The 55,959-nt window shown below is 63.4% G+C and carries 54 protein-coding genes and 1 pseudogene (2 of these 55 running past the window's edge); 29 read left to right on the forward strand and 26 right to left on the reverse strand.

Translation table 11 applies throughout. From position 1 onward, the window contains the following. The 5 genes from K4A76_RS17715 to K4A76_RS17730 all read right to left on the reverse strand — a co-directional run. Positions 1 to 216, reverse strand: the 5' portion of a protein-coding gene (locus tag K4A76_RS17715) for an FUSC family protein (protein ID WP_115294626.1). The gene continues 1,773 nt to the left of window position 1, outside the view; only the first 216 of its 1,989 coding nucleotides appear in the window; the start codon lies at positions 214 to 216; the stop codon falls past the left edge of the window. 244 nt (positions 217 to 460) lie between these two features. Continuing rightward, complete coding sequence (gene ccoM, locus K4A76_RS23790; RefSeq protein ID WP_003254862.1) at positions 461 to 577, reverse strand: cytochrome c oxidase subunit CcoM; 117 nt, start codon at positions 575 to 577, stop codon at positions 461 to 463. A gap of 135 nt (positions 578 to 712) precedes the next feature. Further along, positions 713 to 874, reverse strand: coding sequence for a hypothetical protein (locus tag K4A76_RS17720; RefSeq protein WP_274410818.1), 162 nt, complete (start codon positions 872 to 874; stop codon positions 713 to 715). A 67-nt stretch (positions 875 to 941) separates the two neighbouring features. Continuing rightward, a complete protein-coding gene (locus K4A76_RS17725) occupies positions 942 to 1,271 on the reverse strand; it encodes an aspartate-semialdehyde dehydrogenase (protein ID WP_274410819.1) in 330 nt (109 codons plus the stop codon). A gap of 63 nt (positions 1,272 to 1,334) precedes the next feature. Next, positions 1,335 to 2,030 carry a M949_RS01915 family surface polysaccharide biosynthesis protein gene (locus K4A76_RS17730; protein ID WP_009684624.1) on the reverse strand — a complete coding sequence of 232 codons (696 nt, stop codon included), beginning with the start codon at positions 2,028 to 2,030 and terminating at the stop codon, positions 1,335 to 1,337. Positions 2,031 to 2,181: 151 nt separating this feature from the next. Between K4A76_RS17730 and rapA the strand changes: the two genes are divergently transcribed. Continuing rightward, on the forward strand, positions 2,182 to 5,028 hold the full coding sequence (rapA, locus tag K4A76_RS17735; protein ID WP_054904086.1) for an RNA polymerase-associated protein RapA: 2,847 nt from the start codon (positions 2,182 to 2,184) through the stop codon (positions 5,026 to 5,028). A 266-nt stretch (positions 5,029 to 5,294) separates the two neighbouring features. Beyond that, a complete protein-coding gene (locus K4A76_RS17740) occupies positions 5,295 to 7,559 on the forward strand; it encodes a putative bifunctional diguanylate cyclase/phosphodiesterase (RefSeq protein ID WP_274410820.1) in 2,265 nt (754 codons plus the stop codon). Here the strand turns inward: K4A76_RS17740 and K4A76_RS17745 are convergent. Then, positions 7,459 to 8,346, reverse strand: coding sequence for an NAD(P)-dependent oxidoreductase (locus tag K4A76_RS17745; RefSeq protein WP_274410821.1), 888 nt, complete (start codon positions 8,344 to 8,346; stop codon positions 7,459 to 7,461). The genes K4A76_RS17740 and K4A76_RS17745 overlap by 101 nt on opposite strands. A 165-nt stretch (positions 8,347 to 8,511) precedes the next feature. After that, positions 8,512 to 8,823: a DUF2288 domain-containing protein gene (locus K4A76_RS17750; RefSeq protein ID WP_274410822.1), complete on the reverse strand. Its 312-nt coding sequence runs from the start codon at positions 8,821 to 8,823 to the stop codon at positions 8,512 to 8,514. A gap of 358 nt (positions 8,824 to 9,181) precedes the next feature. On the opposite strand from K4A76_RS17750, the gene K4A76_RS17755 reads away from it, so the two are divergent. From K4A76_RS17755 to K4A76_RS17785, 7 genes are all read left to right on the forward strand, one after another. Then, the gene (locus K4A76_RS17755) at positions 9,182 to 10,297 is read left to right on the forward strand and encodes a branched-chain amino acid ABC transporter substrate-binding protein (RefSeq protein WP_009684619.1); all 1,116 of its coding nucleotides are present in this window, start codon (positions 9,182 to 9,184) and stop codon (positions 10,295 to 10,297) included. A 185-nt stretch (positions 10,298 to 10,482) separates the two neighbouring features. Further along, positions 10,483 to 11,406 carry a high-affinity branched-chain amino acid ABC transporter permease LivH gene (gene livH, locus K4A76_RS17760; RefSeq protein WP_008097482.1) on the forward strand — a complete coding sequence of 308 codons (924 nt, stop codon included), beginning with the start codon at positions 10,483 to 10,485 and terminating at the stop codon, positions 11,404 to 11,406. Next, positions 11,403 to 12,659 (forward strand): high-affinity branched-chain amino acid ABC transporter permease LivM, encoded by a 1,257-nt coding sequence (locus tag K4A76_RS17765; protein WP_009684618.1) that lies wholly within the window; start codon positions 11,403 to 11,405, stop codon positions 12,657 to 12,659. Before livH ends, K4A76_RS17765 begins: the two co-directional genes overlap by 4 nt. Then, positions 12,656 to 13,423 (forward strand): high-affinity branched-chain amino acid ABC transporter ATP-binding protein LivG, encoded by a 768-nt coding sequence (gene livG / locus K4A76_RS17770; protein ID WP_009684617.1) that lies wholly within the window; start codon positions 12,656 to 12,658, stop codon positions 13,421 to 13,423. Before K4A76_RS17765 ends, livG begins: the two co-directional genes overlap by 4 nt. Then, positions 13,424 to 14,125, forward strand: a complete 702-nt coding sequence (locus K4A76_RS17775) for an ABC transporter ATP-binding protein (RefSeq protein ID WP_029887511.1) — start codon at positions 13,424 to 13,426, stop codon at positions 14,123 to 14,125. A gap of 209 nt (positions 14,126 to 14,334) precedes the next feature. Next, positions 14,335 to 15,009, forward strand: a complete 675-nt coding sequence (locus tag K4A76_RS17780) for a COG3650 family protein (RefSeq protein WP_110679136.1) — start codon at positions 14,335 to 14,337, stop codon at positions 15,007 to 15,009. A gap of 103 nt (positions 15,010 to 15,112) precedes the next feature. Then, a complete protein-coding gene (locus K4A76_RS17785; RefSeq protein ID WP_009684614.1) occupies positions 15,113 to 16,720 on the forward strand; it encodes an NAD(P)/FAD-dependent oxidoreductase in 1,608 nt (535 codons plus the stop codon). Positions 16,721 to 16,831: 111 nt separating this feature from the next. Here the strand turns inward: K4A76_RS17785 and K4A76_RS17790 are convergent, their stop codons facing one another. Further along, positions 16,832 to 17,296 (reverse strand): glycine zipper 2TM domain-containing protein, encoded by a 465-nt coding sequence (locus tag K4A76_RS17790; RefSeq protein WP_009684613.1) that lies wholly within the window; start codon positions 17,294 to 17,296, stop codon positions 16,832 to 16,834. A 146-nt stretch (positions 17,297 to 17,442) separates the two neighbouring features. Here K4A76_RS17790 and K4A76_RS17795 point away from each other — a divergent pair, with 146 nt between their 5' ends. Further along, on the forward strand, positions 17,443 to 17,682 hold the full coding sequence (locus K4A76_RS17795; protein ID WP_274410823.1) for a hypothetical protein: 240 nt from the start codon (positions 17,443 to 17,445) through the stop codon (positions 17,680 to 17,682). A gap of 112 nt (positions 17,683 to 17,794) precedes the next feature. On the opposite strand, the gene pdxH is transcribed toward K4A76_RS17795, so the two are convergent. The 5 genes from pdxH to dinG form a co-directional block, all read right to left on the reverse strand. Beyond that, positions 17,795 to 18,442: a pyridoxamine 5'-phosphate oxidase gene (pdxH, locus tag K4A76_RS17800; protein ID WP_009684611.1), complete on the reverse strand. Its 648-nt coding sequence runs from the start codon at positions 18,440 to 18,442 to the stop codon at positions 17,795 to 17,797. 18 nt (positions 18,443 to 18,460) lie between these two features. Further along, the gene (locus K4A76_RS17805; RefSeq protein ID WP_054904080.1) at positions 18,461 to 19,438 is read right to left on the reverse strand and encodes an OmpA family protein; all 978 of its coding nucleotides are present in this window, start codon (positions 19,436 to 19,438) and stop codon (positions 18,461 to 18,463) included. Positions 19,439 to 19,537: 99 nt separating this feature from the next. Beyond that, a complete protein-coding gene (locus K4A76_RS17810; protein ID WP_125854515.1) occupies positions 19,538 to 20,683 on the reverse strand; it encodes a serine hydrolase domain-containing protein in 1,146 nt (381 codons plus the stop codon). 118 nt (positions 20,684 to 20,801) lie between these two features. Beyond that, positions 20,802 to 23,039, reverse strand: a complete 2,238-nt coding sequence (locus tag K4A76_RS17815) for a beta-galactosidase (protein ID WP_274410824.1) — start codon at positions 23,037 to 23,039, stop codon at positions 20,802 to 20,804. A 79-nt stretch (positions 23,040 to 23,118) separates the two neighbouring features. Further along, on the reverse strand, positions 23,119 to 25,263 hold the full coding sequence (gene dinG / locus K4A76_RS17820) for an ATP-dependent DNA helicase DinG (RefSeq protein WP_029887504.1): 2,145 nt from the start codon (positions 25,261 to 25,263) through the stop codon (positions 23,119 to 23,121). 98 nt (positions 25,264 to 25,361) lie between these two features. On the opposite strand from dinG, the gene K4A76_RS17825 reads away from it, so the two are divergent. Further along, positions 25,362 to 25,826, forward strand: a complete 465-nt coding sequence (locus K4A76_RS17825; protein ID WP_029887503.1) for a CopD family protein — start codon at positions 25,362 to 25,364, stop codon at positions 25,824 to 25,826. A gap of 91 nt (positions 25,827 to 25,917) precedes the next feature. Here K4A76_RS17825 and K4A76_RS17830 read toward each other — a convergent pair whose 3' ends face one another. The 3 genes from K4A76_RS17830 to K4A76_RS17840 form a co-directional block, all read right to left on the reverse strand. After that, a complete protein-coding gene (locus tag K4A76_RS17830; protein WP_009684603.1) occupies positions 25,918 to 26,676 on the reverse strand; it encodes a collagen-like triple helix repeat-containing protein in 759 nt (252 codons plus the stop codon). Further along, a complete protein-coding gene (locus K4A76_RS17835) occupies positions 26,669 to 26,944 on the reverse strand; it encodes a DUF1145 domain-containing protein (RefSeq protein WP_110679142.1) in 276 nt (91 codons plus the stop codon). Before K4A76_RS17835 ends, K4A76_RS17830 begins: the two co-directional genes overlap by 8 nt. Positions 26,945 to 27,156: 212 nt before the next feature. Beyond that, positions 27,157 to 27,852, reverse strand: a complete 696-nt coding sequence (locus tag K4A76_RS17840) for an OmpA family protein (protein ID WP_009684601.1) — start codon at positions 27,850 to 27,852, stop codon at positions 27,157 to 27,159. A 159-nt stretch (positions 27,853 to 28,011) separates the two neighbouring features. Here K4A76_RS17840 and K4A76_RS17845 point away from each other — a divergent pair, with 159 nt between their 5' ends. From K4A76_RS17845 to K4A76_RS17860, 4 genes are read left to right on the forward strand one after another with little or no spacing between them, the layout of a single operon-like run. Continuing rightward, on the forward strand, positions 28,012 to 28,506 hold the full coding sequence (locus K4A76_RS17845; RefSeq protein ID WP_054912586.1) for a DUF6231 family protein: 495 nt from the start codon (positions 28,012 to 28,014) through the stop codon (positions 28,504 to 28,506). A gap of 2 nt (positions 28,507 to 28,508) precedes the next feature. After that, positions 28,509 to 28,991, forward strand: coding sequence for a YchJ family protein (locus tag K4A76_RS17850; RefSeq protein WP_009684592.1), 483 nt, complete (start codon positions 28,509 to 28,511; stop codon positions 28,989 to 28,991). Further along, on the forward strand, positions 28,988 to 29,464 hold the full coding sequence (locus K4A76_RS17855; RefSeq protein WP_009684591.1) for an LEA type 2 family protein: 477 nt from the start codon (positions 28,988 to 28,990) through the stop codon (positions 29,462 to 29,464). The genes K4A76_RS17850 and K4A76_RS17855 overlap by 4 nt, the downstream gene beginning before the upstream one ends. 7 nt (positions 29,465 to 29,471) lie before the next feature. Further along, entirely contained in the window at positions 29,472 to 29,669 is a 198-nt protein-coding gene (locus K4A76_RS17860; RefSeq protein ID WP_009684590.1) for an SEC-C metal-binding domain-containing protein, read from the forward strand. A 91-nt stretch (positions 29,670 to 29,760) separates the two neighbouring features. On the opposite strand, the gene K4A76_RS17865 is transcribed toward K4A76_RS17860, so the two are convergent. Genes K4A76_RS17865 through K4A76_RS17880 form a run of 4 tightly spaced genes read right to left on the reverse strand, consistent with a single transcriptional unit; the run spans position 29,761 to position 33,357 of the window. Continuing rightward, positions 29,761 to 30,663, reverse strand: a complete 903-nt coding sequence (locus K4A76_RS17865; protein ID WP_274410826.1) for a pyridoxal-phosphate dependent enzyme — start codon at positions 30,661 to 30,663, stop codon at positions 29,761 to 29,763. After that, a complete protein-coding gene (locus K4A76_RS17870; protein WP_274410827.1) occupies positions 30,660 to 31,871 on the reverse strand; it encodes an MFS transporter in 1,212 nt (403 codons plus the stop codon). Before K4A76_RS17870 ends, K4A76_RS17865 begins: the two co-directional genes overlap by 4 nt. After that, the gene (locus tag K4A76_RS17875) at positions 31,868 to 32,656 is read right to left on the reverse strand and encodes an alanyl-tRNA editing protein (RefSeq protein WP_029886592.1); all 789 of its coding nucleotides are present in this window, start codon (positions 32,654 to 32,656) and stop codon (positions 31,868 to 31,870) included. The genes K4A76_RS17870 and K4A76_RS17875 overlap by 4 nt, the downstream gene beginning before the upstream one ends. Then, a complete protein-coding gene (locus K4A76_RS17880; protein WP_054912581.1) occupies positions 32,653 to 33,357 on the reverse strand; it encodes a serine O-acetyltransferase in 705 nt (234 codons plus the stop codon). Before K4A76_RS17880 ends, K4A76_RS17875 begins: the two co-directional genes overlap by 4 nt. Positions 33,358 to 33,537: 180 nt before the next feature. Here K4A76_RS17880 and K4A76_RS17885 point away from each other — a divergent pair, with 180 nt between their 5' ends. From K4A76_RS17885 to pdeM, 7 genes are all read left to right on the forward strand, one after another. Further along, complete coding sequence (locus K4A76_RS17885) at positions 33,538 to 34,878, forward strand: aminotransferase-like domain-containing protein (protein WP_054912580.1); 1,341 nt, start codon at positions 33,538 to 33,540, stop codon at positions 34,876 to 34,878. A gap of 103 nt (positions 34,879 to 34,981) precedes the next feature. Continuing rightward, the gene (locus K4A76_RS17890) at positions 34,982 to 37,423 is read left to right on the forward strand and encodes a penicillin acylase family protein (RefSeq protein ID WP_274410830.1); all 2,442 of its coding nucleotides are present in this window, start codon (positions 34,982 to 34,984) and stop codon (positions 37,421 to 37,423) included. 108 nt (positions 37,424 to 37,531) lie between these two features. After that, on the forward strand, positions 37,532 to 38,548 hold the full coding sequence (locus K4A76_RS17895) for a ligase-associated DNA damage response exonuclease (RefSeq protein ID WP_274410831.1): 1,017 nt from the start codon (positions 37,532 to 37,534) through the stop codon (positions 38,546 to 38,548). Beyond that, positions 38,545 to 40,203, forward strand: a complete 1,659-nt coding sequence (locus K4A76_RS17900; RefSeq protein ID WP_274410832.1) for an ATP-dependent DNA ligase — start codon at positions 38,545 to 38,547, stop codon at positions 40,201 to 40,203. Before K4A76_RS17895 ends, K4A76_RS17900 begins: the two co-directional genes overlap by 4 nt. 159 nt (positions 40,204 to 40,362) lie before the next feature. Beyond that, positions 40,363 to 41,478, forward strand: a complete 1,116-nt coding sequence (locus tag K4A76_RS17905) for a succinylglutamate desuccinylase/aspartoacylase family protein (protein ID WP_029886597.1) — start codon at positions 40,363 to 40,365, stop codon at positions 41,476 to 41,478. Between the two features lie 67 nt (positions 41,479 to 41,545). After that, positions 41,546 to 43,993: a ligase-associated DNA damage response DEXH box helicase gene (locus K4A76_RS17910; protein ID WP_274410833.1), complete on the forward strand. Its 2,448-nt coding sequence runs from the start codon at positions 41,546 to 41,548 to the stop codon at positions 43,991 to 43,993. After that, positions 43,990 to 44,646, forward strand: a complete 657-nt coding sequence (gene pdeM, locus K4A76_RS17915) for a ligase-associated DNA damage response endonuclease PdeM (protein ID WP_274410834.1) — start codon at positions 43,990 to 43,992, stop codon at positions 44,644 to 44,646. Before K4A76_RS17910 ends, pdeM begins: the two co-directional genes overlap by 4 nt. A gap of 7 nt (positions 44,647 to 44,653) precedes the next feature. Here the strand turns inward: pdeM and K4A76_RS17920 are convergent, their stop codons facing one another. Next, positions 44,654 to 44,881, reverse strand: coding sequence for a hypothetical protein (locus K4A76_RS17920; protein ID WP_054914202.1), 228 nt, complete (start codon positions 44,879 to 44,881; stop codon positions 44,654 to 44,656). A 92-nt stretch (positions 44,882 to 44,973) separates the two neighbouring features. Beyond that, entirely contained in the window at positions 44,974 to 45,540 is a 567-nt protein-coding gene (gene dcd, locus K4A76_RS17925; RefSeq protein WP_009684571.1) for a dCTP deaminase, read from the reverse strand. Between the two features lie 327 nt (positions 45,541 to 45,867). On the opposite strand from dcd, the gene K4A76_RS17930 reads away from it, so the two are divergent. Then, entirely contained in the window at positions 45,868 to 46,077 is a 210-nt protein-coding gene (locus tag K4A76_RS17930; protein ID WP_003254922.1) for a cold-shock protein, read from the forward strand. A 183-nt stretch (positions 46,078 to 46,260) separates the two neighbouring features. Here K4A76_RS17930 and apbC read toward each other — a convergent pair whose 3' ends face one another. Further along, the gene (gene apbC, locus K4A76_RS17935) at positions 46,261 to 47,355 is read right to left on the reverse strand and encodes an iron-sulfur cluster carrier protein ApbC (protein ID WP_274410835.1); all 1,095 of its coding nucleotides are present in this window, start codon (positions 47,353 to 47,355) and stop codon (positions 46,261 to 46,263) included. 157 nt (positions 47,356 to 47,512) lie between these two features. Here apbC and metG point away from each other — a divergent pair, with 157 nt between their 5' ends. From metG to K4A76_RS17950, 3 genes are all read left to right on the forward strand, one after another. Continuing rightward, positions 47,513 to 49,552 (forward strand): methionine--tRNA ligase, encoded by a 2,040-nt coding sequence (gene metG, locus K4A76_RS17940; RefSeq protein WP_274410836.1) that lies wholly within the window; start codon positions 47,513 to 47,515, stop codon positions 49,550 to 49,552. A gap of 93 nt (positions 49,553 to 49,645) precedes the next feature. Beyond that, a complete protein-coding gene (gene nth / locus K4A76_RS17945; protein ID WP_009684568.1) occupies positions 49,646 to 50,284 on the forward strand; it encodes an endonuclease III in 639 nt (212 codons plus the stop codon). Positions 50,285 to 50,388: 104 nt separating this feature from the next. After that, entirely contained in the window at positions 50,389 to 50,565 is a 177-nt protein-coding gene (locus K4A76_RS17950) for a PA3496 family putative envelope integrity protein (RefSeq protein WP_009684567.1), read from the forward strand. A 46-nt stretch (positions 50,566 to 50,611) separates the two neighbouring features. Here K4A76_RS17950 and K4A76_RS17955 read toward each other — a convergent pair whose 3' ends face one another. Further along, positions 50,612 to 51,235, reverse strand: coding sequence for a response regulator transcription factor (locus K4A76_RS17955; RefSeq protein ID WP_009684566.1), 624 nt, complete (start codon positions 51,233 to 51,235; stop codon positions 50,612 to 50,614). Positions 51,236 to 51,599: 364 nt separating this feature from the next. Here K4A76_RS17955 and K4A76_RS17960 point away from each other — a divergent pair, with 364 nt between their 5' ends. Together K4A76_RS17960 and K4A76_RS17965 are read left to right on the forward strand one after the other, a co-directional pair. Then, positions 51,600 to 52,073: a hypothetical protein gene (locus K4A76_RS17960; protein WP_274410837.1), complete on the forward strand. Its 474-nt coding sequence runs from the start codon at positions 51,600 to 51,602 to the stop codon at positions 52,071 to 52,073. Between the two features lie 172 nt (positions 52,074 to 52,245). After that, positions 52,246 to 52,467 (forward strand): annotated as a pseudogene (locus K4A76_RS17965) (hypothetical protein); the annotation flags it as partial. A gap of 243 nt (positions 52,468 to 52,710) precedes the next feature. On the opposite strand, the gene K4A76_RS17970 reads toward K4A76_RS17965, so the two are convergent. Next, positions 52,711 to 53,928 (reverse strand): argininosuccinate synthase, encoded by a 1,218-nt coding sequence (locus K4A76_RS17970; RefSeq protein ID WP_029886602.1) that lies wholly within the window; start codon positions 53,926 to 53,928, stop codon positions 52,711 to 52,713. Between the two features lie 171 nt (positions 53,929 to 54,099). Further along, positions 54,100 to 55,029 (reverse strand): flagellar protein MotY, encoded by a 930-nt coding sequence (locus tag K4A76_RS17975; protein WP_274410838.1) that lies wholly within the window; start codon positions 55,027 to 55,029, stop codon positions 54,100 to 54,102. Between the two features lie 129 nt (positions 55,030 to 55,158). On the opposite strand from K4A76_RS17975, the gene pyrC reads away from it, so the two are divergent. Then, a protein-coding gene (pyrC, locus tag K4A76_RS17980) for a dihydroorotase (protein ID WP_029887753.1) crosses the window boundary here: on the forward strand, positions 55,159 to 55,959 show its 5' portion. Its footprint extends 246 nt past the window's final position; only the first 801 of its 1,047 coding nucleotides appear in the window; its start codon is at positions 55,159 to 55,161; the stop codon falls past the right edge of the window.

Here is a 55,959-nt window from a genome sequence, read left to right on the forward strand (position 1 = left end):
GACAAAGGTCCCGGCCAACCGCGCCAGGCCTTTCTGCACCACCATGCCAGACAGCGGCTGGGCAACGATAAACGCCGTCATCAATGCCCAGGACGGCTGCTCCAGGCCCCATCGCATTGCCAGCCACAACGCCAGGCCACCACCGAGCAGGGTTTTGATGGCGAACTTGATGGCGAGGGGGGTGGGGGCGAACAGGGCCTGAAGCGTGATGGGCACTGGGCGAACCTTGCGGGGAGGGTAGTAGTGAAAAGATAGACAATGGCGCAGAGAATAAAGTGAAAATGAATAATTAGCTAGCTACTCATCTTCATTGCAATCCAACTGCTGCGTCAGCGCACGCCACGCTGCGCGATAGCTGGCTTGAGCCCTGCGGCCCAGCAGGCAACACGCAAATGCCAGGCAAAAAAAATGGGCGACCGAAGTCGCCCTAAATGCCTTGCGTGCTCGTGTACCCGGAAGGTCAGCGCGGCTTGCGCTTGTTCGAGTCCTTCCAGATGAAAATGCCCAGACCGGCAAAGAAAGCAACCATCAGCCCGACCGTTACCACACCGGCGATAACCACATTGTCGAAGAACATGCTGGCCTCCCCATTCGTTTGCCGTTGTCCGATGGGAGAACGTTAACCAATGTCGGGCGAGGGAAAATTGATCAGGGTCAATGGTGCCCGGGCCCGGGCACACGAGGCAGGTGCAGGGTTGACCTGCGTCAAGTTTCAGCGCTTCTTCGGCTTGCCCTTGGGCTTATTTTTCTTGCCAGTGTTCAATGGCAGAGCCTGCTCGAATGCATTGCGCATCTCGTTCAGGCGCTTTTCCTTGAGGTCATGCACGCGCTTGGCGCGTTCAGCATCGAAATCGATAAGGTTGTCTTGGCTCATGGGTGGGCTCGACGATCAACGGAGACTTGCATGATGAAGCCCGACGCAGGCGCTGACCAGCCCCGTGTCAGACTTCGATGTCCACCAGCAGCCCTTGTCGGTTGGGCTCGTCCATCATGGGCACGACCGGGACAGTATTGTCGGCGTTGACCTCGTCGCCAGGCTCAGGGTTATAGCGCCCCGCCCCACGCTGCTGGCGCCGTTGCTGCTGGCGGCGCTGCTCATCACGCAACAGCAGTGCCTGCTCCTGCGGATCGCGCTGCTGCTTGAGGTCGATGGCAGTTTCGCCGGACGCAGGCTGCGCCGGTACCACCGGCTTGATGTCGGGGGTAGGTTTGACCGGGTCCTGTTGCGAGGTCACCGGGGCGGCACTGAGCGGTATGATCGGCGGCAACATGGGCGTTCTCCTATGCCCGCTGTATCGGCAGGCGCGGCATTACCTTGATCTCAGGCCCAGCCTTTACTCCACATCATCGTCAGGCTCGTCGTCACTGGGCGGGCTGGCTTCGCTCCAGGGGCGCTTGTAGACCTGCTGCCAGACCGCATCCATATGGTCACGCAACACTTGCGGGGCGTTCTTGAGCGAAGCGCTGTCGGTGCGCTCGCCCCCCACCGGGTCCTCGCCTGCGGGGCTGATCAGCGACTGCCCGGTAATGGTGTAGCTGGCCTGCCCTTCACGCATTTCGATGGCGATGTCGTGGGGGTCGATACCCCCGCCGCAAAAGGCATGACTGGCAACTGTCACTTCGGCCACGCCATCTTTGTTAAGGTCGCTGACGTCACTGACATCCGTATAGAAGTCGACATCCAGGTCCAGGCCGGGGCACGTGGTTTCCTGCTCGATCTGCCAGCGGGCCTTGAACGCATCGCTTTGCGCCGTGCGCCCGTACAAGGTGGCCTTGAGCACCACCTTGTCGACCTCCTGCTCGCTTTCCGGGTCGCTGGCCTGGCCATCGCTGCGGCTCAATACCAGCAGCCCTTCGCCATCGCGGTCGCGAAAATGCACGCTCTTGATCGGCGCCTGCACGCCCAGCACTTCAAGCTGATCGGTGGGAATGGGGGCCAAAGGCTCGAAGGTTTTCTGCTCGCAGGCACTGAGCAGCAACAGGCTGCCCACGGCCATGGAAGCGCTGATCCAGCTGTGCTTGGCAGACATGTTGGTGCGTGGCCCTCGTCGGCGGTGCGGTACAGAGCGGTGAAACGGCTAGACTGATGGCTTTCGGCACCATTAGGTGCGCTCGGCACTTTGGTCTCACCGGCCGATCCGTTAACATAATCGGCTTTTTCATCGCGGGAGTTCAGGCAGTATGGCGCAGCAGTATCAACCGGGGCAACGCTGGATCAGCGACAGCGAAGCAGAGCTCGGCCTGGGTACCATCCTGGCGCAGGATGGCCGCCTGTTGACCGTGCTCTACCCGGCCACTGGCGACACGCGCCAGTATTCCCTGCGCAATGCGCCGCTGACTCGCGTGCGCTTCGCGCCAGGTGACCAGATCACCCACTTCGAAGGCTGGAAGCTGACCGTACGCGAGGTCGAGGACATCGACGGGCTGATGGTCTACCACGGCCTCGACGGGCAGAACCAGCCGCGCACCTTGCCGGAAACCCAGCTGTCGAACTTCATTCAGTTCCGCCTGGCCAGCGACCGCCTGTTCGCCGGGCAGATCGACCCTTTGGCGTGGTTCAGCCTGCGCTACAACACACTGCAGCACACCAGCAAGCAGATGCAGTCGGCGCTGTGGGGGCTGGGCGGTTGCCGCGCTCAGCCAATCGCTCACCAGTTGCACATTGCCCGCGAAGTCGCCGACCGCAGCGCGCCGCGGGTACTGCTGGCCGACGAAGTGGGCCTGGGCAAGACCATCGAGGCTGGCCTGGTCATTCACCGTCAGTTGCTGACGGGCCGGGCCAGCCGAGTACTGATCCTGGTGCCGGAGAACCTTCAGCACCAGTGGCTGGTAGAAATGCGCCGGCGCTTCAACTTGCAGGTGGCCCTGTTCGACGCCGAACGCTTCATCGAAAGCGACGCCAGCAACCCGTTCGATGACGCCCAGTTGGCACTGGTGGCCCTGGAGTGGCTGGTAGAGGACGAGAAGGCCCAGGATGCGCTGTTTGCCGCCGGCTGGGACCTGATGGTTGTCGATGAGGCTCACCACCTGGTCTGGCACGAGGACCAGGTCAGCGCCGAATACGCCCTGGTCGAGCAACTGGCCCAGGTGATTCCTGGCGTACTGCTGCTTACCGCTACCCCTGAACAGCTTGGCCAGGACAGCCACTTCGCTCGCCTGCGCCTGCTCGACCCCAACCGTTTCCACGACCTGGCCGCCTTCCGCGCCGAAAGCGATCACTACCGCCCGGTCGCCGAAGCGGTGCAAGAGCTGCTCGACGAAGGCCGCCTGTCGCCGAAGGCACACGCCACCATCCAGGGCTTCCTGGGGGCTGAGGGCGAAGCGCTGCTGGCCGCGGTCAGCGATGGCGATACCCAGGCCAGCGCGCGGCTGATCCGTGAGCTGCTCGACCGCCACGGCACCGGCCGAGTGCTGTTCCGTAACACCCGCGCGGCGGTCCAAGGCTTCCCGGAGCGCCAACTGCACCCTTACCCGGTGGCCATGCCCGAGCAATACCGCGAGCTGCCGCCAGGCGAGAAAGCCGAGCTGTACCCGGAGGTCGCCTTCCAGGCACAGGGTGACAGCACCGACGACGAGCGCTGGTGGCGTTTCGACCCAAGGGTCGACTGGTTGATCGACACCCTGAAAATGCTCAAGCGCACCAAGGTGCTGGTCATCTGTGCCCACGCCGAAACCGCCATGGACCTGGAAGACGCCCTGCGCGTGCGCTCCGGCATTCCGGCCTCGGTGTTCCATGAGGGCATGAGCATTCTGGAGCGCGACCGGGCAGCCGCCTACTTTGCCGATGAAGAGTTCGGCGCCCAGGTGCTGATCTGCTCCGAGATCGGCAGCGAAGGCCGCAACTTCCAGTTTTCGCACCACCTGGTGATGTTCGACCTGCCGGCCCACCCGGACCTGCTGGAACAACGTATCGGCCGTCTGGACCGTATCGGCCAGAAGCACACCATCCAGTTGCATGTTCCCTACCTGCAGGGCAGCCCGCAGGAACGCCTGTTCCAGTGGTACCACGAAGCGCTCAACGCGTTCCTCAACACCTGCCCGACCGGCAACGCCCTGCAGCACCAGTTCGGCCCACGCCTGCTGCCGCTGCTCGAAGGCGGCGACAGCAAGGCCTGGGACAGCCTGGTCGCCGACGCCCGTCACGAACGCGAGCGCCTGGAAGCCGAACTGCACACCGGCCGCGATCGCTTGCTGGAGCTGAACTCGGGCGGCGCGGGTGAAGGCGAGGCGCTGGTTGAAGCCATCCTCGAGCAGGACGACCAGTTCGCCCTGCCGATCTACATGGAAACGCTGTTCGACGCCTTTGGCATCGACAGCGAAGACCACTCCGAGAACGCCCTCATCCTCAAGCCGAGCGAAAAAATGCTCGACGCCAGCTTCCCGCTGGGCGACGACGAAGGTGTGACCATTACCTACGACCGCGCCCAGGCGCTGTCGCGCGAAGACATGCAGTTCCTGACCTGGGAACACCCGATGGTGCAAGGCGGCATGGACCTGGTGCTGTCCGGCTCCATGGGCAATACGGCCGTCGCCCTGATCAAGAACAAGGCGCTCAAGCCCGGTACCGTGCTGCTCGAGCTGCTGTTCGTCAGCGAGGTGGTGGCACCGCGAAGCCTGCAACTGGGGCGTTACCTGCCCCCTGCGGCACTGCGCTGCCTGCTCGATGCCAACGGCAACGACCTGGCCTCGCGCGTGGCCTTCGAAACGCTCAACGACCAGCTTGAAAGCGTGCCACGGGCCAGCGCCAACAAGTTTGTCCAGGCGCAGCGTGACGTGTTGGCCAAGCGCATCAGCGGTGGCGAAGAGAAGATCCTGCCGACCCACGTCGAGCGTGTGGCCGAAGCCCAACGCCGCCTGGCAGCGGAGGCCGACGAAGAACTGGCGCGCCTGCTCGCCTTGCAAGCGGTGAACCCAAGCGTGCGTGACAGCGAAATCGACGCCCTGCGCAAGCAGCGCGAAGAGGGCCTGGCAATGCTGGAAAAAGCTGCCCTGCGCCTGGAAGCCATTCGTGTACTAGTCGCCGGCTGACGCCATACCAGCACCCCTCCCCCTGGGCAGCGCAGGTGCCCGCGAAAACCGGCGTAGCCGGGGCCTGGCATCGTGCCAGGCACATCGCGGGCACGCTGCCCTTGGGCGGGTGCCATATTTCCGACAGCGATTAGGTTGATAACCAAATCGTAGAAATCAATGTGCCATTATCCAGGAAGGCTTAAACACTTGTTCCTATACTGCCTCTGGGCAGTCTGCACAGGGTTGTAGCGCAGACGAGTGAAAACTCGATCGAGAGGCATTCCATGGAGTGGCTGGGCCTGCAACTGTTCGCCGACCTGCCGGCAACCGGACGTATCCTGCTCGATTGTCGGCATGAGCCGCTGCTGGTTCTACTCGCCTACGTAGTAGCCTGCGCAGCCTGTTTCGCCACCCTCGACATGGCCGAGCGCCAGTCCCACAGCGAAGACCCTACCGCCCACCGGCAATGGAACGTACTTGGCGCCTGCTGCCTGGCCGGCGGCATCTGGGCCATGCATTTCATCAGCATGCTGGCCTTTAAGGCATCCGTCGAAGTGCACTACGACCTGCCGCTGACCATCCTTTCCCTGCTCATTGCCCTGGCGGTTGCATGGCTGGCCATGCGCAGCCTCGATCGCAAGGACATGCGCACGCCACACATCGTACAAAGCGCGGTACTGATCGGCATGGGTATCGTCCTCATGCACTTTGTCGGCATGGCCGCGATGCAAACCGGCGCCCGGCAGTACTACCAGACCGGCCCGCTGCTGGGTGCTGCCATCATCGCCCCGCTCACCAGCCTGCTGGCATTGCACCTGGCGCGTAACTTTCGCAATGGCAGCGGCACCCTGTACCAGGCCGCGAAGTACGGCGCCAGCCTGCTGATCGCCGCGGGCATGGTGGCTTCCCATTTCACGGCGATGTCGGCGATGACCCTGGTCATCCCCAGCGATACCGCACTGCGCTTGCCGTCTGGGGATAACAGCCTGCAACTGGCGCTGGGCATCGGTTTCATCACCTTGCTGATCAGTGGTGCCAGCATCAGTGCGGCCCTGGCCGACAAGAAGCTGCAAAGCAAGGAACATGACCTGCGCCGGGTCAGCGTGCTGCTCAGCGAACTGGACCAGGCCCGCGCGTCACTGCAGCAGGCAGCGCACTACGATGCACTGACCAACCTGGTCAACCGCCGTGGTTTCAACCAACTGTTCGCCGAACGCCTGGCCGAGCACCTGGCCAGCGAAAGCCGCCTGGCGGTGATGTTCCTGGATATCGACCATTTCAAACGCATCAATGACAGCCTTGGCCACCACGCTGGCGATGAATTGCTCAAGGTCATTGCCAACCATATCAAGGCCGCGACCCGCAGCCAGGACCTGGTGGCACGCTTTGGTGGCGATGAGTTCTGCGTGGTCACCAGCCTCAACAGCCGCGACGAAGCCCGCCACCTGGCCCAGCGCATCATGCAACGCATGAAAGACCCCATCGAGCTTTGTGGAAGGCGCATGGTGATGACCACCAGTATTGGGGTGAGTATCTTTCCGGATGATGGCAGCAGCGCCGAAGAGCTGCTCAAGCATGCGGACCTGGCCCTTTACCAGTCCAAGGACAACGGCCGCAACAGCCTGAATTTTTTCAATGACAGTCTCAAAGCACGCGCCTCGATTGCCCTGCAACTGGAAGAAGAGTTGCGACTGGCGCTGCTGGAAGAGCGCGGCCTGTGCGTGCATTACCAGCCGATCTTCGACCAGCGCACTGGGCGGGTGGCCAAGCTGGAAGCCCTGGTACGCTGGCAGCACCCCCAACATGGGCTGCTCGGGCCTGACCGGTTCATCGGCATAGCCGAAACCAACGGCCTGATCGTCGACCTCGACTTGTGGGTGTTGCGGCACGCCTGCGCCGACCTGGCACTGCTGCAGCGCGGCGGCCACGGCGACCTCAAGGTCACGGTCAACTGCTCGGCGGTGACCCTCAGCCATGACGAACTGCCCAACGAGGTGGAGAAGGCCTTGTTCCACGCCGGGGTTTCAGCGCAACAGCTGGAGCTGGAAGTGACCGAAAACGCCTTGATGGGGGATATCCAGCGCACGGTCAACCTGCTGAAACGGGTCCGCGCCCTGGGCGTCGCCCTGTCGATCGACGACTTCGGCACCGGCTACTCGTCCTTGGCCTACCTCAAGCACCTGCCCCTGGATGTGCTGAAGATCGACCGCACCTTCCTGCAAGGCGTGCCGGCCAGCCAGAAAGACCGTGAAATTGTCCAGGCAATCATCGTGATGGCGCATACCCTGCACTTGCAAGTGGTCAGCGAAGGCGTGGAAACCGAAGAACAGCGAGCGTTTCTCGCAGACCACGCCTGCGACTACCTGCAAGGCTTTCTGCTCGGGCGGCCAATGCCGTGGGCCGAACTGCAACCCATGCTGGGCCGGCTGCAGCGCACGCGCACGGTGTTTACCCCTTGCTGCGATACAGCGTTACCAGGGTCGCCGGATCTTTATGCAGGTACCCCTGGCTACCGTGCAGGCGCATCAGTTGCGCGGCGAGGCCACTGAGCGGTGTTGCCGAACCTTGCTCGCGCGAGAACTTGACCGCGCCGTCCAGGTCCTTGAGCAAGGTGCGCACGTGCCATTTGACCGGCTCGAAGCGGCTCTCGGCCATTTGCGGTGCCAGGATCTGCAACGGCCTGGAATCGGCAAAACCACCGGCCAGCGCCTCGGCCAGCAGCGTGGCGTCCACCCCGGCCTGCTCGGCCAGGGCCACCACTTCGGCAATCACCAGCGCATTGCAGGCGACGATCATCTGGTTGCACGCCTTGGTCACCTGGCCTGCGCCCACCGCCCCCATGTGCGTGACACGCTGGCCCAGCACCTCAAGTACCGGCTGAGCGCGCTGCAGGTCCGCCGCTTCGCCACCGACCATGATCGCCAGCGTGCCAGTTTCGGCACCGGCGGTGCCGCCTGACACCGGCGCATCGAGCCAGGCCATGCCGCACAGCGCTGCCAGCTCGGCCGCCATTTCTCGGGTGGCAGTAGGCTCCAGGCTCGAGAAGTCGATCAGCAACTGGCCACCACGGCCACCCTCGGCAACGCCTTGCTCGCCAAACACCACCTCACGCACCACCGCCGTGTCGGCCAGGCACAACAACACCATGTCGCTGTCGCGGCACAGTTCGGCCGGGCTGCCAGCCAGGCGGGCACCGGCGGCGACCAGCGCGGCGCACTTGTCCGGGCTACGGTTCCAGACCGTCAGCGGATAGCCCGCAGCCAGCAACCGGCGGCACATGGGCAAGCCCATCAGGCCAATGCCGGCAAAACCAAGCGAAGGTAGTGCAGTGTTCATCAATGACTCCCGTCAGATTCGATATCGAGCTGGTTTGCGGGGCAACCTCATTACGCATCCCGTAAACTGTTACCGCCACGCCGAATTGTTACTTACCTCTACCCGCCCTGAGCAGCGGCGAGCACCAAAACGAGGCCGGTGCGCATTTTTACGCACCAAAAAAGATCACGCCTGGTCAGCACCCTTCGCCTGGATCACGATGAACGGTGACACCACCACCGCCCATATATCTGGATCGCGGGTTTGCAGGTCCAGCGCCTGCTCTGCCGAGACAGGCCCCACAGTGCCATCACTACGCCATTTGGCGAAGATTTCACTGCGGTTCTCGGCCATTGCCTCAGCCACAGCGATCAGATCCAGGCTGGGGTCGACCCAAATCAGGTCACCCTTTGCCCAGAAACGCTCCAGCGCTTTCCACTCGATGATTGCAGTCTCGCCAAGCAATTTGGCATAGAGGGTGCTTGTTTGATCGGTCATGGGTGGTATCCGCAAAAATCGCCAATAAAAAGGCCGGCATTTTTGCAGAAAAACCCGGTTTCAAATATGTAATTTGGTCGATTAGCCCCGAACTTGTGGGCTGAAAGCGCAGATACAGGCAGTTTGATGGCGCCTTTCTGTATCTTTCTTTCGATCAAGCGACAACCCAGGAAGCAGGCACTTTTTGACCGCTTTTCAAGCGATCCGACAGCGCTCTACACTGTACCGGTACAGTTCCGGGACATGTTCCGGGGGAAAGGTGGGCTTGCGCGTTGGCATGGCCACGCCGCAAATCCCGCCCGGTCTGTAGCCCTGGCCGCCAGGACTATAAGAATTACAACAGAATGAGTGGAGCACTATGATCAAGATTTCCAAGCTGTTCGCCGCGATGGTACTGGCCGGGGTAGCCAGCCATTCGTTTGCCGCCGATACCATCAAGATCGGCATCGCCGGCCCCAAAACCGGCCCTGTGACCCAGTACGGCGACATGCAGTTCATCGGCGCCAAGCAAGCCATCAAGGATATCAACGCCGCTGGCGGCGTCGATGGCAAAATGCTTGAGGCCAAGGAATACGACGACGCTTGCGACCCCAAACAGGCCGTGGCAGTCGCCAACAAGGTGGTCAACGACGGCGTCAAGTTCGTCATCGGCCACCTGTGCTCCAGCTCCACCCAGCCGGCATCGGACATCTACGAAGACGAAGGCGTGATCATGATCACCCCGGCCGCCACTTCGCCGGAAATCACTGCCCGTGGCTACAAGCTGATCTTCCGCACCATCGGCCTGGACAGCGCCCAAGGCCCGGCGGCCGGCAACTACATCGCCGATTTCGTCAAACCGAAAGTGGTAGCGGTACTGCACGACAAGCAGCAGTACGGTGAAGGCATCGCCACCGCGGTCAAGCAGACCCTGGAGAAAAAAGGCACCAAGGTCGCCGTGTTCGAGGGCCTCAACGCGGGTGACAAGGACTTCTCCTCGATCATCCAGAAGCTCAAGCAGAACAACGTCGACTTCGTCTACTACGGTGGCTACCACCCAGAGCTGGGCCTGATCCTGCGCCAGGCTCAGGAAAAAGGCCTGAAAGCCAAGTTCATGGGCCCGGAAGGCGTGGGCAACGACTCCATCTCGCAGATCGCCCAGAACGCCTCCGAAGGCCTGCTGGTCACCCTGCCGAAGTCGTTCGACGCCGACCCTGCGAACAAGAAGATCGTCGACGCCATCAAGGCTGACGGCAAGGACCCAAGCGGCCCGTTCGTATTCCCTGCCTACTCGGCTGTGGAACTGATCGCCCAAGGCATCAAGGCCGCCAAGTCCGAAGATACCGACAAGGTGGCCGAGGCCATCCACGCCGGCACCTTCAAAACCCCGACCGGCGAGCTGTCCTACGACGCCAAAGGCGACCTGAAAGACTTCAAGTTCGTGGTCTACGAATGGCACTTCGGCAAGCCGAAGACCGAAGTCTCCCCTCAGTAACTGCGTGACTAATAGCTGACCTAGAAGCCCACTGTGCGAGCAGTGGGCTTTGTTTTACGAGGTTCATGGGCCTGGCCCCCGCGATCCGGGGGCGGGCTCACCTGAAAATCTTAAAACCGTCACCCGCGGTTTCCTGGCCTTACCCTCGCCAGCGAAATGCAAATCAGGTTTTTAGGAGCGCTGTAATGCCTGAGATCTACCATTTCTTCCAACAACTGGTTAATGGATTGACCATCGGCAGCACCTATGCCTTGATCGCCATCGGTTACACGATGGTGTACGGCATCATCGGCATGATCAACTTCGCCCACGGCGAGGTGTACATGATCGGTTCGTATGTGGCCTTCATCGCCCTGGCGGGCCTGGCCATGATGGGCATCCACTCGCTGCCCATCCTGATGACCGTTGCCTTCGTCGCGACGATCTTCGTCACCAGTGCCTACGGTTACAGCATCGAACGGGTTGCCTACCGCCCCCTGCGCAACAGCAACCGCCTGATCCCGCTGATTTCCGCCATCGGTATGTCGATCTTCCTGCAGAACACGGTCTTGCTGTCGCAAGATTCCAAGGACAAGTCCATCCCCAACCTGATCCCCGGCAGCTTCTCGTTCGGGCCAGGTGGCGCGGAGGAGGTACTGATCAGCTACATGCAGATCCTGGTGTTCGTGGTCACCCTGGTGGCCATGACCCTGCTCACACTGTTCATCTCCCGTTCCCGCCTGGGTCGCGCCTGCCGCGCCTGCGCCGAGGACATCAAGATGGCCAACCTGCTGGGCATCAACACCAACAACATCATCGCCCTCACCTTCGTCATCGGTGCCGCCCTGGCAGCCGTGGCGGCCGTGCTGCTGAGCATGCAGTACGGGGTGATCAACCCCAACGCCGGTTTCCTGGTGGGCCTGAAGGCCTTCACGGCGGCGGTACTGGGTGGCATCGGCAGCATCCCGGGCGCCATGCTCGGCGGGCTGGTGCTGGGCGTGGCCGAAGCGTTCGGCGCCGATATCTTCGGTGACCAGTACAAGGACGTCGTGGCATTCGGCTTGTTGGTTCTTGTCCTGCTATTCCGGCCGACCGGCATCCTGGGCCGCCCGGAGGTTGAAAAAGTATGAACAGAAATCTCAAACAGGCGTTCTTCAGCGCCTTGCTGGTCTGGGCCGTGGCCTTCCCGGTGCTGGGCCTGAAACTGAGCATCGACGGCATCAGCCTGGTGGTGCACAGCCAAGGCACGTTCACCATCAGCATCATTGCCGTGTGTTCGCTACTGATGTTCCTGCGGGTACTGTTCGACCGGCAGTGGAGTGCGGTGATGGGCCGCCGCTCGGACCGCAAACTGATCCCACCGGCAGTCAGCAACTACCTGACCCTGCCGAAAACCCAGCGCTACGTGATCATGGGCCTGATCGTCGCCGCATTGGTGTGGCCGTTCTTCGGTTCACGCGGCGCGGTCGACATTGCCACGCTGATCCTGATCTACGTGTTGCTAGGCCTGGGCCTGAACATCGTGGTTGGCCTGGCGGGCCTGCTCGACCTGGGTTACGTGGGTTTCTACGCCGTCGGCGCCTACAGCTACGCCATGCTGTCGCATTACCTGGGGTGGAGCTTCTGGGTATGCCTGCCGATCGCCGGCCTGATGGCCGCCACCTTCGGCTTCCTGCTCGGCTTCCCGGTGCTGCGCCTGCGCGGCGACTACCTGGCGATCGTGACGCTCGGCTTCGGCGAGATCATCCGCCTGTTCCTGCGTAACCTCACCGACTGGACCGGCGGCCCCAACGGCATCAGCAACATCCCCAAGCCGGAGTTCTTCGGCCTGACCTTCGAACGCCGTGCCGCCGAGGGCATGCAGACCTTCCATGAGTTCTTCGGTTTGCCGTACAACTCGATCAACAAGGTCATCTTCCTCTACCTGGTGGCCCTGCTGCTGGCCCTGCTCGCACTGTTCGTCATCAACCGCCTGCTGCGCATGCCGATCGGCCGCGCCTGGGAAGCCCTGCGCGAAGACGAGATCGCCTGCCGTGCACTGGGCCTCAACCCGACGGTGATCAAGCTTTCGGCGTTCACCCTGGGTGCCTGCTTCGCCGGTTTCGCCGGCAGCTTCTTCGCTGCGCGCCAAGGCCTGGTCACGCCCGAGTCGTTCACCTTCATCGAGTCGGCGATCATCCTCGCCATCGTCGTGCTCGGCGGCATGGGCTCACAACTGGGCGTGATCCTCGCGGCCATCGTGATGATCCTGCTGCCAGAGCTGATGCGAGAGTTCAGCGAATACCGGATGCTGATGTTCGGTGCGCTGATGGTATTGATGATGATCTGGCGTCCGCAAGGCCTGCTGCCTATGCAACGTCCACACATGGAGCTGCGTCGATGAGCCGCGAAATTCTGCAAGTCAGCGGCCTGAGCATGCGCTTCGGCGGCTTGTTGGCGGTCAACGGCGTGGGCCTGACCGTCAAGGAAAAACAGGTGGTGGCACTGATCGGGCCGAACGGCGCCGGCAAGACCACGGTGTTCAACTGCCTGACCGGCTTCTACAAGCCCAGCGGCGGTACCATCCTGCTCGATGGCCAGCCCATCCAGGGCCTGGCCGGGCACCAGATCGCCCGTAAAGGCGTGGTGCGCACCTTCCAGAACGTGCGCTTGTTCAAGGAAATGACCGCGCTGGAAAACCTGCTGATCGCCCAGCACCGTCACCTCAACACCAACTTCTTCGCCGGCCTGTTCAAGACCCCGGGCTTCCGCCGCAGCGAAAAGGAGGCCATGGAGCGCGCGCAGTACTGGCTGGAAAAGGTCAACCTGACCGAGTTCGCCAACCGTACCGCCGGCACCCTCGCCTACGGCCAGCAGCGCCGCCTGGAAATCGCCCGCTGCATGATGACCCAGCCGCGCATCATCATGCTCGACGAGCCGGCAGCTGGCCTGAACCCCAAGGAAACCGAAGACCTCAAGGCCCTGATCGGCTACCTGCGTGAGTCGCACAACGTCACCGTGCTGCTGATCGAGCACGACATGAAGCTGGTGATGAGCATTTCCGACCATATCGTGGTGATCAACCAGGGCACCCCCCTGGCCCACGGCACGCCCGAGGAGATCCGCGACAACCCTGATGTGATCAAAGCCTACCTGGGGGAAGCGTAAATGCTGAAGTTCGAGAACGTTTCCACCTTCTACGGCAAGATCCAGGCACTGCACAGCGTCAACGTGGAGATCAACCAAGGCGAGATCGTCACCCTGATCGGTGCCAACGGGGCCGGCAAGTCGACCCTGCTGATGACCCTGTGCGGCTCACCCCAGGCGCACAGCGGCAGCATCAAGTACCTGGGTGAAGAACTGGTCGGCCAGCCGTCCTCGCACATCATGCGCAAGAGCATTGCGGTGGTACCGGAAGGCCGCCGCGTGTTCGCCCGCCTGACCGTCGAGGAGAACCTGGCCATGGGTGGTTTCTTCACCGACAAAGGCGACTACCAGGCGCAACTGGACAAAGTCCTGCAGTTGTTCCCGCGCCTGAAGGAACGCTACGCCCAGCGTGGCGGCACCATGTCGGGTGGCGAGCAGCAGATGCTCGCCATTGGCCGTGCGCTGATGAGCAAGCCCAAGCTCCTGCTGCTCGACGAACCCTCGCTGGGCCTGGCGCCAATCATCATCCAGCAGATCTTCGACATCATCGAACAGCTGCGCCGTGACGGCGTAACGGTGTTCCTGGTGGAACAGAACGCCAACCAGGCGCTGAAGATTGCCGACCGGGCATACGTGCTGGAAAACGGCCGGGTGGTGATGCAAGGTACCGGGGAAGCCTTGTTGACCGACCCGAAGGTGCGCGACGCGTATCTGGGTGGTTGATTGGGGAAAGGGCCTTCACAGGCCCTTTTTTCTGCCTGCAAGGAACGTGTTGTCTGCATCGCCCCCCCGTCGCCGGCAAGCCAGCGCCTGCAAGTCCCCCGCGATCCTCAGGGCAGTGGGCGCCTGTGCGAGCAACCCTTGACTTGAGATCCACCGCCAGCCTGCGTAACGTGGCCAGCTTTCACGGCAAAGATCCCGGAGCCCGCCCCATGCGCCTCACCCCCACCCTGCTGCTCACCGCCCTGCTGCCCCTGTTCGCCGGCTGCCAACTGATGGCTGACGCCCCCAGCGACCCGAACATCGGCACCACGCGCATGCAGGGCGAACTGCGCGCTGCCGGTGGCCAGCTGCTGTTCAAGCCTTGCAGCGAAAACCGTACCTTCGTGATCAATGACGCTGGCGCCACCGGCATCCTGCAAGAAGCCGCCAACCTGGCCAAAGGTGCCGATGACAAGCTGTTCGCCGATGTGCGCGGCCGCCTCACCGGCAGCAAGCAGGCCAACAGCGACGGCCAGCTGGAAGTGCGCCGCCTGTACCGCCTGGAACCGTCCACCCGCGCCTGCGAAGACCCCAATTTCAGGCAACTGACCCTCCGCGCCAGCGGCCACGAGCCGGGCTGGGACGTCAAGGCCAGTGGCAAGGGCATGGTGCTCAACCGCGTGGGGCAAGCGCCCCTGCCCCTGCCTTTCCTTGAAGAAGAAGTCCCCGGTGGCGGCCTGACCCTGACCAGCGAAGCCAACGGTCAGCATGTGGAACTGTGGGTCGCACCACAACGCTGCGTAGACAGCGCCACTGGGGCCGTTGACCACCTGCGTGCCGAATTGCGCATCGACGGCAAGACCTTGCAAGGCTGCGGCTACTACGGCGGCGCACGCGACAACTGATCACCGGGCGCTTTTATCCTGCCAGTCAAGGCGGCTAACAGCTTATACTTGGCGGTTTGTTTAAAGCCGCCGGCCGCCCATGGCCGGGATACTGGACCCTGCCATGCTACGAATCACCGAACTGAAGCTGCCCCTGGACCACCCCGACGAAGCGCTGCGTGACGCCATCGTCCAGCGCCTGGGCATCCGCGACGAGCAACTGCTCAGCTTCAACCTGTTCAAGCGCAGCTACGATGCGCGCAAGAAGAACAGCGAGCTGCTGTTCATCTACACCATCGACCTGCAAGCCAGCAACGAAGCCGAGCTGCTTGCCAAGTTCGCCGATGATCGCAACATCGGCCCTGCCCCCGACGTGACCTACAAGTTCGTTGGCCAGGCCCCGGCCGGCCTGCAGGAACGCCCGATCGTGGTCGGCTTTGGCCCGTGCGGCATTTTTGCCGGCCTGCTGCTGGCGCAGATGGGCTTCAAGCCGATCATCCTCGAACGCGGCAAGGAAGTGCGCCAGCGCACCAAGGACACTTGGGGCCTGTGGCGCAAGAGCGTGCTCAACCCCGAGTCCAATGTGCAGTTCGGCGAAGGCGGCGCCGGCACCTTCTCGGACGGCAAGCTGTACAGCCAGATCAAGGACCCGCAGCACCACGGCCGCAAAGTGCTGGAAGAGTTCGTCAAGGCCGGTGCGCCCGACGAGATCCTGTACATCAACAAGCCGCACATCGGCACCTTCCGCCTGACCGGCATGGTCGAGCAGATGCGTCAGGACATGATCGCCCTCGGGGCCGAAGTGCGCTTCCAGGAAAAGGTCACCGACCTGCTGATCGAAGATGGCCAGTTGACCGGCGTGGTGCTGGAAAGCGGCGAGCAACTGCACTCGCGCCATGTGGTTCTGGCCCTGGGCCACAGTGCCCGCGACACCTTCCGCATGCTGCATGCCAAAGGCGTGTACATGGAAGCCAAGCCATTCTCGGTGGGCTTTCGCATCGAGCACCCACAAACGCTCATCGACAAGGCGCGCCTTGGCAAATACGCCGGTCACCCGAAACTGGGGGCTGCCGACTACAAACTGGTGTACCACGCCAGTAACGGCCGTTCGGTATACAGCTTCTGCATGTGCCCGGGCGGCACCGTGGTCGCCGCAACCAGCGAACCGGGCCGGGTAGTCACCAACGGCATGAGCCAGTACTCGCGTAACGAGCGCAACGCCAACTCCGGCATCGTCGTCGGCATCGACCCCGAACGCGACTACCCAGGCAGCCCGCTGGCCGGTATCGAACTGCAGGAGCGCCTGGAGGCCCATGCCTACGTGATGGGGGGCAGCAATTACCAGGCGCCGGCACAGCTGGTGGGTGACTTCGTTGCGGGGCGGCCGTCGACCGCGCTGGGCAGTGTCGAGCCATCCTACAAGCCGGGCGTGACCCTGGGCGATCTGGCACCAAGCCTACCGGCGTTCGCCATCGAGGCGATCCGCGAGGCACTGCCGGCATTCGACCGGCAGATCAAGGGCTACAACCTGCCTGATGCGGTGTTGACCGGGATCGAAACACGGACCTCGTCGCCGCTGCGCATCACCCGCGGCGAGGACTATCAGAGCCTGAACCTCAAGGGGCTGTTCCCGGCCGGCGAAGGCGCAGGTTATGCCGGTGGCATCCTGTCGGCAGGGGTCGACGGCATTCGCATTGCCGAAGCGGTAGCGCGGGACATGCTGGGCCTTTGACGGGGGTCAGCCGAGCCGTGGTTCGCGTACCCCGGCTCGGCCATCAGCCTGAAGCATAAAAAAACCCCGGCTGGCAGTCGCCAGTCGGGGTTTTGTTTGGCTGCGCTACGCTCAGTGCGAAACGCGGCTGGTGCCGTCAACAGTCATGATGCGCACACGGTCGCCCACACGGAAGATTTCGTTTTCCTGCACGGCCTGGACATAGGCACGCATGCTGCCGTCGTCTTCACGCACAGTGATCTCGACACCCTGGGTACGGGTCAGGCCTTCTTCGGCAGCGGAACCCGCCAGGCCACCGGCAACGGCACCGATGACTGCGGCAACGATGCTGCCACGGCCACCGCCGACGGCGCTGCCCGCCACACCACCGACAATGGCGCCCGCACCACCACCGATCGGGGTCTTGGTACCCTCGATCTTGACCGGGCGCAGGGATTCGATAGTGCCCATCCGTACGGTTTGCACGCGGCGGGCCTCATCACGGGAGTAGCTATCGCCGGTCAGGCTCGAGGCACAACCCCCTAGCAGCAGCGACATGGTGGTAAAGGTTGCCACCAGCAAAGCGGATTTACGCATGGGTAAAATCTCCATAAGTCAGGTGCTTATTAGACGCTGCACATTGACGGCTGTCACGGTACAAACGCAATAAAGTTGTTTTCATTCAGCCCGGGTACAGCCAGTGCGGCTGTGCCATGGCGCTTCAATTGAGACCAAGGATAGCCATGGATTACTTCATCGTCGTGGTGGCCACCGTTGCGGGGCTTTATTTCCACGGGTGGCTGTACGTGCGCATGCGCCGCTGGATGGACCGCGACCTGGCGTTGTCGCTGGCAGGGGCTGATCCGCACAAACGCGCGTTCATGCTGCAGAGGCTGGAGCAGGCGCGGCCGGCGAAGGTGAAGCGCAGGGAACTGGCAGGCTGGCTGCAACGGGAGGCGGTGGAGTATTCAAGGTCACGTTGAAAGACCGACCATGCCCTGATCCCACCTGTGGGAGCCCGGCTTGCCGGCGATGGGCCGCAAGGCCATGCCCTGTCGCGGTGTCGCGACAGGGCATGGCAAGCCCCGAAAAATCTCAGGGCGCCAACCGCTCCCGCAGCCACTGCCCATCGACCCGCCGGTAGTTGAGGCGGTCATGCAAACGGCTCGCCCGCCCCTGCCAGAACTCGACCCGCTCAGGCAGCAAGCGATAGCCACCCCAATGTTCCGGGCAATGTGGCTGCGTATCGGAGAACCGCGCTTCGGTGGCCTTCACCAGCCCCTCCAGCTCTTCACGCCCGGCGATCACCCGGCTCTGCGGTGAGGCCCAGGCCCCTAGGCGGCTGCCCAGTGGGCGTACCTGGTAATAGTCGTCCGACTCTTTAGCCGACACCTTCACCACCCGCCCCTCGATACGCACCTGGCGCTCCAGCGCCGGCCAGAAAAAGGTCATGGCTGCAAACGGGTTGGCTTGCAGGTGCTGGCCTTTGGCACTGTCATAATTGGTGAAAAAGGTGAAACCCTGCTCATCGAGCCCCTTGAGCAACAGTACCCGGCAATGCGGACGGCCCTCGCCGTCCACCGTGGCCAAGGTCATGGCGTTGGCTTCCACCGGCGCCTGCTCGGTTTTGACCGCGTCGGCGAACCACTGGTGAAACAGGGCGAACGGCTCGCCCGGCGCCTGGGCTTCTGCCAGGCCATCACGGGTGTAGTCGCGGCGCATATCGGCCAGGGATTGGGTCATTGCTGCGTTCCTTGACGATCAGTTGGTCTTCGCAGGGCTATTGGCAGCTACTTTCTTGTCGGTGGTAGCTTTCTTGGCGACAGGCTTGGCTGGCGCGGCTTTTTTCTTGGCCGTGGTTTTGGCAGGCGCCTTGGCCTTGGCCACGGGCTTTTTCGCTGCGGGCTTGGCAGCCGGCTTGCTGGTGGCCGGCTTGGCGGCAGGCGCCTTGGCATCCTGCACGGCCACCATTGCAGCCGGCGCCGGTGCCGGAGCAGCCTGTTGGTACTTGGCCAGCAGCGCGACCATGGTGTTTTGCGGGGTCAGCAGCATTTCCACGCGGCGGTTGAGGGCACGGCCCTCGGGGCTGTCATTGGCAGCACGCGGCATTACCGAACCCATACCCTTGAGGGTCAGGCGGTCACGCTGCAGGCCGCTGAGGCGGAAAATGGCCGAAACCGACGCGGCGCGTTCCAGGCTGAGCTTCTGGTTGGCAGCAGCGGCACCGCTAGTGTCGGCATGGCCCAATACCAGTACGGCAGTCTTAGGGTCGCCTTCAACCGTTTTGGCAACCCGGGTGATCGGGCCAAGCGACATGGGCAGCAGCATGTTCGGGCGGTCTGGGTTGTACGAGCTGTCCACCGGCAGGGTCACGGCCAACACATTGTCGCGGCGCTCCAGTTCCAGCTTGCTGTCCTTGATGGCTTCGCGCAGCTTTGGCTCGTACTCGTCCAGCCAGGCCTGGGTCGCCTGCTGGTCGATTTTAGGCACCACAGGGCCCTTGGCTTGCTGGTCGTCACCGCCGAACGGCCACCACCAGCGGCTGGTGCTTTCCGACTTGGCATCAGCCTTGGCCACATTGTCTGTGACGGCTGCCTTCACTTCCTGCTCGGCGACCTTGTCCGAACCGAAAGGCCACCAGCTGGAACCACCTTCCTTGGAGCCCTCCGGGGAGTGGCTGGCGCAACCGGTAACGGCGGTCAGACACAGGGCGAGTGCTAAGGTTTTATGTGAAGACATCAGCGATACACCATGAAATAGAAAGATATTTTGCCTAGGCACTTCAGGCGTTGGCATTGAGGATAGTCAAAGGGCGGAAGCAATACCCGCATTACCCGATCAAAGGCAACCGGCAAGCACACGGACCAGTTTTTGCGCCCGCGGGTCCATGAGCACATAAGGGCCGAGGGTATTGACCACGAAGCCGAACGCGACATCATGTTCCGGGTCGGCGAACCCCACAGCCCCCCCGGCCCCAGGGTGGCCAAAGGCGCGGGGCCCCAGGCCGAAGGTGGCGTTGGCCACCTCCGGCTGATCGAGCATGCAGCCCAGACCGAAGCGGGTCTGGGTGAGCAAGGTGCGGTCCTGGCCAAGGCTGTGTTCGCGGGTCAGTTCGTCGAGCAACTCGGACTCGAGCAGGCTGCCGTCCAGCAACCCGGCATAAAACCCCGCCAGGCTGCGTGCGTTGCCGTGGCCGTTGGCCGCCGGCTGCTGCATGCGCCGCCATTCCGGCTTGTTGGTGCTGGTCAGGATCGCCGGGGGGTTGGTAAAGGCACGGGTGGACAAGGCCTCGGGCTCACGCAGGGTCACCTGCAGCAAGCGCTGCGCCGCGGCGTCACCGGGGTTGCCTTTGCCGCGGGCAATATGCGCCACGCGGTGAAACGCTTCGTCGGCCAGGCCAACATGAAAATCCAGCCCTAGCGGGCGAGCGGTACGCGCCACGATCGAGTCACCCGGGGCCCGGCCGTCGGCCCGGCGAATCAGTTCGCCGATCAGCCAGCCGTAGGTGATGGCGGCATACCCGTGTTCCGTGCCAGGCGCCCACCACGGCGTTTCGGCCGCCAGGGCATCGACCATGACCTGCCAGTCATACAAGGCTTCGGCCGGCAGCAGCACGCGTAGGGCGGGCAAACCCGCACGGTGGCTGAGCAGTTGGCGCAGGGTGATCGCTTGCTTACCGGCCTGGGCAAACTCGGGCCAGTAGTTGGCCACCGGTGCATCGAGTGCCAGCTTGCCCTCGCCGACCAGCTGCAGTGCGGTCACCGCGGTGAAGGTCTTGGTACAGGAAAACAGGTTGGCGATGGTGTCGCTGTGCCACGCCTGCTGGCCGTCCTTGTCTGCACTGCCGGCCCACAGGTCGACCACGGTTTCGCCCCCCACCTGGATGCACAGCGCGGCGCCACGCTCCTGGGGATCATCGAACAGCGCGGCAAAAGCCTCGCGCACGGCTTCGAACTTCAGCTCATAGTGACCCTGGATCTGCACCCGCTGCTCTCCGTGTGACGATAGTCAAAAAGGTCTGCATTGTTTCAGTAGTTGGGCGTTTTGCAAACTGGCTTGAGCCCGGCGGTCGCGATGCCAAGTGCACCGCACCCGCCTGTAATCATGGCGCCGGTTTCTTCTCCAGGCCGGTGCGCAGCTGCGCCATGGTCTGGGCGTTGGCCTTGCGCACTGCATCGATAAAACCGGGGTACGGTACATCGGTGATCGCCACCAGCCCCAAGTGGCCGTTCTCGCCATCGAGCAGGCGACCGCTGGCCGGCTGGTCGAGGTACTGGAACCAGTGCGCGCCCACGATCATGGGTTGTTGCAAGGCGGCAGTGAGGAAATTGGCATAGGCCGGGCCGCGGTCTTCTTCTCGCGCCAGCTCCAGTGGCCCCGGCCAGAACGGGCCGCGATCACGCGAACCGAACTGGAATTCAGACACCAGCACCGGCTTGTCCAGCTCGGCCAGGCGGGCGAAATCGTAGCCGTCCTGCGGCTTGAGCGTATAAAAGTTGAAACTGAGTACATCGCAGAACTCGGCGCAGGCGTTGACCGCCTCTGGCGTACTCACGGCATAACGGCCCCCCAGCAACAGGTGGTTGGGTGCATGCCATTTCAAGGCATCGGAAATGGTCTTGAAGTAGGTTTCGGCGAACACCTGCTGGAAGTGCTGGTAGTCGCGCTCGATTTCCGGGTGCTCCGGGCTGGGCAACGGTGCCTCGAAGCCTGGATCCTCCATCAGTTCCCAGGCGTTCAGCTCGATGCCCCAGGCCTTGGACAACCCCTCCTGGTTGCGGTACTTGTCACGCAACTGCTTGAGGAAGGCGCGCTTGGCAGGCACGTCGGTGGTCAGGCGCAATGTGCCGTAGGCCAGGCCATAACGGGCCTTGGGCTCGCTACCCGGTGCGGCCCAGGCCAACTCGTTATCGGCAAAATAGCCGATCAGCCAGGGATCGTCACGGTGATCACGGGCAGCAATGGCCACGGCGCGTTCGGTGGCCATGGCAAAGCGCGGGTCGAACGGGTCGGGCATGCGCCCCCACCAGTCCATGCCGGTGCTGATGCTGGCGTAATCGCCAACGATCGACAGCGGCAGGGTATAGGGCATGCGCCCGGCCTGGCCGAGGGCAGGCTCGCTCCAGTTGCCCAGCGTGTTGAAACCCCAGGCCTGCAAACGGTCGAGCGCATGCGCCTGCCAACGGCCAGTGTCCACTACCAGCGGTGGGCAAGCGGCCGGCTGCCCTGCCGCCGCCGGCAGGCAGGGCTTGCCATAGGCCCGCTGCAGGTTGGCTGCATAGAAGTCGAACCAGCGCCCTTTCTTGAAATTGCGCCCCTGCGAGGACGCATTGCCGTCGTCGTTGTTGCCTTCACCGTAGAACGCTGCCAGGGCGTCGCCCTCTCCCGGCAGTGCCTTGAACATGGCCTCACGCCCGGCGGTGTAGGTACGCCCGCCGTCGGCTGCCACGGCATTGACACCCAGCGAATAGAAGGCGTGGCCATCAGGGGTAATCAGGTACCAGCGGCCATCACGCTTTTCGGTACGGAAAAAACCCTCGGCAGCAAAGGCCGGCCCCGCCAGCAGGCCGCCATAGGCATCCAACTGCTGCTTGCCGCGCTCGGCCAGCCAAGCCTTGAGTTGCTGCTGTTCACGGTTGGCGGCTGCCTTGAGCTGTTCGTCGTTGGCCACCTTTTCCGGCCAGCTGCCACGCGTGGACTGCCCATAGGCATCGATCAGTTCACGGTACGCCGCCTGGTAGGCCTGGTCGTCATCCTGAATGCCCACCCGTTCGATCAGCAGGTTCTGGGCGACCTTGGGGCCGGGAATGCTCAAGCTGACCGAGGCCACCTGCTTGAGGTCTACAGCGCCGGCGCTGCTGGTCAGCAGCAGCCGCTGGCCGCCGTGCAGCCAGGGCATGGGGGGCCCTGCGCGCATGCCCTGGCTCAACGGCGAGCTGGCGGTCAGCGGCACCATCACGGTTTGCGCCGGGCCGGCCGGCAAGTCGATACGGCTGGTCAAGGTGCGCCCATCGCTGCCTTGCACTGTGACATCCACGGTCAGCGCCCAGTCCATGGCACTTTGCAGGCGCAAGGTAAGGAACTTGCCGCTGGACCAGTCCCACACACCACTTTGCGGGCTCAGGCGCAAGGTCGGCCGCTGCGCCGGGTTGAACACCACACGCCGCAGCACCTCGCCTTCGGCCGTCTGCTCTGCGTTGTACTGCGGCATACCGGCATCCTCGGTCGCCACGTTGACCACCGAGGCCGGGCGCACGAAGCTGAACAGCGTCTGCTGCCCGGCCCATACGGACGAGCTGAACAACAGGGCGAAAACAGCGGGCAGGGTACGGCGGACCATAAGGCTGGGGCTCTCCTTCAGGGCCGTCATGGCCCAGGACTGAGTAATGGACAGCGCGCCGAAGCAAGTGCTCCGGCGATCAGGAAATCTCCCGCCGGAACGGCGGCAGCGCATTGAGAATAGCCTTGCCATAGCGCTGGGTGACCAGGCGCCGATCAAGCAAGGTGATGATGCCGCGGTCCTGTTCGGTACGCAGCAACCGACCGCAGGCCTGGATCAGCTTGAGCGAGGCGTCGGGCACGGCGATTTCCATGAACGGGTTGCCGCCGCGGGCCTCGATCCATTCGGCCAGGGCGGCTTCGACCGGGTCGTCGGGCACCGAGAACGGAATCTTGGCGATGACCACGTGCTCGCAATAGGCCCCCGGCAGGTCGACCCCTTCGGCAAAGCTGGCCAGGCCGAACAGCACGCTGTGCTGGCCATCGTCGACCCGGGCCTTGTGCTTGTTGAGGGTTTCCTGCTTGGACAGGTTGCCCTGAATCAGCACCAGTTTGCGCCAGTCCCGGTCCAGGCCGTCGAACACATCCTGCATTTGCTTGCGTGACGAGAACAGCACCAGCGCACCCCGGGCCCCTTCGACGATACCCGGCAGCTCACGGATGATCGCCGCCGTATGCGCGGTAGCGTCGCGCGGGTCGGCTTGCAGGTCGGGGACCCGCAGCAGGCCGGCATCGCCATGCACGAACGGGCTGGGCACCACGCAGGTGACGGCATCGCGCGGTAACCCCGAGCGCATGCGGAAGCGGTCGAACTTGCCCAGCGCGGTCAGTGTGGCCGAGGTCACCAGCGCGCCATGGGCCACGCTCCACAGGCTGCGGCGCAACATTTCGGCAGCGAGGATGGGGCTGGCGTTGACTTCGATGTCGAACAACGCCCCGCTTTCAGCCAGGGTGAGCCAGCGCGCCATCGGCGGGCTGTCTTCCGGGTCTTCGGCGGTAAAGGCCGTCCACAGCTCCCAGTTGCCCTGGGCACGGGTGACGAGGCTGCCGAACAGCGGGTACCATTCTTCGGCCTGGTGGCTGGCGATACCGATGCTGACCTCGCCGTCCATGCCCTCCTTGAGCAGGTCGGCCAGCCGCGTGAAGAGATCATTGAGCCGGGCAAAGCCCTTTTTCAGCTCGATGCCGACCTCGCGGATCTGCTCCGGTACCACGCCACCTTCGAAGCGGTAACGCGGCCGTTCTCGGCCTTCGGTGTCCTCGCTCGGGCGGAAGTCGGCTACCTGTTCGCACAGGGTGAACATGAACTGCTGTTGGGTGCGGACTTCCCGCGCCAGCTCCGGCACCTGCTCGATGTATTTGCCCAGGTCCCCCGGCAGCGGGTGCTGGGCCAGCAGTTTGGTCAGGTTCTTGGCAGTCTGCTCCAGCCAGTCGGCGGTGGAGCGAAGCCGCGAGTAATGGGCGAAATGGCCGATGGCCTTGTCTGGCAGGTGGTGGCCTTCGTCGAATACATACAGGGTATCGCGCGGATCGGGCAATACCGCGCCGCCGCCCAGGGCCAGGTCGGCCAGCACCATGTCGTGGTTGGTGACGATCACATCGACCTTGCCCATCCCCTCACGGGCCTTGTAGAACACGCACTGCTGGAAGTTCGGGCAGTGGCGACCGGTGCACTGGCTGTGGTCGGTGGTCAGCCGGGCCCAGTCCTGGTCCTCCAGGGCCTCGGGCCAGCTGTCACGGTCCCCGTCCCAGCGGTTGCCGGCAAGCTTTTCGATCATGCTGTTGAACAGCTTCTGGCTGCGTTCATCGACTTCGATGTGGAAGCCTTCTTCTTCGAACAGCTGGGCAGTGGCCGACTGGGCATGGCCTTCCTGCAGCAGGATGTCGAGTTTCGACAGGCACAGATAGCGGCCACGGCCCTTGGCCAGGGCGAAGCTGAAGTTCAGCCCGCTGCTGCGCATCAGGTCGGGCAGGTCCTTGATGACGATCTGCTCCTGCAGGGCCACGGTCGCGGTGGCGATCACCAGACGTTTGCCGGCGGCCTTGGCGGCCGGGATCGCAGCCAACGCATAGGCGACCGTCTTACCGGTACCGGTGCCCGCCTCCACCGCCACCACGGCAGGCTCGCCGGCACGGCGGCCTTCATCGTCGCAGGGAATGTCGCCAAGCACCTTGGCCACTTCGGCGATCATCAGGCGTTGGCCATAGCGCGGCTTGAGGCTCTTGGCTTCGAGAAAACGCGTATAGGCGCCCTGGATGGTAGCTTTGAGTTCGTTGCTGATCATGGTCTGCAGGCGCCCGTAGGGCTGGATATATTTTCAGTGTTTCGCATGGGGCGGCTATCATACCCCGCTATTGCCTAATGTGCCGCATGGAGATCCGGATGCTCGCCTTTACCCTGCCCTACACACTGCATGTTCTGGCCGCCCTGGTATGGGTTGGCGGCATGTTCTTCGCCTGGCTGGTGCTGCGCCCCGCCACGGTTACAGCCCTTGAGGGGCCTGCGCGCCTGCGCTTGTGGGTGGAAGTTTTCCGACGCTTCTTCGTCTGGGTCTGGCTGGCGGTGGCGATCTTGGCGATTAGTGGTATCGGCATGTTGCACCTGCGCTTCAGCGGGTTCGAGACTGCGCCAAAGTACGTTCACGTGATGATCGGCGGCGGGATCGCCATGTTCGCCTTGTTCATGCGCATCCAGGCCTTGCTGTTGCCAGAGTTGAAAGCGGCGGTACAGGCGCAGGACTGGCCCACGGGTGCGGCGGTGCTGGCCCGCATTCGGCGAATGGTGGGCATCAACCTGTTGCTGGGGCTGGCCGTGGTCGCGGTGGCCAGTTCGCGGCTGGTGATCTGATCGCAGGCAGCCCTTCGCCTGGCGGGCTGCCTGCGCGGCCGGTGGGTGGGGCCCATGGCGACAACGCCGCACCCAGGCCCCTGCACACGGTTCAGAGGCGCTGCAGGATCAGCTCGCCCGCCGCCCCCGCCAAGCCTGGCTGGCCAGGCTGCCCCGGTCGGCCATTGGCACCGGCATCGGTGCGGTACACCAGGCAACCCTTGCTCGCCCCACCTTTGCCGGCCTTGCCAGGCTCACCGGGTTTGCCCGGCGCCCCGCCATCGAGGCGCACGACGATGTGCTCCTGGGCAAAGCCTTGCGGCAAGCTCAGGCGTATGCGCCCACCTGCTGCACCATCATGGCCGTTGCCGCCATCATCGCCATTGGCCCCGCGGCTGGCCTGGCCCCAGGTGCAGCCGCCGGCCTGGCCATTGCCGCCGTCGAGCCCAGCGTAACCCGGTGCACCGGCGCCGCCCCGGGCGTCGATGACCAGCTGCTGGGCATCCAGCTCCGCCAATACCAGGTCCAGGCTACGCCCAGGGCGGGCTGCCCGCTGGTAGCTGCCCGCAGCGCCGGTGGCACTCAACTCGCTGCCCTCGCCCAGGCGCGCGCTACGCACGTCGATCAGCAACGGTTGCTCGCCAGGGGCCACGACGATCCGCGCATCACGCCCCAGCTCCAACTGGTCGACCTTCAATTGCGCCAGCGACGCGGGCAGCATCAGGGTGGCAGCATCGGCAACACGCAAATGCTCAAGGTGTACGCTGGCCGACTTGCTCGGCAAGCGCAGCATGGAATTGGCAGCAACCTCCAGGCTTTCGGCGTGGGCAAAGGGGGCAGCCAACAGGGCAAGCAGTATCAGATTACGCATTTCGCAGCGCCTCCTGCGCACGGGGAATGGACATGACGTGGAATATCCCCGTCAACAGAATTTGCAGGCGATCGAACCAACGGTGGCTGCGCCCGCGCAAGCTGCCATTGAAGAACAGAATTTCCAGCAGATGCAGGCTGAGCAGAACGATGCCTAGGGCATTGATCAGCAGATTGAAAGGCAACGGCTGGGGCAGCAACTGGTTGAACAACACCACGCCCCAGAATGCGACTGTCAGGACCTTGCCCAGGCCCAGTATGAACTTCATACCCCGCCCCCATTGATTGTTGTTATGGCGTGCCGGCCCGTTCGCGCCGGCCGTGCGCTCCACATTAACTGCAATGCCAAGGCAGGCGCCAGCACCCGTCAGCTGAGGTGCAGTTCCACCCGTCGGTTGCGCGCGCACCTTGCCTCGGTTTCATTGTCGGCGGCGCTGAGAAAGCGCCCGTGCCACTGCGCAAGGCACGGGCGCACGCCGAGCTAGCGCTGGATCTTGATCTCGGTACGGCGGTTCATGGCACGCCCTTCGGCCGTGGCATTGTCGGCCACCGGCTGGGTTTCACCGGCCCCCACCACCGACACGAAGCTGCTGCGCGGTACACCGCTCTGCACCAGGTAGTCGGTCACCGAGTGGGCACGGCGCTCGGACAGTTTCTGGTTGTAGCTGTCGGAGCCGACGCTGTCGGTATGGCCGCTGACACTCAGGCGGGCAGAGGGCGCTTCCTGTTTCAGCCGCGTGGCAATCGTGTTGAGGCGCTCCTTGTCAGTGGCAGTCAGGCGTGCAGAGTCGAATTCGAAGTGCACATCACGAATGACGATGACTTCTTCCTTCTCCACCACCACCACTTCCTCGACCACCGCCGGCGCAGCTGGCGGGCAACCGTTGGCATCGACCTGCACACCCCGTGGGGTGCCCGGGCACTTGTCGCGGCTGTCCGGCACGCCATCGCCATCTTCGTCGCCATCACCATGGGCCCAGCAATAACCTGCCGCCAGGCCGCCGCCCAGCAACGCGCCCCAGCCAGCCCAGCTGGAACTTTCGATAGCGCCCAGCGCGGCGCCACCGACACCCCCGACGGCGGCACATTTAGGCCAGTCGGTTTTTTGCAAACCTGCACAACCAGTCAACACACTGGTGAGCAGTACCAGGGGTAACGCTGTGCGTACTATGCTCATTTCATTGCTTCTCCTAGGGGGAATCGGCATAAGGCCGATCTCTGGGAGTAAAGACCGCGCATTCCAATGCTGCCAGCAATTAGCCACGACGCGGTCACATGCCTCTATGCCCGCACGCTGCAGCCGGCTAGTCTTGGACGACTTGAACGAGGATTGGCAATGACCGCAGGTTTTTCCCAACGTACCCCGCAGCAGGCCCTGGCGGCCCTGCTCGAACGCTTCACCCCGCAACGCCTGCTGTTGGTGGGCACCCGCTTCCCGGCGCTGGACGCCTTTGCCCAAGCGCACCCGCAGGTGACCATCGCTACCGCTGCGCCAGGGCCACTGCCTGCCGAACTGGCAGCCCAGCGTTTCGACCTGGCGTTGCTCGTGGACTGCCTGGAACACCTGCCCAAGCGAACCGGCCTGGAGTTGCTGGGCGGCATTCGCAACCTCAATGCCAGCCGGGTTGCCGTGCTGGCCGACCTGGCGGCGTGCAGTTGGCAGGACACCGACTTTTTCGCCCTGGCTTTGTCAGCCAGCGAGAAATTCTGCCGCGATGAGCAGGTGTTGAGCCTGTTCACCTATGATCTGCATGATTACAAGCAGGTCCCGGACTGGCTCAACGCCAGGTTCTGGGCCAACCCGGAAAACTTTGGCAAGTACTGGTGGTGATGATGAGTGTCTCGGTCTGCCCTTGTGGCAGTGGCAACCTGCTTGATGCCTGCTGTGGGCATTACCATGCCGGTACCCCCGCACCCGACGCCCAGACGCTGATGCGCTCACGCTACAGTGCCTACGTGCTGGGCCTGGTCGACTACCTGGTCGCCACCACCCTGCCAGCCCAACAGGCCCAGCTGGACCGCGCCGGCATGGCCGCCTGGAGCGCCCAGAGCACCTGGCTGGGGCTGGAAGTGGAAAGCGCGCAGGTGCTGGGCGGCCAGCCCGAGCATGCCTTTGTCACGTTCACCGCACGCTGGCACGACCCGGACGGCGACCACCAGCACCGCGAGTGCTCGGCATTCGTCCAGCACGCCGGGCGCTGGTACTTCATAGACCCCACGGTCGCGTTGAAGGCCGGGCGCAATGACCCCTGCCCATGCGCCAGCGGGCAGAAGTTCAAGAAATGCTGCGCCAGTTACATGGGGAACCGAGCATGATCGAACGCGCCCGTCTGCTGCTGCTCGGTTCGCTGCTGGCATTGCTGACGGGCTGCGCCAGCTGGAGCGCAGACGACTGGCGCCCGCCTGAAGTGCACCTGGTCGAGGTCGAAACGGTCAAGGCCAGGTTGCTGCAGCAGGAATTCGTACTGCACCTGGAGGTCATCAACCCCAACGACAGCCGTCTGTTCATTCGCAGCCTGGCCTATGCCGTGCGGCTCAATGACCTGCTGCTGGTGCAGGATGAAACCAGCCTGTGGCGCAGCGTAGGCGGCCACGACCGGCGAACCTTCAAGATCACCGCACGCACCAACCTCTGGCGGCAGCTCAAGCCACTGGCCAAGCTGCTGAAAAGTGGGCAGCCGCTGCATTACACCTTGCAGGGCGACCTGGCCACTGGCCTGCTGATTCACCGGGACCTGCACTTATCGCGCAGTGGTGAGATAATCCCCGGCGATCACATCCCGGAGTAACCCTGCAATGTCCCAACAACCCCACGTTCATGGCCCTGACTGCAACCACGACCATGACCATCACCACGACCACGGCCATGTCCACGGCCCACACTGCAACCACGGCCATCAGGAGCCGGTACGCAACGCCCTGAAGGACGTCGGCCGTAACGACCCGTGCCCGTGCGGCAGCGAGAAAAAGTTCAAGAAGTGCCACGGCGCCTGATCTAGCGCGTCTGTAGGGGCATGGCCCGCCGCGCCTGCTTCGCGCACCATGCCCCCTGGCACCCGGTCCAGACCTGCCCCCGTGCCTGGCGCTACGCGGCCTTGCGCCGGTTCGCCCCTAGCAAGTCCTGGTACCACAGGCCGGCGTCATAGGCGATGGTCACCAAGGTGGTCCCCGCATAGCGCGGCTGCTGGGCCATGCGCTGGGCAACCGCCAGGCAGGCGGCGGCCGTGTTACCGACGAAGACCCCGCTTTGCATGTAGAACCAACGTTGCGCTGCCAACATTTCGGCATGCTGCACCTGCGCCCGTTCGTCCACCAGCGACCAGTCCAGAAATGGCGGGCTGACGCCTACCGCCATGCCTTCGAAGCGGTGATCGGTGAATACGCCAGCCTTGGAGTCACAGCCGTTGGGGTCGACCAGCACTGTCGACACCTCGAAACCGTGATCCTTCAGCCCCAGGGTAATGCCCGTGAAACTGGCTCCCGTGCCCGCGCAGCCAACGAACAGGATGTGCTTGCCGGCGCCCGCGTTGGTCAGTTGCAGCGCCAGTTCACTGGCTGTCTGGTAGCGGTGCGCTTCGATACCCACCGGGTTGTTGAACTGGTCGGTATAGAAGTATGACTTGCCCAGCGCGGCCTGGTTTTCCAGGTGGTGCATCACCACGTCCTTGGGCGTGGCACCGGCCATCAGCATTTCCTTGCCAATCAGCCGGGCGCCGAAGCATTCCAGCAAGTCCCGTTTGGTCTGGCTGAAACTCAGCCCAACCGCCAGCTCGACGGCCACCTGATACGCGTGGCATGCCGCCAGCAAGCCGAAGCCAAAACTGCCGCCGGTTTTTTCGATGACCGTGGTCACCCCAGGGATGATGTCGCCATTGCGCACGGCGTGCTCAACGATGCGCCGGGCGGCGCGGTACTTGTGGCTGCCACCGGGGTTGTTCATTTCCAGCTTGGTGTAGATGCGCTCGCTGACGTTGATGAGTTCGCTCATTTTCGGCTCCCTTCCATGGAAGTCTGCAGGCAGGCCTTGTTCTGCAACAGGCCAACGGTGGCGATCAGCAGGCCGATGCACAGGGCCATGCAGATGGCGTTGGTGCCGTCCCAGCCCACTGTGCTCAACAGCAGCGCGGGGCTGAACGCACCGATGGTGGCGCAGATGGCAATGCCCAGATCGTTCTTGCCCTGCATCTGCATCGCTGCCGGGCTGTTTTGCAGCGACTGCGCCAACAAGGCTCCGCCGCCGACGTAGGTCAGGTTCCAGCCCAGCCCCAGGGCGATCAGCGCCACGGTCATCATGCTGTAGCTGTGCGACCAGATATTCAGCGCCGAGCAGCCGATCAACAGGGCCAGGCCCGCGCAGACGGTAGTCCGGATGCCCAGGCGCTGGATGATCGCCCCGGTGAAGAATGACGGGGCGAACATGGCGATCACGTGCCACTGGATGGCCAGGCGCACGTCGGTAAAGTCTTCGTGCATATGCTTCATGTGCATCGAGGCCTGGATCATCAGCAGGTTCATGATGCCGTAGCCCAGCGCCGCGACCGCCATTGCCACCAACACGCTGGGGCTCAAAGGCTCGCTGCGGCTGCTGGCCGACGTGGCAGCGCTGCCGGTTGCAGCGGCCAGGCCGGTGTCGTTGGGCAGGCACACTGCAATCAGCAACGACAACAGCGCCAGGCCGATGAACGCCGCATAACACAGCGAGAACAGCGGGTAGCCACCCACGTCGCGCAGCCACTCGGTGAGCGTCGGGCCCAGCACGGCGGCAATCACGCCCCCGGCCACGACCAGCGACAGGGCTTTTGGCTTGAGGGCCTGGGAAAGGTTGTCGGTGGCGGCAAAACGGTTGAAGTTGGCGAAGGCGATGTAAACACCCAGCGCCGAGTGGCTGAGTACCAGCGTGGCAAAATCCTGGTGCTCCACCGCCAGAAAGCCGCTGACACCAGACACCGCCAGCGGAATGGCCCCCAGCATGAAGGCCTTCTTGCGGCCGATACGGCTCATCAACCTGGAAACCGGGTAGGTTGCCAGCATCAGGCACAGGAACTGGAACCCATACGGCACCGTCGACCATGCGGCGTCGGGGGCCAGTGCGGCGCCAACGATGGCCGCCATGGTCACCGACATCACGGCGGTGGTCAGGTTGATCGACTGGGCGGTGAAGTACAGGTAGGTGCGCCGCGGCAGGGTAGTGTTCATAAGGCATGCTCGTGGTAGGCGCCAAGGTCGATTTCGGCATCCGGGAACACGCAGATCAGGCGTTCCTTGCCTTTGCCCAGCCGTTTGCGTTTCACGCTCAGGCGCCCTATGCGCCTTGGCGAATCGAGGTGGGTGCCACCACACGGAATCTCGATGCCGTTGTAGGTCCACAAGCGTGCGTCTTCCAGCCCCTCGACGGCGTAATGCTCGATGGGCGCGTCGCCACCGATCAGTTCGTTGGCGCGCCGTTCTATCTCGATCACCTCCTCAGCGGTGAAGGCGTCCTCGACTAGAAAGTCGAACCGAGCCGTGTCCTCCTTGATGTGGCAGCCGATGGTCCACTGCTTCAGTTCCTCACGCAGGCCGATGGCAGCGGCATACAGGAAGTGGCTGGCACTGTGAGAGAGTGTTAGCCGCTCGCGCCGTTGAATATCGATGCTCACACGGGCAGGCATATCGACAGTCACTTCATCGAGCAAGTGCAAGTCGTCCGGGTGCACGGTGTGAATGATGATGCCGCCCAGTTTCCCGCCTTTGAAACCTTCCAGGCGAATAGGGCTGCCATAGAGTTTCTTGACCCAGACAAAACGTACCTTGCCGATCGGAAGTTCAATGATTCCATAATCGGCTTCCTGGCCACCGCCTTCCGGATAAGCGACGGTACTTTGCAACTCGATACCGTCGCTGTGCACACGCGTTACTTGCGTATTGGCAGCGGCCAGGTATTGATCCTTGTAATACAGTTTTTCGGTATTGCGCAGAACTTCGTAATTCAGAGCATTCATGACTCGAGTACCACCTGCAATGATGTTTTGACCTGCACCCGGGCGGCGGCAGGGATGTCTTTGGTAACGATGCAGCCCGGTCCGATGAAGGCGCCGTCACCAATGTGGATAGCCCCGAGCACGCTGGCGAACGCGCCGACCTGAACCCGGTCGCCCAGTGTCGGGTGGCGGGGGCTGGAAGGGTTGCCGCTGATGCCGCGGGCCCCCAGGGTGACGCCGCCGAGCACGTAGCAGTCGTCACCGATGGTCGCGGTTTCACCAATGACGGTGCCCATGCCGTGGTCGATGATGAAGCGCGCGCCAATACGGCTGCGGAAGTGGATCTCTGCGCCCGACAGCATCTTGCCGCGGCGCGAGATCATGGCGGCCAGGCACTGCCCACCGGCGCCATATACCGAAGCGCCATGGCGGTACACCCAGTGTGCAAGCCGATAATGCAAAACCGCCGAATAGGACGTATAAGTTCTGGCAATGAATACCAGGTCGCGGCCGGCGGCAGGGTCTTTGCTGGCGAATGCCAACAAGTCGTCATGGGCCTGTTCCGCCACCCGTTCAATAACATCGGTTTGTTTCAGCGTTTCAAATTCTTCAATTGAACAGCACTCCAGTAACGCCGAGGTCACAAGGTTTTTTACAACGTTGAATGACTCCAGTTCTTCAGGCACAGGAAGCCTGGCAATGACGGCTGATTGCATGTCCATAGGGTGCACGGCTCTATATCCAGTTGTCTGGTTTTTACAGACGTTAAACGGGCTGCCAGGGCTGGCAGCCGAAAGTTCCGACGAGGGAATAGTGGCAGGTAATGGCCATGTGCAAACGAACAGTCGACAAGCATTTCCGTTAACTGTTAGGCTTTTTTTTCTAACGGTTGGGAACCTGCCATGAGCACCTGCAGCCTTCATCAATTGCTCAAGCAACGCCTGGATGCAGGGGAATGGTTGCCTGGGCAGCGCATGCCCTCCATTCGCAAGCTCACGGCGGCGGTCGATTTCAGTTACCACGATGTGGTCTCGACCTATGCCCAGCTGGTCAGCGAAGGGGTACTGACCGCCTCGCCAGGGCGCGGCTACTTCGTCGCCAACCGCAGCCGGCAGGCGAACGTGATCCACGAACCCGAGTGCATGGCCGGCGACCCGCTGTTCCGGCTGCTGCAGGGCGGCCAGCACTACACCAAACTTGGCAGCGGCTGGCTGCCCCCGGCGTGGCGCGACACCGAGCTGCTGGCCAAGGCGATTCGGCGCACGGCGCGGCTGGAGCAAAGCTCCCTGGCCGAGTACGGCGATATCCAGGGCTACCTGCCCATGCGCAAACAGCTGTGCGTGCACATGAAACGCCTGACCCGGGTTGAAGTGCGCCCCAACCAGTTGCTGACCACGCTTGGCGCCACCCAGGGCCTGGACCTGGTCGCCCGGTTGCTGATCAAGCCGGGTGACCATGTGTTCGTCGACGAGCCGGGCAACGGCAACCTGATCAAGCTGATCCAACTGGCCGGCGGCCAGGTGGTCGGCATCCGCCGAACCCAGGACGGGCCAGACGTAGAAGAGATGCGCAGCTACCTGGCCAGGCACAAGGTCAAGGCGTTTTTCTGCAACAGCACTTTCCACAACCCCACTGGCAGCAACATCAGCCCGCACAACGCCTTCAGCGTGCTGCGCCTGGCCGTGGAACACGAGTTCTACGTGGTGGAGGATGACGTGTATGGCGACTTCAGCCCGGCCGTGCGCCAGACGTTTGCCGAACTGGACAACCTGGACCGGGTCATCTACATCGGCAGCTTTTCCAAATGCCTGTCGGCGTCGTTACGGGTAGGTTTCATCGCCTGCTCGCAAGACCTGATCGAGCCGCTGACCCGCCTGAAGCTGCTGACCTGCGTGGCGGTGCCGGCGTTTTGCGAGCGTTTCGTCAACACCATCCTGTCGGACGGCACCTACGCCCGGCACATGAAAGATGTGCAGCAGCGGCTGATCCGCCAGCAAGTACAGACACAGCGCTTGCTGCTCGAGCGCGGCTGGCAGTTCGAGATCGCGCCGCAGGGTGGCATGTTCCTCTGGGTCTACCACCCGCAACTGCCTGACCTGCAGCCGTTGATGCGCAAGCTGGAGCAGCACAAGATCCTGCTGATGCCCGGCTCGGCGTTCGCTGTCAGCCGTGATTACCGGCGTTACGCCCGCATCAATTGCACGCATTTTTCCGACGCCCTGGCAGGGCACTTCGAGGTTTGACCCGCCACCGGCAAATAAACCGACCTGGGACCTTGCATGGCGCCTGCGCGCTCACTACCTTAGCGCCTTTGCAAACTCGCCTCGCCCTGCAGGAGCCCTTGCCATGGCCGCCGCCGCCTTTCCTCACTTCCGCCCGCGGTTCACCACCGCTGCCACGCTGCTCGGCCTGCTTGGGCTGGCCGGCTGCCAGACCGGCGGCTACCAGGGCAGCGTGCCACCCGCCAACGGCGTGCAGCCGCTCAAGGGCCTGGCACAGAACGTTTCGGTGCGGCGCAATGCCATGGGCGCACCGCTGATCGAAAGCAGCAGTTTCCATGACGCCCTTTTCAGCCTGGGCTATGTGCATGCCGGCGACCGCATCGAACAGATGGTCGCCATGCGCCTGCTGGCCCAAGGCCGCCTGGCGGAACTGGCCGGCAGCGAAGCGCTCGACATCGACCGCCTGATGCGCGCCGCCAACCTCAAGCAAAGCGCCGCCCAGCAATACGCCGACGCATCGCCACGGCTCAAGCGCTTTTTCGAGGTGTACGCACGCGGGGTCAATGCCTACCTGTTCCGCTACCGCGACAAGCTGCCAGCGGATTTGGCCAACAGTGGCTATCGCCCCGAATACTGGAAGCCTGAAGATTCGGCGCTGCTTTTCTGCCTGTATGCGTTCAGCCAGTCGGTGAACCTGCAGGAGGAACTCAGCGCCCTGACCCTGGCGCAGAAAGTCGGCAGCGACAAACTGGCCTGGCTGCTACCCGGTGCACCGGACGAGCCCTTGGCCACAAGCGAAGTCGACAAGCTCAAGGGCCTCAACCTGGCCAGCCAGTTGCCAGGGCTGCCGGCGCTGGCGGCCGCCAGCCAGAAGCTGGCCGACCTCGATCTGCTCGGTAGCCCAGGCTCGGCCAACCTGGCCCTGGGCCCGCAACGCAGCCGCAGCGGCAAAAGCCTGCTGGCCAGTGACAGCCGCGCTGCATGGGCCCTCAGCCCGGTGCAGATCCACACCAGCAAATACCAGGTTGCCGGCCTGTCGCTGCCGGGCCTGCCGATCGTGCTGGCCGGCTACAACGGCAAACTGGCCTGGAGCAGCAGCGCAGTCATGGCCGACAACCAGGACCTGTTCCTCGAACAACTGCGCCGCCAGGGCAGCCAGCTGAGCTACCTGGCAGATGGCAAGTGGGTGCCGGCCCGCGCGCGCAGCGAAACCTTCTTCGTGCGCGGCCAGCGGCCACAGCGCGAAGTGATGTATGACACCCGCCACGGCACCCTGCTGGTCCAGCCCGACAACGCCAGCCTGGGCCTGGCCCTGAACCTGCCGCAGTTCAAGGGCGACCGGAGCCTGGATGCGCTCTTCGACCTGACCCGCGCCGGCAACCTCGAGCGCGCCTTCGACAGCACCCGCGAGGTCACTGTGGCCGCCCTCAACTTCGTGTTCGCCGAGCCCGAGCACATCGGTTGGCAGGTCAGCGGGCGCTACCCCAACCGCCGCGAAGGCCAGGGCCTGCTGCCCTCCCCTGGTTGGGACGGGCGCTATGACTGGGACGGCTACGCCGACCCGATGCTGCACCCGTACGACCAGGACCCCACTGCTGGCTGGATCGGCCATGCCAACCAGCGCAGCCAGCCACGCGGCTATGGCATGCAGCTGTCCAGCACCTGGTACTACCCTGAGCGTGCCGAGCGCCTGGCCCAGCTGGCTGGCAATGGCCGCCATGACAGCCGCAGCCTGATGGCCCTGCAGAGCGACCAGGTCACACTACTGGCCAATCAGCTCAAGCAGATGTTCGACGCCCCCGGCATGGCCCAGCCGCTGAAGCAGGCAATCGACGCCCTGCCAGGCGCACAACGCGACAAGGCCCGCGAGGCATTGGCGCGGCTCAAGGCATTCGACGGTCGCCTGAGCCCGGTATCGGCAGACGCCGCGCTGTATGAACTGTTCCTGCAGGAAGTCGCCAGGCAGACCTTCCTCGATGACCTCGGCCCTGCGTCCAGCCCTGCCTGGCAGGCCTTCGTAAGCAACGCGCGGTTGTCGTTCTCGGCACAGGCCGATCACCTGCTGGGGCGCGACGACAGCCCGTTCTGGGACGACCGCAACACCCCGCAGAAAGAAGACAAGCCGGCCATTCTGGCCCGCAGCCTGGCGGCAGCCGTAGATGCCGGCACTGCGCAGTTGGGCGCCGACCGCCGCACCTGGCAATGGGGCAAGCTGCACCAGTATCAGTGGCCGGCGCCGGCCTACCATGGCTTGGGCGATGCGCTCAGCCGTGCGCCGCAAGCCGCAGGTGGCGACTTCACTACCCTCGCGCTCACCCCGTACGCCTGGGGCAGTGACTTCACCACCCACCTGCCCGCCTCCGCGCGCATGATCGTCGACTTCGGCCAGGCCGAACCGCTGCAGGTACTGACCAGCAGTGGCCAGTCCGGCAACCCGGCCAGCGCCCATTACAGCGATGGGCTGGATGCCTGGTTCAAAGGGCGCTTCATGAGCTTGCCGCTGCAGCAGCAGAACTTCGCGCGAGCGTATGGCAACCAGCGCTTGACGCTGGTGCCGGGCAAGTAGCGTACCCGGGCATGGAAGCCTGTGACCCTTTCCCTCGAAGAAATGGTTCGAACTCCCAAGCTGGTTCCGAGCTCCTAACAAGTACTCTCGGTAACCAGCGCCTACGCCATGGACCTCGTCATCGCCCGCCCCGAAGGCCTGTACTGCCCACCCGGTGATTTCTACATCGACCCGTGGCGGCCCGTGGACCGCGCCGTGATCACCCATGGCCACGGCGACCACGCCCGCACCGGTAACGGCCACTACCTGACCGCCAGCCCGGGCGCCGGCATCCTGCGCAGCCGCCTGGGCCAGCACATCGATTTGCAGACCCTGCCCTACGGTGAGCGCCTGCAGCACCACGGCGTGACCCTGAGCCTGCACCCGGCCGGGCATGTGCTGGGTTCGGCGCAGGTGCGCCTGGAGTACCAGGGCGAGGTCTGGGTAGCCTCCGGCGACTACAAGGTCGAGCCTGATGGCACCTGTACCCCTTTCGAGCCGGTGCCCTGCCACACCTTCATCACCGAGTCGACCTTCGGCTTGCCGATCTATCGCTGGCCAAGCCAAAGCGAGATCTTCGCCGGCATCAATGCGTGGTGGCGGGCCAATTGCGAACTGGGCAAGGCCAGCGTGCTGTTCTGCTACGCCTTCGGCAAGGCCCAGCGGATTCTGCACGGCCTGGACGCGAGCATCGGCCCGATCCTGGTGCATGGCGCCGTCGAACCGCTCAACCGGGTGTACCGTGAAGCCGGTGTGCATCTGCCCGATACCCGCTATGCCGGCGATATCGCGCGCAACGACCCCATGCTGCGCCGGGCGTTGGTCCTGGCGCCTCCGTCAGCCGGCGGCAGCAGCTGGATGCGCCGCTTCGGTGACTACAGCGACGCGTTCGCCAGCGGCTGGATGCTGCTGCGCGGCACGCGCAGGCGCCGCGGTGTGGACCGGGGCTTTGTGCTTTCCGACCATGCCGACTGGCCAGGCCTGCTCTGGGCCATCAGCCAGACCGGCGCCGAACGGGTGATGGTGACCCACGGTTCGGTCAATGTGTTGGTGCGTTACCTCAACGAACAAGGCCTGGATGCCCGTGCCTTCGTGACCGAGTACGGCGACGAAGACGATGCAGCCACCCCCGAGCCTGCGACATGAAAGCGTTCGCTGCGTTGTACCTGCGCCTGGACGCGACCACTTCCAGCAATGCCAAGCTCGAAGCGCTGCGTGATTACTTCGCCACCGCGCCCGCCGAAGATGCTGCCTGGGCGGTGTATTTCCTGGCCGGTGGGCGCCCTCGGCAGTTGGTGCCGACGCGCCTGCTGCGCGAACTGGCAACGGCCATGGCCGGCCTGCCGGACTGGTTGTTCGAGGAAAGCTACCAGGCAGTCGGTGACCTGGCCGAAACCATTTCATTGCTGTTGCCGCAGCATGCAGAAGGCAACGATGAAGGCTTGGCAGCCTGGGTTGAAAACCATCTGCTGCCTTTGCGGGGCCTGCCGCCCGAGCAGGTCCGCGAACGCTTGCCAGCGCTGTGGGCGCAACTGGAACGCCCCAGCCTGATGCTGTGCCTGAAGCTGATCACCGGCAGCTTCCGCGTGGGCGTGTCCAAGCTGCTGGTCACCCGTGCGCTGGCGCAACTGGCCGGGCTGGACGCCAAGCGCGTGGCCCAGCGGCTGGTTGGGTATACCGACATCAGTCACCGCCCCAGCGCCGCCAGCTACCACAAGCTGATTGCCGAAGAGTCCGCCGATGAGCACAGTCAGCGCGGCGGCCAGCCCTACCCCTTCTTCCTGGCCCACCCACTGCAGGTGCCCAGCGAGCAGTTCGATGCCTTGCTCGGCCCGCCGAGTGACTGGCAGATCGAATGGAAGTGGGACGGCATCCGTGCCCAGGTGGTCAAGCGCGAGGGCCAGCTTTGGGTGTGGTCACGCGGCGAAGAGCTGGTCACCGAGCGCTTCCCCGAACTGCATGGCCTGGCGCAGACACTGCCTGATGGGGTGGTGCTGGATGGCGAGATCCTGGTGTGGAAGCCGGGCGAGTCATCGACGGAGCTGGCCGTGCAGCCATTCGCGCTGCTGCAGCAGCGCCTTGGCCGCAAAACCTTGGGCAAGAAGCTGCTGGCCGACGCGCCTGTCGTGCTGCAAGCCTACGACTTGCTGGAGTGGCAAGGCGAAGACTGGCGTAGCCGACCGCAGCACGAACGCCGCACCCAGCTGCAACGCCTGGTGGAAGAACACCCGCTTGCCCCGGTCCTGCTGTCGCCGCTGCTCGAAGGCCCGGACTGGGCCGACCTTGCCCGCCAGCGTGAGCAATCCCGCAGCCTTGGCGTCGAGGGCCTGATGCTCAAGCAGCGTGAGGCCTTGTACGGCGTGGGCCGTACCAAGGACATGGGCACCTGGTGGAAGTGGAAGATCGACCCCTTCAGCGTCGATGCCGTGCTCATTTATGCCCAACGTGGCCATGGCCGCCGGGCCAGCCTGTACAGCGACTACACCTTCGCCGTGTGGGACGCGCCGGCCGGCACGCCTGGGCGGGCACTGGTGCCGTTTGCCAAGGCGTATTCAGGGCTCAGCGACGCGGAGATGCGCAAGGTCGACAGCATCATCCGCAAAACCACCGTGGAAACCTTCGGCCCGGTGCGCAGCGTGACCCCCACCCTGGTGTTCGAGCTAGGTTTCGAGGGCATCGCCCTGTCCCGCCGGCACAAGAGCGGTATCGCCGTGCGCTTCCCGCGCATGCTGCGCTGGCGCCTGGACAAACCGGTGGAAGAGGCCGACTACCTGGCGACGCTGCAGGCCTTGCTGGCCTAGGTTGCTGGCTGGGTGGCCCCGGTGGGGGCGGGCTCGCTCGCGCAGCCCACCCTCACCGAGTTTCGGCAAACCCTATGCAGGCACAACGCCGAAAACTGTGCTTCTATCTGTGTGCCGACCCGTGTCGCAGACCGTTTTCGCCACGCAGCCAGGACCACCATGCACCATTCAACACACGACCTGCTCTCACCCGTTCCGGGCATCACCCGCCAACTGCACAGCTTCCACTTCGGCCCCCGCGGTGGTGGCAAAGTCTATATCCAGGCATCGCTGCACGCCGACGAGCTACCCGGCATGCTGGTCGCCTGGCACCTCAAGCGCCGCCTGGCAGAACTGGAACAACAAGGCCGCCTGCAGCGCGAAATCATCCTGGTGCCGGTGGCCAATCCGGTTGGCCTGGAGCAGGTGCTGCTGGACGCGCCACTGGGGCGCTTCGAGCTACAGAGTGGCGAGAATTTCAACCGTAACTTCGTCGATCTGTCGGACACCATCGGCGACCAGATCGAAGAGCACCTGAGCCAGGACCCTGCCCATAACGTTGCGCTGATCCGCGAGTACCTGCGCCGCGGGCTGGACGCGCACCCGGCGCGCACGCCGCTGCAGGCCCAGCGCCTGATCCTGCAACGGCTGGCCTGCGATGCCGACCTGATACTGGACCTGCACTGCGACTTCGAAGCGGTGGAGCACTTGTACACCACACCCGACGCCTGGCCGCAGATCGAACCGCTGGCCCGCTACCTGGGTGCACAGGCCAGCCTGCTGGCCACCGATTCGGGCGGGCAGTCGTTCGACGAGTGCTTCAGCCTGGTCTGGTGGCAGTTGCAGCAGCGCTTCGGCAAACGCTTCCCTATCCCGTTGGGCTGTTGCTCGGTCACGGTCGAGTTGCGCGGGCAGGCCGACGTCAGCCACGCACTGGCCAGCAAGGATTGCGGGGCGATTCTCGACTTCCTCACCCATGCCGGCATTATCGAGGGTGCCAAGCCGGCACTCCCCGCCCTGCTGCGCCCGGCTACACCGCTGGCCGCCGTAGAACCGGTGGCGACACCCCTGGGTGGATTGCTGGTGTACCACGCCAAACCAGGCCAGCAGCTGGCGGCAGGCCAACTGATCGCCGAAGTCATCGACCCCCTCAGCGACCGGGTCACTGCCGTGCGCAATAGCCAGGCCGGCCTGTTGTACGCCCGCAGCGTACGGCGCATGGCTACCGCGGGCATGGTCATCGCCCATGTGGCCGGCGAGCAGGTGTGCCGGAGCGGTTACCTGTTGGGCAATTGATCCGGTAAAACCATTGCCGCCGGCGGGTGGTCTGTAGAAGCACAACCTTCGAAGGACCCTGCGCCCCATGCCCACCACCGACCTCGCCAACGCCTGGTTCAGCAAACGTGGCTGGAAACCGTTCGCGTTCCAGCGCCGGGTCTGGGCGGCGGTAGAGCGCGGCGAGTCTGGCCTGCTGCACGCCAGCACCGGTGCCGGCAAAACCTACGCGGTGTGGCTGGCGGCACTGCGCGCATTCAAGGCCCAGGCGCAGGGGCGCCAGGCAGCACCCTTGCAGGTGATATGGATCACGCCCATGCGTGCCCTGGCCGCCGACACTGCGCGCGCCCTGCAAGCGCCCCTCGATGAGCTGGGTTTGCCGTGGAGTGTCGGCGTACGCAGCGGCGACACCAGCAGTGCCGAGCGGGCCCGGCAAGCGCGGCGCCTGCCCAGCGTGCTGGTCACCACCCCGGAAAGCCTGACCCTGCTACTGACGCGTGCCCAGGCCGAGGCCGATTTCGCCACGCTGCGCTTGATCGTGGTCGACGAATGGCACGAGTTGCTGGGTAACAAACGCGGCGTGCAACTGCAGCTGGCCTTGGCCCGCTTGCGCCGCTGGCACCCAGGCCTGCCGACCTGGGGTTTGTCTGCCACCTTGGGCAACCTGCAGCATGCACGGGACGTGCTGCTGCCCGAGGGCGGCCTGCTGGTGCAAGGCCGGCAAGACAAAGCACTGCAGGTCGATACCCTGCTGCCCGGGGCCATAGAACGGTTTCCCTGGGCCGGGCACATGGGCCTGAAAATGCTCGACCAGGTTAGCCGCGAGGTCGACGCCAGCGCCAGTTGCCTGGTGTTCACCAATACCCGGGCCCAGGCCGAGCTCTGGTACCAGGCCCTGCTGGAAAGCCGCCCCGACTGGGCCGGCCTGATCGCCTTGCACCATGCCTCACTGGCCCGGGAAACCCGCGACTGGGTCGAACGCAGCCTCAAGCAGGGCAGCCTGAAGGCGGTGATCTGCACCTCCAGCCTGGACCTGGGGGTAGACTTTCTGCCCGTGGAGCGGGTGCTGCAAATCGGCTCGGCCAAGGGCATCGCACGCCTGATGCAACGGGCCGGCCGCTCGGGCCATGCCCCCGGGCGGCGCTCCCGGATAACCCTCGTACCTACCCACAGCCTGGAGCTGGTCGAGGCAGCAGCCGCTCGCCAGGCACTGGAAGCCGGGCACATCGAGGCGCGTTTCTCCCCCCGGCTGTGCATGGACGTACTGGTGCAGCACTTGGTCAGCATGGCCTTGGGCAGTGGCTTTCGCGCCGACCAGTTGCTGGCCGAAGTGCGCAGCACCTGGGCGTTCGCCGGCTTGCGCGACAGCCAGTGGCAGTGGGCCCTGGACTTTGTCTGCCACGGCGGCACTTCACTGACGGCCTACCCCGACTACCAGCGCGTCGAGCGCCATGCCGACGGCGTTTATCGAGTGGCCAGCGAGCGCCTGGCGCGGCGCCATCGCATGGGCATCGGCACCATCGTCAGCGATGCCAGCCTGCAGCTCAAGTACTGGAGCAAGGGCGGCGGCGGTAAGACGCTGGGCAGTGTCGAGGAGGCCTTCATCGCCCGCCTGCGGCCCGGCGATACGCTGGTATTCGCCGGGCGGGTACTGGAACTGGTGCGGGTGGAAAACATGACCGCCTACGTACGCCGCAGCACCGCACGCAAGGCTGCCATAGCACGCTGGAACGGCGGGCGCATGCCCTTGTCGAGCGAGCTGGCCGATGCGCTGGTCGAACAGCTCGACGCTGCCGCCCACGAACGTTTTACCGGCCCGGAAATGCGCGCCGTGCGCCCGCTGCTGGCACTGCAAGCCCAATGGTCGGCTTTACCCACCACGGCTACGCTGCTGGCGGAGACGTTCAAGTCGCGCCAGGGCTGGCATCTGTTCCTGTACCCCTTCGCCGGGCGCATGGCCAACCTGGGCCTGGCCAACCTGATTGCCTGGCGGGTGAGCCGCCAGCAACCCCTGTCGGTATCGATTGCCGTGAATGACTATGGCTTCGAGCTGCTCAGCCCTGGCCATGTGGACTGGGCGACGCACTTGCCGCAGGCGCTGGGCACCGAGCAACTGCTGGAGGATGTGCTGGCCAGCCTCAACGCGGGTGAAATGGCGCTACGCCGTTTCAGGGAAATTGCCCAGATTGCCGGGCTGGTGTTTGGCGGCTATCCGGCGGCGCAGAAAAGCATGCGGCAGATTCAGGCCTCCAGTGGCCTGTTTTACGAGGTGTTTCGCAAACATGATGCAGACAACCTGCTGCTCGGCCAGGCCCGTGACGAGGTGTTGAGCGAGGAACTGGAAATTGATCGCCTGCACCGCCAACTGTTGAAGATGGCCGGCCTGCAACTGGACCTGCGGGCCTTGAAGCGGCCGGGGCCGCTGGCGTTCGCCTTGCTGGTGGAGGGCATGCGCGAGACGTTGAGCACCGAAAAGCTGGCGGACCGTATTGCGCGAATGGTGGCAGAACTGGAACAGGCGGCGAACAAGGAATGACCCTACAGCATCAGGCCATCGAACATTGCGGCCAGGAGTTATGGCTGCTCCCGGACAAGGCCATCTACTGGCCGGCGCAGCGTGCATTGCTGGTTGCCGACGTGCATATTGGCAAAGCCGCCAGTTATCGTGCGTTGCACCAACCGGTGCCGCGTGGCACCACCGAGGCAACCCTGGCGCGGCTGGATGACCTGCTGGCCCACTACGCTTGCGAACAGCTGGTTGTACTCGGCGACTTCCTGCACGCGCGCAGCGCGCGGGCACCTGCCACGCTGGCTCGTCTGCAGGCATGGCGCGACAGCCATCCTGGCCTGCATATCGTGCTGATACGCGGCAACCACGATCACAACGCCGGCGATCCCCCCGAAACGCTGGGCATCACAGTGATGGATGAACCTTGGCTGCTGGGCCCCTTCGCCCTGCAGCACGAACCGCATGCTCACCCGGAACGGCCAGTGCTGGCCGGCCACGTGCATCCGGTCTTCATCCTGCGTGGCAGGGCCAGGCAACGCCTGCGCCTGCCGTGCTTTCTGATCGACGAACAGGTAAGCCTGCTACCAGCATTCGGTGAGTTCACCGGCGGCTGGGAAATTGCGCCGCTGCCCACCAGCCAGGTCTACCTGGCTGGTGCCGGCCGGGTCTGGCCGCTTTAGCAGCGGATCACGCTACAGGCGCTGGGGGGGGCTCGTCAGGCAAGGTCGGCTCGCCCGGTTCCATGGGTGGAGATTCACCTGGCTGCGCAGGCTGCGGCGTATCGGGGTCAGGCTGGTGGGGCACGCCCCCGGCCTGCATGGGCAACGGATGCGCCAGCAAAGACCAGGGCAACAACCCGATGTGGTTGGGCTGCAGACCTGCCAGCTTGGCACTGATTGCGGGATGGAGTTTCATTGGCTGCTCCTGACGAAACCGATGCACATCATGAGCACCGGCGTACTTCGTTGGAGTGGCAAAAGCGCAGGTAATTCCCCGCGCTCGTCGGTTCAGGTCCGCGGCAGGGTCACGCCGCGCTGGCCCTGATACTTGCCGCCGCGGTCCTTGTACGACACATCGCACGCTTCGTCGGACTGCAGGAACAGCATCTGCGCCACGCCTTCGTTGGCATAGATCTTTGCCGGCAGCGTGGTGGTATTGGAGAATTCCAGGGTCACGTGGCCTTCCCACTCAGGTTCCAGCGGGGTGACATTGACGATGATGCCGCAACGGGCGTAGGTGCTCTTGCCCAGGCAGATGGTCAGCACGTCGCGCGGAATGCGGAAGTACTCGACCGTGCGCGCCAGGGCGAACGAGTTCGGCGGAATGATGCACACGTCGCTCTTGATGTCGACGAAGCTGCCAGCGTCGAAGTTTTTCGGATCGACGGTCGCCGAGTTGATGTTGGTGAACACCTTGAATTCGTCGGCGCAGCGCACGTCGTAGCCGTAGCTGGAAACACCGAAAGAGATGACCCGGCTGTCCTGCTCGCCGCGCACCTGGCGCTCGACGAACGGCTCGATCATGCCGTGTTCCTGCGCCATGCGGCGAATCCACTTGTCCGATTTGATGCTCATGGCGGGGTGTCCTGAAGAGTTGCGTGGTGGAAAACGTGGTGCGCATCTTACCGGTCCCGGCGCCCAGGTTAAAGTTCCATCCCTCACTCCGCGTCGGGCGCGGCTTGCAGCCGCCGTCGATCCGAATTTGCCTAAACCGCATTCAGACCATTGGCAGGTTGCGGAAAGTGGGGTAAGGTGGCGCCACTGTGCTGCACGTGACACCGAGAATCTCTAGTTTGATGCACGATCCTGATCGGCCCATCGCTGAATTTTCTGCTCTCTTTGCGCTCAGTCCCGGTCAGGGTGTTTCCTGACCGTTATCAAATTGTCCAAGGAGACAGAAAAATGTCCAACCGTCAATCCGGTGTTGTTAAGTGGTTCAACGATGAGAAAGGCTACGGCTTCATCACCCCTCAGTCGGGCGACGACCTGTTCGTGCACTTCAAAGCCATCCAAGCTGACGGCTTCAAAACCCTGAAAGAAGGCCAGGCTGTTACTTTCGTCGCTACCCGCGGCCAGAAAGGCATGCAGGCTGAAGAAGTTCAGATCGCCTAAGCCGATCTAGCTTCCTAGCTTTCAAAAAACCCGCCTTCTGGCGGGTTTTTTTATGCTTGTTCGAAATTCGGCGCTGGCTTCTTCGCGGGCACGCCCGCTCCCACAGGGATCGCGCAGGCTTCAATTGCTGCGCAGTCCTTAGGGGAGCGGGCATGCCCGCGAAGCAGGCGGCTCGCTCTCAGGTCAATCTTCGCTGATGGTGATGCTCGGCATCGCCGGCGCTGCAGCTTCCTGCAGCACGATCCGCGCCCCTACCTGGCGCGCCAGTTCCTGGTAGACCATGGCAATCTGGCTTTCCGGCTCGGCAATGGTGGTCGGCTTGCCGTTGTCGGCCTGCTCGCGGATGACCATCGACAGTGGCAGCGAGGCCAGCAGATCGACACCATACTGGCTGGCCAGCTTCTCGCCACCGCCTTCGCCGAACAGGTGCTCGGCATGGCCGCAGTTGGAACAGATGTGCACGGCCATGTTCTCGACCACGCCCAGTACCGGGATGTTGACCTTACGGAACATTTCCACGCCCTTGCGGGCATCGAGCAAGGCCAAGTCCTGTGGTGTGGTAACGATCACCGACCCGGCCACCGGCACCTTCTGGGCCAGGGTCAGCTGGATGTCACCGGTGCCCGGGGGCATGTCGATCACCAGGTAGTCCAGGTCGTCCCACGCGGTCTGGGTCACCAACTGCAGCAGCGCACCCGATACCATCGGGCCACGCCAGACCATCGGCGTGTTGTCGTCGGTCAGGAACGCCATGGACATCACTTCCACGCCATGCGCCTTGATCGGCACAAACCACTTCTGTTCGCGAATCTGCGGGCGGGTGCCTTCGGCGATACCGAACATAACGCCCTGGCTGGGGCCATAGATGTCGGCATCCAGAATACCCACCCGGGCACCCTCGCGGGCCAGCGCCAGGGCCAGGTTGGCAGCGGTGGTCGACTTGCCCACGCCACCCTTGCCCGAGGCCACGGCGATGATGTTCCTGACGTTGGCCATGGCCGGCACCTGGGCCTGGGCCTTGTGCGCGGCAACCACGCAGTCGATCGACACCTGGGCGCCGCTGACGCCCTCGAGATTGCCGATGGCGGTCTGCAGCACCTGGGCCCAGCCGTTCTTGAACAGCCCGGCGGCATAGCCCAACTGCAACTGCACGCTGACGTGCCCGCCCTGGATATCGATGGCGCGCACGCAACCGGTGCTGACCGGGTCCTGGTTCAGGTAGGGGTCGGTGTACTGGCGAAGCACGCCTTCAATGGCGGCACGGGTGACGGCACTCATGGAGACTCCCATTGGCAAACTGAATGTAAAACAGGCGCCTATCCTAACCCGTCAATCATCAGCAGATGCGCTTGCGGGGTGAAATATCTTCGCCAGCCCTTTATAGTGGCCGATCACCCTCATTTTCACCCCGAGCCAGATAAGTAGCCGAGCCACCATGTCCGAGCCACGCCAGATTCTCGTCACCAGCGCCCTGCCCTATGCCAATGGATCGATCCACCTTGGCCATATGCTGGAGTACATCCAGACGGATATGTGGGTACGCTTCCAGAAGCTGCGCGGGAACCAGTGCATTTACGTCTGCGCCGACGACGCCCACGGCTCGGCCATCATGCTGCGCGCGGAAAAGGAAGGCATCACCCCGGAACAGCTGATTGCCAACGTCCAGGCCGAACACAGCAGCGACTTCGCCGACTTCCTGGTGGACTTCGACAACTTCCACTCCACCCACAGCGAAGAAAACCGTGAGCTGTCGAGCCTCATCTACACGCGCCTGCGTGAGGCGGGGCACATTGCCACCCGTTCGGTGACCCAGTACTTCGACCCGGAAAAGGGCATGTTCCTGGCTGACCGCTTCATCAAGGGCACCTGCCCGAAGTGCGCGGCCGAAGACCAGTACGGCGACAACTGCGAGAAATGCGGCGCCACCTACGCACCGACCGAACTGAAGAACCCCAAGTCGGCCATTTCCGGGGCCACCCCGGTACTGCGCGATTCGCAGCACTTTTTCTTCAAGCTGCCCGACTTCCAGGCCATGCTGCAACAGTGGACCCGCAGCGGCACGCTGCAGGATGCGGTCGCCAACAAGCTGGCCGAATGGCTGGACTCCGGCCTGCAGGAATGGGACATCTCCCGTGACGCGCCGTACTTCGGTTTCGAAATTCCGGGTGAGCCGGGCAAATACTTCTATGTGTGGCTCGATGCGCCTATCGGCTACATGGCCAGCTTCAAGAACCTTTGCGCGCGCCGCCCGGAACTGGACTTCGATGCGTTCTGGCGCGAGGGCTCCACGGCCGAGCTGTACCATTTCATCGGCAAGGACATCGTCAACTTCCACGCCCTGTTCTGGCCAGCCATGCTCGAAGGCGCGGGCTTCCGCAAGCCGACCGCCGTCAATGTGCACGGTTACCTGACCGTCAACGGCGCCAAGATGTCGAAGTCGCGGGGTACGTTCATCAAGGCCCGTACCTACCTCGACCACCTGCAGCCAGAGTACCTGCGCTATTACTACGCCGCCAAGCTGGGCCGCGGCGTCGACGACCTCGACCTGAACCTGGAAGACTTCGTGCAGAAGGTCAACTCTGACCTGGTTGGCAAGGTGGTCAACATCGCCAGCCGCTGTGCCGGCTTCATCCACAAGGGTAACCAGGGCGTGATGGTTAGCGGTGATGCCGCGCCTGAACTGACCGAAGCCTTCCTGGCTGCCGCCCCGTCCATTGCCGAGGCCTACGAAGGCCGCGATTTCGGCCGCGCCATGCGCGAAATCATGGCGCTGGCCGACCGTGCCAATGCCTGGATCGCCGACAAGGCGCCGTGGTCCCTGGCCAAGCAGGAGGGCAAGCAGGACGAAGTGCAGGCGATCTGCGCCCAGGGCATCAACCTGTTCCGCCAGTTGGTGATTTTCCTCAAGCCGGTACTGCCGCTGCTGGCTGCCGACGCCGAGGCCTTCCTCAACGTGGCCCCGCTGACCTGGGACGACCACCTGTCGCGCCTGGAAAACCACACGTTGAACCCGTTCAAGGCGCTGATGAGCCGTATCGAGCTGGCCAAGGTCGAAGCCATGGTCGCCGCCAGCAAGGAAGACCTGCTCGCCGCCGAACCCAAGGCCCCGGCAGGCAACGGCGAGCTGGCCAAGGACCCGCTGTCGGCAGAAATCGAGTTCGACACCTTTGCCGCCGTGGACCTGCGTGTGGCACTGATCGTCAAGGCCGAAGCCGTGGCGGGTGCGGACAAGCTGCTGCAGCTGACCCTGGACATCGGGGACGAACGCCGCAATGTGTTCTCCGGCATCAAGTCGGCTTACCCGGACCCGTCCAAGCTCGAAGGCCGCCTGACCATGATGGTCGCCAACCTGAAACCGCGGAAAATGCGCTTTGGCGTGTCCGAGGGGATGGTCATGGCGGCAGGCCCTGGTGGTGAAGAGATCTACCTGCTGAGCCCGGACAGCGGCGCCAAGCCAGGCCAGCGCATCAAGTAATTGACCGTGGGGGCTGCATGGCAGTCCCGTTGGCTTCTGCGGCGGGCCGGGGCAATCCCGGCCTGTGCGCGCCATCAAGGAAAGCTCTGATTCATGAACGCCGCCAAACGCCTGGAGATTTTTCGCAGGCTGCATGAAGACAACCCTGACCCGAAAACCGAACTGGCCTACACCACGCCATTTGAATTGCTGGTGGCAGTGACACTGTCCGCGCAATCGACCGACGTAGGCGTCAACAAGGCCACTGCGCGCCTGTTCCCCGTCGCCAACACCCCCGAGGCCATCTATGCCCTGGGCGTCGAAGGCCTCAGCGAATACATAAAGACCATCGGGCTGTACAACAGCAAGGCCAAGAACGTCATCGAAGCCTGCCGCTTACTGATCGAGCGTCACGGTAGCCAGGTACCCCAGACCCGTGAAGCGCTGGAGGCACTGCCAGGTGTCGGCCGCAAGACGGCGAACGTGGTGCTGAACACGGCGTTCCGCCAGCCGACCATGGCCGTCGATACGCATATTTTCAGGGTCAGCAATCGCACGGGGATAGCGCCGGGCAAGACTGTGCTGGAAGTGGAAAAGAAACTGGTCAAGTTCGTACCCAAGGACTACCTGCTGGACGCCCACCACTGGCTGATTCTCCATGGCCGCTATGTTTGCCAGGCACGCAAGCCAAGGTGCGGCAGCTGCAGGATCGAAGACCTGTGCGAGTACAAGCACAAAACTTCTGACGATTGAGCGGATAGCTGAAAACCACTGCAGGCGATTGAAAAAATCTTTTTTACCAGCGCCTGCTTTCTGGTTATAAGGTCGGCCAACGGCCCCTTGGCTTGGAGCGACTCATGAGTACCGATAAAGACGACCTGTCGATCGAAGATGATTTTGTTGCCGTAGAAGATGACGCGGAGCCCCCGGTGGAATCTGCAAAAACCAACCTCAGCAAACGCCGCACCATCGACAACTTGCTCGAAGAACGGCGCCTGCAGAAACAACTGGCCGATTTCGATTACGACCTGTAGCCCCACCTTGGCAAAGCCTCCTGCCCGGAGGCTTCATGGCCTGTGCTCAGCTCAGGCCTTGCCGTTGCGCCAACTCGATCAGGTCTACCAGCGACCGTGCATTGAGCTTGAGCAACAGGCGTGACTTGTAGGTACTGACCGTCTTGTTGCTCAGGTACATGCTGTCGGCAATTTCCTTGTTCGAACGCCCGCGCGCCAACTGTTGCAACACGGTCATTTCCCGGGCCGAGAGGCGGTTGACCATGTCCACCTCGCTGCCCGTGCCCCTGCCACGGGCCGCATGCAGGGCCTGGTTGGGGAAATAGCTGTAGCCCGAGAGCACCGCCTTGATTGCGCTCAACAGCTCGGTAAGTTCCTGTTGCTTGCATACATAACCCGCCGCCCCCGCCTGCATGCAGCGCATCGAAAAATTGCCGGGTGCCTGCGACGTCAGCACCAGCACCTTGCTGCCTGGGCTGAAGCTGGCCATGCGGGCAATCACCTCCAGGCCATCCAGCTTCGGTATACCGATATCCAGCACCACGATGTCCGGCAGGTGTTGCCGCGTCAGCTGCAATGCAGCCACCCCATTGTCGGTCTCCCCCACGACGTCATACCCATGCCGCTCCATCAGCATGCGCACGGCAAGGCGTATGACCGGATGATCATCAACGATAAGCACTTTATTCATGCGACATCCATTCATTCACTGTTGTGGCTTTGGCACGCCAAGATAACTGACAGAACGACCGATGGCGCGGCGATTTGCCGACGAAACTCATGTGCAGACAAAACCTACAATAGTTGCGGAAACTTCCTACACTTCGCGACTATGGTTGTAACAAACAAATTCCTTATTACCGATTACAGGCGTGTACCCGGTGGCCAGTTGCACTTTGAGCACAGACTGTCAGGGGCTGAAACACCCCTTCCCGCCTTCGGGGTGAAGCGTGGATCAGGGACTTTGCCCGTTGTCGCGCACCGGGAAGCAGTCCAGTCTTTAGTTGCCCGGCGCAGTAAGGCAAAGATGGGCAAAACCGCTGGAGGCAGCCACCATGACCCAAGCACAACCTGTCGCCCCGCTGACGATCATTGCCATCTTCGCCGGGATCATCGAAGCCTCCGCCCTGGCCACACTGCCCTTTCTCAGCGAGTCCAGCCAGAAGCTCTATACCTGGTTCCTGGTGGGCTTTCCGTTCTTCCTGACCGCGCTGTTTTTCCTGACACTCAACTTCAACTACAAGTCGTTCTACAGCCCGTTACCCAACAAGGCAGCAGCGGACAGCGCGCCCCCTCCCAGCAATGAGGCCCTCGCTGCCATGCCGCAGGAGGGGTTGCCAGGCGAGCCCGTCACCTTCATGTTTTCTGGCCCGGATGCCTGTCGCCTGATGGAACAGCAATTGTTGCAAGCGCTTGCGCAACCACCAACGCCGCCCCGCACCTGGCGCTTTTGCAATGTGGATAAAGGCCAATGCGCGCAATTGTCCATCAGCCCACTGGGCAGTGAGGCCGCGAACCCATGCAGCTGAAACTCTTCATTTCGAGCAGGCACAAAAAACCCGGCCGCAGCCTAATGCCAGTCAGTTAAGTAATTTGGGGGCCGCTTTGCGACCCTTCGCGGGCGTGCCCGCGAAGGGCTGCAAAGCAGCCCCAGTTACCCAACAAAACAGCACCGGACAGCGCCCCCCGCCCGGCAGTGAAGCCCTCGCTGCCATGCCGCAGGAGGGGTTGCCAGGCGAGCCCGTCACCTTCATGTTTTCTGGCCCGGATGCCTGTCGCCTGATGGAACAGCAATTGTTGCAAGCGCTTGCGCAACCACCAACGCCGCCCCGCACCTGGCGCTTTTGCAATGTGGATAAAGGCCAATGCGCGCAATTGTCCATCAGCCCACTGGGCAGTGAGGCCGCGAACCCATGCAGCTGAAACTCTTCATTTCGAGCAGGCACAAAAAACCCGGCCGCAGCCTAATGCCAGTCAGTTAAGTAATTTGGGGGCCGCTTTGCGACCCTTCGCGGGCACGCCCGCTCCCACAGGGGATCGCGCATCTCTTGAGTTCAGCGCCTGTGGGAGCGGGCGTGCCCGCGAAGGGCTGCAAAGCAGCCTCAGTAACGCTTAACCGACAGGCATTAGGCCGCAGCCGGGTTCTTTCATGGCACAGGCCAGCAATCAGAGCAGCGAACGGCCCTTGTTAGCGGCAATGCGCATACGCAAGGCGTTGAGCTTGATGAAGCCAGCAGCGTCGGCCTGGTTGTAGGCGCCGCCATCTTCTTCGAAGGTGGCGATGTTGGCATCGAACAGCGAATCATCCGATTTACGGCCAACCACGGTGACATTGCCTTTGTACAGCTTCAGCCGCACCACACCGTTCACGTTGACCTGCGAAGCGTCGATCATCTGCTGCAGCATCACGCGCTCCGGGCTCCACCAGTAACCGGTGTAGATCAGGCTGGCGTACTTGGGCATCAACTCGTCTTTGAGGTGAGCAACTTCACGGTCCAGGGTGATCGACTCGATGGCACGGTGGGCCTTGAGCATGATGGTGCCGCCAGGCGTCTCGTAGCAGCCACGCGACTTCATACCGACATAACGGTTTTCGACGATGTCGAGGCGGCCGATGCCGTTGGCACCGCCGATGCGGTTCAGGTCGGCCAGAACGGTTGCCGGGGTTTTCTCGACACCGTCGATGGCAACGATGTCGCCGTTGCGGTAGGTGAGTTCGATGTAGGTGGCCTGGTCCGGAGCGTTCTCAGGTGAGACACTCCAGCGCCACATGTCCTCTTCGTGCTCGGTCCAGGTGTCTTCCAGGACACCGCCTTCGTAGGAGATGTGCAGCAGGTTGGCGTCCATCGAGTACGGCGACTTCTTCTTGCCGTGGCGCTCGATCGGGATACCGTGCTTTTCGGCGTAGTCCATCAGCTTCTCGCGGGACAGCAGGTCCCACTCGCGCCATGGGGCGATAACCTTGACGCCAGGCTTGAGCGCGTAGGCACCCAGCTCGAAACGCACCTGGTCGTTGCCCTTGCCGGTAGCGCCATGGGAAATGGCGTCTGCACCGGTTTCGTTGGCGATTTCGATGAGGCGCTTGGCGATCAGCGGACGGGCGATGGAAGTACCCAGCAGGTACTCACCTTCGTAGACGGTGTTGGCGCGGAACATCGGGAACACGAAATCACGCACGAACTCTTCGCGCAGGTCGTCGATGTAGATCTCTTTAACACCCATTGCCTGAGCCTTGGCGCGGGCCGGTTCGACCTCTTCGCCCTGACCCAGGTCAGCGGTGAAAGTCACCACTTCGCAGTTGTAGGTATCCTGCAGCCACTTGAGAATCACCGAAGTATCAAGGCCGCCGGAATACGCCAGTACGACCTTTTTTACGTCCGCCATGCCATCACTCCACGGGGTTGTACGGAAAAGGACCGATTCTAACGGCGTTAACGATAAATTTACAGTGGCGCGACAGCTTCTGACGACAAAGCGACAAGAACTTTCACAGGGGCGACGGACGGTAGTGAGGCAGGCAAGTCAAGGGCCTGCGGTGCACGCGGCTGTCCAACCTCAAGGTTGCCTGGCCGGCGCAGCACCAGCAGCAGGGGGGGCTTGCTCGGTCGGTTTCTCCACCGGTTTTTCAGGCACCACCACCCGGTCCAGCTCGATGTTCACTCGCCGATTCCGCGCCCGATTCGCCGCCGTGTTGTTCTTGGCCACCGGGTAGCGCTCGCCGTGGAAGCGTACGGTGATCTGCTCATCCTTGATACCATGAGCCTTGAAGTAGTCCGCCACCGCCAGCGCCCGGCGGCGTGACAGGTCGCGGTTGGTCAGGCGATTACCGCTGTTGTCGGAGTGACCGTTGAGCTCGACATGGTTCACCGAAGGGTCGGCCTTCATGTATTCGAGAATCACATCCAGCCTGGCCTTGGCCGCGTCATCCAGTTCGATGCCCCCGCCCGGGAAACCGACCTGGGTCTGGCGCACCTGGTCGTAGTTCATGGGCAGCAGCTTGGCGGCACACACCTGGTAATCGCTGTAGGCCTTGGCAAAGCTCACCGGCAGTACCCGCACCTCCATGGGCCGGCCAGCTTCGCCCGCATAGCTGCGCACCACCGTGCTGCGCCCGTCGAGCAAGCCATTGATCAGGCGGCTGGCCTGGCCTTGCGACGAACTGAACAACACGCCGGTACGGGCCATGCGCACGCTACCCAGGTTGATATCACCACGACCGGGTTGCCACGGCGCCGCCGCCGCCAGCAGGCTGGCAGTGCCGGCCCCCAGTATGTTGCTGGCCGAGCGCAGCTGGAACACTGCCTGCTCGCCCGCCCGGCGTACGAACTCACCACTGCCAAAGCCATCGATCGGCTGGATCAGCCGGCACTCGAACGGGTCACCCTCGACCTTCCAGGCAATGTTCTCCATGCGCGTCTGAAAAGTCAGCGCGGCAGCCGGCAGGCTGGCGAACAGGGTCAACAGGGTCAGGTAACGCTGGCGCACGGGCGGCTCCACAATTTCAACGGCTTACCTGCAGGCTATCGGACGCCAACCGGAAAACTTGATAGCCGTGCTCGGCCCAGGGTTTTCCGGTAGCATTGGGGCTTGAGTTCGACCCGCCTGGAATCCCCAATGTCCGATCGCCTGACCCTCCTGCGCCCCGACGACTGGCACATCCATCTGCGTGATGGTGCCGTCCTGCCCCACACCGTTGGCGATGTGGCGCGTACTTTCGCCCGCGCCATCATCATGCCCAACCTGGTTCCGCCGGTGCGCAACGCCGCCGAGGCCGGTGCCTACCGTGAACGCATCCTCGCTGCCCGCCCGGCAGGCAGCCGCTTCGAGCCGCTGATGGTCCTGTACCTCACCGACCGTACCAGCCCCGAAGATGTGCGTGCCGCCAAGGCCAGCGGTATCGTGTATGCCGCCAAGCTGTACCCGGCGGGCGCCACCACCAATTCCGATTCGGGCGTGACCAGCATCGACAATATCTTCCCGGCCATCGAGGCATTGGCGGAGGTCGGCATGCCGCTGCTGGTGCACGGCGAAGTGACCCGCAGCGAAATCGACGTGTTCGACCGCGAGAAGCGCTTCATCGACGAGCACATGCGCCGCCTGGTCGAGCGCTTCCCGGCCTTGAAAGTGGTGTTCGAACACATTACCACCAGCGATGCCGCGCAGTTCGTCACCGAAGCACCGGCCAATGTTGGCGCGACCATCACCGCGCAACACCTGCTGTACAACCGCAACCACATGCTGGTCGGTGGCATTCGCCCACACTTCTACTGCCTGCCGATCCTCAAGCGCAACACCCACCAGGTGGCCCTGCTGGATGCAGCCACCAGCGGCAACCCGAAGTTCTTCCTCGGTACCGACTCGGCCCCGCACGCCCGTCACGCCAAAGAAGCGGCCTGCGGCTGCGCCGGCTGCTAC

This window comes from Pseudomonas sp. NEEL19, assembly GCF_028751975.1.
In the GTDB taxonomy this organism is placed as follows: Bacteria; Pseudomonadota; Gammaproteobacteria; order Pseudomonadales; family Pseudomonadaceae; genus Aquipseudomonas; species Aquipseudomonas juntendi.

Coding starts and splice junctions, on each gene's coding strand:
- ccoM (WP_003254862.1), bottom strand. CDS start 577: ATGTTCTTCGACAATGTGGTTATCGCCGGTGTGGTAACGGTCGGGCTG.
- K4A76_RS17720 (WP_274410818.1), bottom strand. CDS start 874: ATGAGCCAAGACAACCTTATCGATTTCGATGCTGAACGCGCCAAGCGC.
- K4A76_RS17725 (WP_274410819.1), bottom strand. CDS start 1,271: ATGTTGCCGCCGATCATACCGCTCAGTGCCGCCCCGGTGACCTCGCAA.
- K4A76_RS17730 (WP_009684624.1), bottom strand. CDS start 2,030: ATGTCTGCCAAGCACAGCTGGATCAGCGCTTCCATGGCCGTGGGCAGC.
- rapA (WP_054904086.1), top strand. CDS start 2,182: ATGGCGCAGCAGTATCAACCGGGGCAACGCTGGATCAGCGACAGCGAA.
- K4A76_RS17740 (WP_274410820.1), top strand. CDS start 5,295: ATGGAGTGGCTGGGCCTGCAACTGTTCGCCGACCTGCCGGCAACCGGA.
- K4A76_RS17745 (WP_274410821.1), bottom strand. CDS start 8,346: ATGAACACTGCACTACCTTCGCTTGGTTTTGCCGGCATTGGCCTGATG.
- K4A76_RS17750 (WP_274410822.1), bottom strand. CDS start 8,823: ATGACCGATCAAACAAGCACCCTCTATGCCAAATTGCTTGGCGAGACT.
- K4A76_RS17755 (WP_009684619.1), top strand. CDS start 9,182: ATGATCAAGATTTCCAAGCTGTTCGCCGCGATGGTACTGGCCGGGGTA.
- livH (WP_008097482.1), top strand. CDS start 10,483: ATGCCTGAGATCTACCATTTCTTCCAACAACTGGTTAATGGATTGACC.
- K4A76_RS17765 (WP_009684618.1), top strand. CDS start 11,403: ATGAACAGAAATCTCAAACAGGCGTTCTTCAGCGCCTTGCTGGTCTGG.
- livG (WP_009684617.1), top strand. CDS start 12,656: ATGAGCCGCGAAATTCTGCAAGTCAGCGGCCTGAGCATGCGCTTCGGC.
- K4A76_RS17775 (WP_029887511.1), top strand. CDS start 13,424: ATGCTGAAGTTCGAGAACGTTTCCACCTTCTACGGCAAGATCCAGGCA.
- K4A76_RS17780 (WP_110679136.1), top strand. CDS start 14,335: ATGCGCCTCACCCCCACCCTGCTGCTCACCGCCCTGCTGCCCCTGTTC.
- K4A76_RS17785 (WP_009684614.1), top strand. CDS start 15,113: ATGCTACGAATCACCGAACTGAAGCTGCCCCTGGACCACCCCGACGAA.
- K4A76_RS17790 (WP_009684613.1), bottom strand. CDS start 17,296: ATGCGTAAATCCGCTTTGCTGGTGGCAACCTTTACCACCATGTCGCTG.
- K4A76_RS17795 (WP_274410823.1), top strand. CDS start 17,443: ATGGATTACTTCATCGTCGTGGTGGCCACCGTTGCGGGGCTTTATTTC.
- pdxH (WP_009684611.1), bottom strand. CDS start 18,442: ATGACCCAATCCCTGGCCGATATGCGCCGCGACTACACCCGTGATGGC.
- K4A76_RS17805 (WP_054904080.1), bottom strand. CDS start 19,438: ATGTCTTCACATAAAACCTTAGCACTCGCCCTGTGTCTGACCGCCGTT.
- K4A76_RS17815 (WP_274410824.1), bottom strand. CDS start 23,039: ATGGTCCGCCGTACCCTGCCCGCTGTTTTCGCCCTGTTGTTCAGCTCG.
- dinG (WP_029887504.1), bottom strand. CDS start 25,263: ATGATCAGCAACGAACTCAAAGCTACCATCCAGGGCGCCTATACGCGT.
- K4A76_RS17825 (WP_029887503.1), top strand. CDS start 25,362: ATGCTCGCCTTTACCCTGCCCTACACACTGCATGTTCTGGCCGCCCTG.
- K4A76_RS17830 (WP_009684603.1), bottom strand. CDS start 26,676: ATGCGTAATCTGATACTGCTTGCCCTGTTGGCTGCCCCCTTTGCCCAC.
- K4A76_RS17835 (WP_110679142.1), bottom strand. CDS start 26,944: ATGAAGTTCATACTGGGCCTGGGCAAGGTCCTGACAGTCGCATTCTGG.
- K4A76_RS17840 (WP_009684601.1), bottom strand. CDS start 27,852: ATGAGCATAGTACGCACAGCGTTACCCCTGGTACTGCTCACCAGTGTG.
- K4A76_RS17845 (WP_054912586.1), top strand. CDS start 28,012: ATGACCGCAGGTTTTTCCCAACGTACCCCGCAGCAGGCCCTGGCGGCC.
- K4A76_RS17850 (WP_009684592.1), top strand. CDS start 28,509: ATGAGTGTCTCGGTCTGCCCTTGTGGCAGTGGCAACCTGCTTGATGCC.
- K4A76_RS17855 (WP_009684591.1), top strand. CDS start 28,988: ATGATCGAACGCGCCCGTCTGCTGCTGCTCGGTTCGCTGCTGGCATTG.
- K4A76_RS17860 (WP_009684590.1), top strand. CDS start 29,472: ATGTCCCAACAACCCCACGTTCATGGCCCTGACTGCAACCACGACCAT.
- K4A76_RS17865 (WP_274410826.1), bottom strand. CDS start 30,663: ATGAGCGAACTCATCAACGTCAGCGAGCGCATCTACACCAAGCTGGAA.
- K4A76_RS17870 (WP_274410827.1), bottom strand. CDS start 31,871: ATGAACACTACCCTGCCGCGGCGCACCTACCTGTACTTCACCGCCCAG.
- K4A76_RS17875 (WP_029886592.1), bottom strand. CDS start 32,656: ATGAATGCTCTGAATTACGAAGTTCTGCGCAATACCGAAAAACTGTAT.
- K4A76_RS17880 (WP_054912581.1), bottom strand. CDS start 33,357: ATGGACATGCAATCAGCCGTCATTGCCAGGCTTCCTGTGCCTGAAGAA.
- K4A76_RS17885 (WP_054912580.1), top strand. CDS start 33,538: ATGAGCACCTGCAGCCTTCATCAATTGCTCAAGCAACGCCTGGATGCA.
- K4A76_RS17890 (WP_274410830.1), top strand. CDS start 34,982: ATGGCCGCCGCCGCCTTTCCTCACTTCCGCCCGCGGTTCACCACCGCT.
- K4A76_RS17895 (WP_274410831.1), top strand. CDS start 37,532: ATGGACCTCGTCATCGCCCGCCCCGAAGGCCTGTACTGCCCACCCGGT.
- K4A76_RS17900 (WP_274410832.1), top strand. CDS start 38,545: ATGAAAGCGTTCGCTGCGTTGTACCTGCGCCTGGACGCGACCACTTCC.
- K4A76_RS17905 (WP_029886597.1), top strand. CDS start 40,363: ATGCACCATTCAACACACGACCTGCTCTCACCCGTTCCGGGCATCACC.
- K4A76_RS17910 (WP_274410833.1), top strand. CDS start 41,546: ATGCCCACCACCGACCTCGCCAACGCCTGGTTCAGCAAACGTGGCTGG.
- pdeM (WP_274410834.1), top strand. CDS start 43,990: ATGACCCTACAGCATCAGGCCATCGAACATTGCGGCCAGGAGTTATGG.
- K4A76_RS17920 (WP_054914202.1), bottom strand. CDS start 44,881: ATGAAACTCCATCCCGCAATCAGTGCCAAGCTGGCAGGTCTGCAGCCC.
- dcd (WP_009684571.1), bottom strand. CDS start 45,540: ATGAGCATCAAATCGGACAAGTGGATTCGCCGCATGGCGCAGGAACAC.
- K4A76_RS17930 (WP_003254922.1), top strand. CDS start 45,868: ATGTCCAACCGTCAATCCGGTGTTGTTAAGTGGTTCAACGATGAGAAA.
- apbC (WP_274410835.1), bottom strand. CDS start 47,355: ATGAGTGCCGTCACCCGTGCCGCCATTGAAGGCGTGCTTCGCCAGTAC.
- metG (WP_274410836.1), top strand. CDS start 47,513: ATGTCCGAGCCACGCCAGATTCTCGTCACCAGCGCCCTGCCCTATGCC.
- nth (WP_009684568.1), top strand. CDS start 49,646: ATGAACGCCGCCAAACGCCTGGAGATTTTTCGCAGGCTGCATGAAGAC.
- K4A76_RS17950 (WP_009684567.1), top strand. CDS start 50,389: ATGAGTACCGATAAAGACGACCTGTCGATCGAAGATGATTTTGTTGCC.
- K4A76_RS17955 (WP_009684566.1), bottom strand. CDS start 51,235: ATGAATAAAGTGCTTATCGTTGATGATCATCCGGTCATACGCCTTGCC.
- K4A76_RS17960 (WP_274410837.1), top strand. CDS start 51,600: ATGACCCAAGCACAACCTGTCGCCCCGCTGACGATCATTGCCATCTTC.
- K4A76_RS17970 (WP_029886602.1), bottom strand. CDS start 53,928: ATGGCGGACGTAAAAAAGGTCGTACTGGCGTATTCCGGCGGCCTTGAT.